This window comes from Pseudomonas sp. MWU12-2029, assembly GCF_023242425.1.
GTDB classification, from domain to species: Bacteria; Pseudomonadota; Gammaproteobacteria; order Pseudomonadales; family Pseudomonadaceae; genus Aquipseudomonas; species Aquipseudomonas kribbensis.
This window is the reverse complement of record NZ_JALJDY010000015.1, coordinates 56345-99292: the sequence shown is the minus strand read 5'-3', so window position 1 is coordinate 99292 and position 42948 is coordinate 56345. Positions and strand designations below refer to the sequence as shown.

Sequence of the window (42948 nt, the reverse complement as noted above, 5' to 3'; positions counted from 1 at the left end):
GCCTCAGGTTGCCGTCGTTCCGCTCAATGTTATCGACGCAAAGGATGTTGGACGCGGAGCGGCTAAATTCGATGCCTGGCTCCAATCCATCAGCGGAGGTGTTGTTACGCTTGACCGGATTAAAAACGTTGCGGGCTCGTTGCCGGTGGTTGGCAACATCATGGCGCTGGTCGACGCATTGGGTGACATCGTTACGTTATCCAAGAGCAAAAAGCGCGAAGTGCTCGATTGGGTCAGTCTGGGCATCAACTTGATAGGCGTGCTGCCTGCACCACCTAGCATGGCTGCGGCACGCATGAGTCTGCGGCCCACGTTGTTCCTGGTTAGACAGGAGTTGCGTAGCAGCGCAAAGATGTTGCTCGGCGACTCATTGATCGAAGTCTTGATTGGTCATCTGAATGCCACGATCGTCGGTACTATTGACGACTTCGCGAAACAGGCCCAGGGAAAGTTGGCCGGCATACTTTCTGATGCAGGCAAGCTTGGTGAGAGTGCGATCAACGAGATTGCGAAAGGACTTGAAACCGTTGTCAAAGGTGAGCTCGATACAAAGGGCTCTGTGCAGGCTGCGAAGAAGCAGATCAGCGCTGCTGGCGACAAACTGCTCAGTGATCCGAAGGCTGCCATAGGCAACATTTTCGGAGCGGTATTCAGCGCATACAAAGCTGCTGGTAAAGGGCTGGCCAATAGCGCCTCGCGGGCTCTGATGCCTGACGAGGTCAAACACCTGGTACTGAGCCATACCTCTACCTTGCGAGCAATGGGGCCGGAACTGCGCGGTCAACTGACCAAGCTGAGTGACCCAGGTGTCCAGCATTCGATCGGTTGGTTGCTCGTCATGCTGACTGGGGCCGTTGCCAGCTGGCGCAAGCGTAATGCTCATGGACAGAGCGCCAGTGTCAAACCGGGTGCGACCAGTAAAGCTCAACGTCAGGGTACTGATGGTCAACTGGGCGCGAGCAATAAGGAAAGCCCGGCAAGTCAGGCCGCGAAGGGGGATAAGAACGGTTGCTGTACCGGTACTTGCAACAGTATCAACTTTGCATTGGGCTCAGAATCCTTGAGCCACACCGACTTCAGCCTGCCCGGTCCATTCCCGATTGAATGGGTGCGTACTTACAGCTCTCGATTTGATGCATTTGACACGAGCGAGTTGGGAGCACGGTGGGTGACGGAGTTTTCTACCCGGTTTGACTGTCGGGGTGACGGATTAGTGTTTTTTGGCGCCGACGGTCGAAGTATTGACTTTCCATTGCCCAAGGTTGGCCAATTCCAATACAGCGCCGTTGAAAACGTCACACTCGTACGCTTGAGCGAAGATCAACTTTTGGTTTGCTTTGGTTTGGAGCGAAAAGAAACCTATGTGCGCCGTGGTCGCAGTTACTGGCTGACGAATGTGGTGATGCGTAATGGTGCCGGGTTGATGCTGCATTACGAGCATCGCCACGGTGATGTCTCTGTTCTTTCAGATCTGATCACTTATCAGGATGACGTGACTCAGGTTCTCCTACATGTAGGTACTCTCATCGACGACCATGGCCGGATAACAGGCCTTTGGGAAATTTGCGATGGTGCACCCCGGCGGCAACTCTGCAACTATCAGTACGATGACTTCGGGGACTTGGTTCAGGCACAAGACGAGAACGGGGCGACCTGGGAATACCAATACCAACACCATCTACTCACCCGATATACCGATCGCACCGGCCGTGGCATGAATCTGCAATGGCAAGGGCACACCGCTGATGCCAAAGCTGTTCGCGAATGGGCTGACGACGGCAGTTTCGATACTCGCCTGGATTGGGACGAAAACATTCGTCTCACGTACGTTACTGACGCACAGGGCAACGAGACCTGGCATTACTACGACATTTTGGGCTACACCTATCGAATTCGATATCCGGACGAACGATCGGAGTGGTTCTTCCGCGATGAAGCCAAAAATGTGATTCGTCACGTTCATACCGACGGAAGTACTGAACGTTACAGTTATGACGAGCGAGGTAACTTGCTCGAGCACATAAGTCCCGACGGAAGTGTGGCTCACTACGCTTATGACGATCAGAATCAGTTGATCAGGATCAGCGATGCGGAGGGGGGGCAGTGGGAACGCGCCTACGATGACGCTGGAAATCTGGTGGAGTCCGTCGATCCATTGGGCAATAAGACGGAGTATGCCTATGACAAGGCTGGTCGACCTGTTGCTATCAAGGACGCCAATGGCAACGAAAAGAAACTCGAATACAACGATGCAGGCTTGTTGCTGAAATACACAGACTGTTCGGGTAAGGCCAGTGCCTGGGAATACAACGAACGCGGTCAGATGATCTGCTTCACTGATGCAGCGGGACAGAGTACTGAATACCAGTACGAGTCGGGACACGTTGTACTTGTTACGCATTCCGATAAAACTGAAGAACACTTTAAACGCGACGCCGAAGGGCGTTTGCTGACCCATGTTGATGGCCTGGATCGCTGCACGACCTGGACTTACACGGCAGCGGGGTTGATCGCCGAGAGAGTCGATGCTTGCGAACAGAGTCTTTGTTATCGCTGGGATCGGCTGGGGCGCCTGGTGGCACTCGAAAACGAGAACAATCAACGTACCCAGTTCCATTACGATCCGGTAGGACGACTCCTTGAGGAGACGGGGTTCGACGGTCGCACGACTCGATATCAGTACGATCCCGAAACTGGCCGATTGGCTCAGGCTGTATCCGCAGAGCGCGTTATCTCGATGACATTCGATCCGATGGGACGATTGATCGGGCGTCACGCGAGTCTTGGCGAGACAGCTCAAAGCGAGACCTTTGCTTACGACGGCAATGGAAACATGGTCATGGCCACGAACGATCAGAGCCGCCTGCAGTGGTTCTATGATCCGGCGGGCAATCTGACGAGAGAGCACCAGCACTATCTGGGTCTTGAGCAGCCGACAGTTGCTATCTGGAAGCATGAGTATGACGTGCTCAATCAATGCGTTGCGACGACTCGCCCAGACGGTCACCGTGTCAGTTGGCTGACCTATGGCAGTGGCCACTTGCTTGCGCTGCGTCTGGATGAGCACGAGCTGGTCGGGTATGAGCGTGACGACCTGCATCGAGAGGTTGCCCGTCATCAGGGCAACCATTTATTGCAAACGCAGAAGTGGGACCCTGCTGGTCGTCTGCAAGAGCAATTACTGGCGCGAGTGGATGACAAGTCCACATTGCTCAAGCGCGAATACAAGTATGACGCTGTCGGCCAATTGTCCGAGCTCAACGATAGTCGCCGAGGCCCAGCAGTCTATCGCTATGATCCGGTCGGGCGATTGCTCAGTGCCGTGAGCCGTAATGGGTTGGAGACATTCTCTTTCGACCCGGCCAGTAACCTGCTCGATGAAAAGGCTTCAGAGGTACGCAGGCCTCTGGAACTCGATCCTCCACGCAGCAAGCTTCTGGATAACCTGATACGCGAGTATGCCGGTACCCACTATGAATACGACGAGCGCGGAAATCAGACGCTGCGTTGGCACAATGGCAACCGCAGTCAAATGCGGTGGGATTTGTTTGATCGACTGGTTCATTTTGAAGACTCTCGTCTCTCTGTCGAGTTTGCTTACGATGCGCTGGGGCGTCGGATTTACAAGAATTCGACGGCGCACTTCAAGCATCGTCACGAAGCCGGTTCGCACTGGAATCGAAATGAACAGGGACGCATACAGCGTGAGCTCGGTTGCAGCCTGACACTCTACGGCTGGGATGGAGACAATTTGTCGTGGGAAAGCAGCCCTGCCGACATGGACGGCGGTACCGGGCGTACCGTGCATTACATTTATGAGCCGGGCACGTTTATACCCATAGCGCAGGCGCTTCGACAGAGTCCGATCAATTTGGTTGGTCAGCCTGAGTACCTCGGGAGTTACAGCCTCGATGATGACCCGTTATGGGCTCATGAGCCGAAGGCGCAACCCTTCGATGTGTTGGCCTGGTATCAGTGTGATCATCTGGGGACTCCCCTCGAGCTGACAGACCAAAAGGGGCAGGTGGTGTGGGCAGCTCGTTACCAGGCGTGGGGACAAGTAAAGGAAGAGAAGACCAGTTTTGCTGTCCAGCACGGATTGACCAACCCCATACGTTTCCAGGGGCAATATCACGACCATGAAACGGGTCTGCACTATAACCGCTACAGATACTACGATCCGCAGGTCGGGCGCTTCATCTCGAAGGATCCGATAGGCCTGGCTGGTGGTATCAACCTTCACCAATACGCACCTAATCCAACCCAGTGGATCGACCCGCTTGGTCTGGTGAAAAAAGCCCCGTCAAAGGTCGCACTGAAAGATGGTCATGGAGCATCGGCTCAAGACATGGCGGCGAGCAAGGTCGGTGGTGGCAGTCGGAAAGGGCAGTCTGCTTGCCGCAAAAAGCTTATTGCCAAGAGCAAGCCTGTGGGTGTCTACAAGTGCTGGCGTTGTGGACATACCTCTACAAACCCGGATGACATGCACTTGGGCCACAAGAACGTGGCGACGTCCAATGGTGGCAACCTCGCCGATGTAAACGTGGATCTTGAGGGTGCATCCTGTAACCTGAGCGCTGGGAACAGTGGTTACGTGAAAGAAGGTATGTCGTGTGTTGAACGTGGAAGCTGCGGAGCACCGTATGGACGATAGAAGCGCACCTGTTTTGATTCAAGTATTCGTCGCAGATGACGATGGCCCGGTGTACGAGGAACTGCCGGCTCGACAGGTTGCGGAGGATACATATGAGCTGCTTTCCTCTCCGGGCCTGGCGCTGAATCTGGCACGGGGTGATGTGATCTCGATCAAGAACAAAAACGCCCATGCAGACGTGTTGAAGCGAGGTGGCAATTTTTGCATCCACATTTATGCCGATTACATTCCCCCTGAGGAAATAGACGGACTTGAACGAGGTGTCGGTCTTGAGCTGGGTGGAACACTGGACGGTGTACATGAGGGCAACCTCTCGCTAGCCGTCCCGGCGATCAATGGGATGGATAAGATCAATCAGTTTTTTGATCGGTTTAGCGAGAAAACCGGCATCCAATGGTATTACGCAAACATCTATAAAAACATTGATGACGACGAGGACGAGACGCTTCTGAACTGGTGGCTTCAGAGTTGAAGTGATGGGCGAAGAACAACACGGTGGTCGGAGGAAAATCTCTTGAGCGAGCTTGAAACGACCACTCCCGACTCGTCTCAGAGAATACTCTGTGAAAAATATGGGCTGGCCATCCAGCCCCCTGAGGACATGGTTGCTGTCGCCCTGAAGACACTCGGCCGATCTCCCATTTACGGCAGTAGAGTGGAGCCGCCCGAGGGAGGAAATGTAAGTTGGTTCATTCACTGCGGAGAGTATTGCGCTGCGGCGGATGATTTTTACCAGGCTGTCCATGTTCGCCACTTGAATGAAATTCTGCCGCAGACGGTGAGCTTTCTCTCTCTGCCCACAGGGGCAAAGTTCATTACTGATGCGCAAGGGTATGAAGACGTATGGATGACTGAGAAACGATAAATATAGGAACCGGAGGAAAACCGGTTTCAATGCTGCTCAAGACAACGTTGAAGTATGAGTAATCAATACTTGTCAATGGAGTGACGTGATGAAAGACGCAATCCGCTTGGGCGACTCCACCACTCACGGTGGGAAGGTGCTCGAAGCATTCTCCCAAACCAACCTCAACGGTAAGCCAATTGCCGGGGTGGGTCACAAAGTCAGCTGTCCCTTATGCAAAGGGGTTTTCCCTATTGCCGAGGGCAGCAGCACCTACACCGTCGATGGCGTGCCCATCGCGCTGGACGGCATGAAAACCGCCTGTGGAGCCGCGTTGATTTCCAGTGGCCCGAAAGGCGCCGTAATCAGCTGAGTCCCTGAATTTCGGTTACTTCTGTCTGCCTTGATCGATATTTAGAGTGGGCAGCGCCAGTCCAAGGCTTCAAAAAGCAAAAAGATCGCAGCCTGCAGCAGCTCTACATCAGGATTAATTTTCCCCTGTAGACGCTGCCGCAGCCTGCGATCTCTTGCTTTTACTTCGCCGAAAACTTCAACACCACGCTCTGGGTGTAGGTCTGTCCCGGATCCAGCCGGGTAGTCGGGAAGTTCGGCTGGTTCGGCGAGTCCGGGTAATGCTGAGTCTCCAGAGTGAACGCGCCCCAGTGCGGATAGACCTTGCCACCCTTACCCTTGACCGTGCCGTCGAGGAAGTTGCTGGTGTAGAACTGCACGCCGGGTTCATTGGTGTACAGCTGGAGGTGGCGGCCGGATTGCGGGTCGCTGACTTCAGCGGCGAGTTTGCTGACGTCACCCTTGGTGTCCAGCGCCCAGTTGAAATCGAAGCCGCCGTGTTGCGGTTCGGCGAATTTCAATTGCGGGTGATCGGCCTTGATGTGCTGGCCGATGGCAGTCGGTTTGGTGAAGTCCATCGGTGTGCCGGCCACCGGGGCCAGTTCGCCGGTCGGGATCAGTTTGGCTGTGACCGGGGTGTAATGGCTGGCGTGCAGGGTGGCGACCTGCTTGAGGATGTCGCCATTGCCCGCACCGGCGAGGTTGAAGTAGCTGTGGTTGGTGAGGTTGAGCACCGTGGGTTTGTCAGTGCTGGCCTTATAGTCGATGTGCAGTTCGTTGTTGTCAGTCAGGCGGTAGGTCACTTCGGTGGTGAGGTTGCCGGGGAAACCCATTTCGCCATCCGCCGACAGGTAGGTCAGGGTCACACCGACCGAATCCTTGTCCTTGGTTTCCTGTGCCTTCCAGACCTTCTTGTCGAAGCCCTGAGTGCCGCCGTGCAAGGCATTGGTCTTGTCGTTCTGTGGCACTTGATAGCGTTTGCCGTCGAGCTCGAAGGCGCCATCGGCCAGGCGATTGCCGAAGCGGCCGATGGTTGCGCCGAAGTACGCGGTGCCTTTCTGGTAACCCTGCACATCGTCGAAACCGAGGACGATGTCGTCGAGCTTGCCGTGTTTGTCCGGCACCTGAAGGGCCTGCAAGGTCGCGCCGTAGGTGATGACCGTGGCTTGCATGCCGTGGCTGTTGCGCAGGATGTATTGCTCGACGGGTGTGCCGTCATTGGTTTTGCCGAAGGCTTTGTGTTCGCTGGACAGGCCGGCGGCCTGGGCGGAGAGGGTGGCGATCATCAGGGACAGTCCGAGGCCGCAGAGTGAGTGTCGGGATTGAAGCATGGTTGACCTTCCTTTTTGTTGTTGTTTTCAAAATCACTAAATAGTCATGCTAATTGTCGTTTGAATGAAAATTTATAGACGATTAAACGTTTATTGCAAAAATAAAGTCGGACTAAATGGTGATTCGTCAAACGCCGAAAGTCGGGAAAACGCTGCGGCACTGCACTTTTGCGCAATCCCCGGCTCTATCCATGGCCAGGTTGCGGTGACTCCCGCCGCACAGGAATGTGTCCGTCAAAGAATTCATGCCGAGAGTTTTGCCCCACATCGCTGCATTCATTCATCGCCCGTGCCTGTTGCTGGCCTGCCTGTCGACCCTGTTGCTCGGCGCTTGCAGCCATCAGGACGGCAACAATTTCATCACCCAGATGCGCGAGGGCAGGCCCCAGGAGTTTCTCCAGACCAGCGTCGACCGCATGGCTACGCTGGCGATGCGCGACAACCTCGACAGCCTTTATCGCCTGATGGGCAAGTTGTACCTGCGCAACCCGGACGAATTGCGCAAATCCGGCTTCCTCGACATTCGCACGGCGGTCAAGCAGGTGCGGCTGGCGATCGAACAGCAGCAACCGTTGCCGACGCTGGGCGGAAAAAAAGATCTCGCAGCGTTGAGCTATGCGATGAGCCCGGAGTTTCTCGGTGACCGGGTCGGCGCCTTCATCTATGCCATTGGCAGCATGCTGGTCACCGCCCACGGCAATCGCACCGAGTTCTGCATGACCGATGCGATCAACCCGACCTTCGTAAACAACGCCGCGCGCAACATCGAAAAAGCCACGTGGATCCTCGCCCAGCGGCAGAACAAGGAAGGCCAGCCGCTGCTGTTCTCCAACGAAATTTCAGAAGAGGGCAGCAACCTGAGCTTCGCCACGGAGTTCGGCAAAGTCGTGGCGCGCCTCGATCTGCTGACCCAGATGCTCGACGAGCGCTACCGGCGCATCGGTTTGAATTACGCCCAGAGCCTACTGTTTTTGAATTTTTTGCCCGTGCAGTAAGCCAGGTCGGGTAGAGTGGCGGACGGCAAGATTTGTATACAATCTTTCGTCCGATTTGACTCAAAGGGAGCTGCACCTGTCATGACCGACCCCGCAAGCGCCGAATACACGAGCCTGGAAAGGGCCACCCGCACGGACAAACTGCCTTACGCCGCGTTGCTGGCGTTTGCCATGACCGGCTTCATCGCCATCCTCACCGAAACCCTGCCGGCCGGTCTGTTGCCGCAGATCGGCGCGGGCCTCAATGTGAGCGAAGTGCTGGCGGGGCAACTGGTGACGCTGTATGCGCTGGGCTCGATTGTCGCGGCGATTCCGCTGACGGTCGCCACCCGTGGCTGGGGGCGCAAGCGTGTGCTGCTGATGACGGTCGGCGGGTTTCTGCTGTTCAACACCGTCACCACGTTTTCCACTCATTACGGCGTGACTCTGGCGTCGCGGTTCCTGGCCGGGATGGCGGCGGGGCTTTCGTGGGGGATCATGGCCGGTTACGCCCGCGGAATCGTGCCGGTGCATCAGCAGGGCCGGGCGCTGGCGATTGCCATGCTCGGCACTCCGGTGGCGCTGTCGCTGGGAACGCCGGCCGGCACCTGGCTGGGCAATGTGATCGGCTGGCGCGCCTCGTTCGGGATCATGTCGGCATTGGCTTTGGTGTTGGCAGCGTGGATCGTCATCGCGGTGCCGGACCGTCCGGGCCAGGCTCGCGCCGAGCGTTTGCCGCTGATGCAGTCACTGCGCTTGCCCGGCGTACGCCCGGTACTGTTCGTGGTGCTGACCTGGATGCTCGGCCACAACATTCTCTACACCTATATCGCCCCGTTCCTGATGCAGGCCGGCCTCGCCGAGCGGGTCGATCTGGTGTTGCTGGTGTTCGGTCTGTGCTCGCTGCTGGGAATCTGGATCATCGGTCTGCTGGTGGATCGCTGGTTGCGCGGACTGGCCCTGATCAGCCTCGCGGTGTTTGCCGTGACCGCACTGGTGCTGGCGCTGGCCGCACCGTCGCCGTGGCTGATTTATGCCTGCATGGCGGTGTGGGGATTGTCGTTTGGCGGTTCGGCTACGTTGCTGCTCACCGCTGCAGCGGACTCTGCCGGTGAACATGTCGATGTGGTGCAGGCGATGCTCACCACCTCGTGGAACGTGGCGATTGCCGGCGGCGGATTGTTTGGCGGGTTGCTGCTGGACCGGGCGGGGGCGATGTCGTTTCCGTGGGCGCTGTTGATTTTGTCGCTGATTGCGCTGGCCACGGTGTGGATCAATTCCACCCACAGTTTCAAACCTGGCCGGCGGCAGCACTGAAGCACGAAATGGCATAACGATAGATCGGATCGATATAGGTGGTTATAAGAAAAATCGCTATGCTGCGGGCCAGATTTTTCCTGTCGTCTTCTGGATGTCTTCATGGAATTGGCAAATTTCGGCCTGGTGATTGCCGGGCTGGTGGTGGGCTTTATCGTCGGCATGACCGGTGTCGGCGGCGGTTCGTTGATGACGCCGATCCTGCTGTGGTTCGGTATCAACCCGGCCACGGCGGTGGGCACTGACCTGCTGTACGCCGCCATTACCAAATCCAGCGGCGTGCTGGTGCACAGGAAGAACAAGAACATCGATTGGGCAATCACCGGCTGGCTGACCCTGGGCAGTGTCCCGGCGGTGGCGATGACGCTGTGGTTCCTCAGCACCCTGCACACCGCGCCGGATGCGATGAACGCCATCATCAAGCAGGCGCTGGGCTACGTGCTGTTCGCCACGGCGATGGCGATTCTGTTCAAGAAACGCCTGCTGGAATTCGCCCACAAACGCGCCGGCGGCAACTACAACCCCAGCGGCACTCGCTTGAATATCATGACGGTGATCACCGGCCTGATCCTCGGCACCATGGTCGCCCTGACCTCCATCGGCGCCGGTGCCCTCGGCACCGTTGCGCTGTTCATCCTCTATCCGCTGCTGCCGACCCGCCGCCTGGTCGGCACCGAAATCGCCCACGCCGTACCGCTGACCCTGGTCGCCGGCCTCGGCCACGCGAGCATGGGCAACATGGACTGGGGCGTGCTGGGCTTCCTGCTGGTGGGTTCGTTGCCGGGCATCTGGCTCGGCAGCCATCTCACCGGTCGGGTCTCCGATGAACTGCTGCGTCCGTGCCTGGCGACGATGCTGGTGTTGATCGGTTACAAACTGGCGTTCTGATCGGCAGGCAGCCATGAGCGAAACAACATTCCATTGCAATGGCCGCCTCGCCATCACGGTCGAGCCCCGGGAAATGCTCATGAGCCATTGGCTGTATGCGCCGCGGGTGGTCGATCAACAGCGCAATCAGACGCTGCTGGACTTGAGCGCAAGCCAGTGGGATCTGATCTCCAGTGAAGAAACAACCGACGGCATCGACCTGTTGCTGCGCAAGTATCCGGGCGACATGCCTGCGGTGACCTTGAGCGTCAGCCTCGCTGATGGAGCGCTGCGGCTTGAAGGCCGACGTGTCGATTCGTCCGGGCTGGAAGCGGCGCTGGATTTGGTACTGCTCCAGGCGAGCACTTCTGGCTGAATCGTCATCCCGATACGGTCATAAAAGGTAATCAAATGCGCGACATGATCGAGCGCATCCGGTTGCGCAAAATCGTTGCTGACCTACGCTTTGAACAAGGCGAAACATATTTGCCGGGCAACCCCGGAACAATCGCCACGATGCGCAATCATTAGAGCGTGGATATCAAAAGGAGATGCGCATGCTCATCAGGTCACTGACCCTGACACTCTTGCTGGCGATTGCCGGCCCCTTGTTCGCCGGGGACAACGATTCCCCTCTGGATGTCGACAAAGGCAACTACCGCCCCTTGATCGTCATCGCCAGCAGTACGGTCGACCCGGTCTGGGTGAGCCTGAAAAAGTCCCTTGAGGACCCGGCCAACAAGCAGGGTATCGCCGACCGCAAGCTCAAGGTCTACACCATCCTCAATATGGCCGGACAGCTTGACGGCAAGGATCTTGGCCAACAGGACACCATGGCGTTGCTGCGCTCGCTGAAGCTAGGCGCCGGGGCCTATCCGAAAGTCTTTCTGATGGGCAAGGACGGGGAAACCAAACTGTCGGCTGCCGGGGACGAGGCGAAGTCGGTGGATCTGAAGAAAGTCTTCGACACCATCGATGCATTGCCCGCCGCCGAGAAGGAACTGGTCGCCGCGCCTCCACCTCCAGCGGCCACCGAGGCGGCACCGGCCAAGGGAACGAAGAACGGCAAACCGGCAAAACCTGCGAAGCCCGCCAAGCCGCCAGAAATGCCGGATGATTGAGAGCACGGTTCGGGTGACCTGAACAAAAAATGGTGAACGGATTTTTCCGTTCGCCATTTTTATTGCCCGCAAATTACCAGTTGTAGCGATACCCGACATTCACCGCCCAGGGCTGTTCGATATCACGGCCTTTGGCGTATTGCCCCTCGACATACACATGGTGGTTTTGCGCTGCAGTCAGCATCAATCCGCCACCCAGTTCTGCCCGTGATCCCGGCAGGCGACTGTCCAGGCGTGCGCCGTTGACCTTCACTTCGCTGTCGCCGGCATGTTCGGTGACCCATGCAGCCTTGACGTACGGTTTGATCCGCAGGCCCTTGTCCAGTTGCAGCTCGCGCCCGAACTGCGCACCGACCCGACTCTGCACCGAGGTCATCGCATCCTGCTGTACATCCAGTCCATTACTGGCGGTGTAACGTCCGCCGCTGATGCGCGCCACCTGCATGCCGACCTGAGGTTCGACGAACCAGTCCCGGCCCAGATCGATGACCTTGCCGATCTGCGCCTCGGCACTGACGGCATGGTTGTCGTAACGGGCCTTGACCGGTTCGCCGAGGTTGCTGGTGATCTTGATCTCGTTGTTCAGCCGTGAATATTTCAGGGTGCCGTCGACATACAACCCGTCCTGATCCTGATAGCTGGCGTAGGCGCCCAGCGTGGTGCTGTCGATCGTGCCTTTACTGCGCTCACCGAAATCCTGGCGGCCCTGACCCTGGCCGAACAGGGCACCGACATACAGCGTTCCACTGGCCGTCGGCAGCGCGGTGTCGGCACCGATTTCCATGCCGTTGGCCTGTTGCTGAAAAGCGCGGCTGGTGCGGGTGTCGAGTTTTTGTTCGGCACCGTAACCGCGAGCCCAGATGCCGCCCTGATCCTTGCCCGAACGCAAATCGGAAAAGTGCTGTCGGGTGCTGCCGTTTTGCGCATCGAGCAGCGCGGCGGTGGCGGCCTGGCTGGCGACGGCGGCGTTTGCGCCTTTACTCAGCATCTGTGATTGCGGCTGAGGCTGAGGCTGAGGCTGCGGTGTCGCTGGCGGTTGAATCACTACCGGTTGCACCACGGTTTCCGGTTGGCCATCGTCCGGTGGAATCTGCGGCTCCTGGATACTTTCATCCGGTGTGCTGATCGCCGGTTTGCCCAGATACCAGTCATTCCCCTGTTTCTGCAGCGAGTAACGGTAAGCCCCGGCATCTACCGTGCCGCCGAACAGCTGGAAATCACCACTGCCGCCATTGCCCTCGACCAGCTTCAGAGCCTGCTGTGCGCCACTCGGTGCATTGCCGGAATCCGCCACCACCAAGGCGTGCAGATCGCTGATCGGGCCCTGCACCTTGAGCAGGTCGCCGCGCAATGACGCCAGATCGGTGTTCATTGCGAACGTTCCGTTGCCGGTCAGCGGGCCGTTGATGGTCAGGGTGTGGAATGCGCCGGTAACGGCGGGGTCGGCAAATTCGACCCGGCCATCGAGGCGGTTGGCTCCGTTCAATGCGGCGTCACCTTTGAGGCGCAGCAGGGCACCGTCGTTCAGTGTGGTGTCGCTGGCGGTGGCTGCGGCGCCCAGCACCATCAAGCCGCCCTGGTTGACCGTGGTATTGGAGACCGTCGTGCCGGCCACGCTGGTCATCGTGCCGCCCTGATTGATCCGCGTATCGTCGACCGACGCGGTGTCGTTGACCGCCAGTTCGCCGCCGGCATTGACTGTGGTCTGTTGCGCATGACCATTCTGGTAGACGGTCATCAGGCTGTTGGCGACGCGGGTATTTTTGGCCAGCGCATCGCCGTAGACATACATCTGGCCACCGTCGAGTCGGGTGTCGCTGACGGCTGCGTTTTGCGTCACTTCAAAAAAGCCGTCGTTGACCCGGGTCGTCAGCGCTGTGGCTGACCCGGTCAACAGCAGGATGCCGTCGTCCATCAGCGTATCGGTCAGCTTCGCGCTGTCCTGGGCGTGCAGTCTGCCGCTGTCCTTGATCGTGGTGCCGCTTGCCACGCTCTCCTCCAGCAACTGAAGCGTTCCCAGACTTACCGTGCTGTCGGTCAGTGTTGCGCCGGTGCCGGCGTAAACCGTCAAACCGTTATCCACCAACAGGTTGCTCTGTGGCGAAGTCAGGCAAGGCACACCGTCGCAACTCGCAGCTTGCGCCACCATGGGCGCGGCACTGAGCAACAGCAGGGCACCCGAAAGCGAAAACCGAGAAAACCGTACATTCAACGCAAGCATGATGATCCGCCGACAACCGCTATAAGAGGCGGCGAATTCTGCTCAGGCGAGTGGTCGGGGTAACGCAGGCACTTCCCAAGTTTTTGTAGGAAGCGTCCTACACAGAGGCGCTGTGCAAGGCCACTTGCAGGTGCGACTGCAAACGCTTCATCTGCTGCCCGAAGGCTTCGAACAGGCGATGCACTTCCTGGCGCGTGGTACTGACTTCGCAGGTCGATTCCAGTTGTTCGCACGCAGCGATCAACGGCGCGGCATGAATGATCCGCGCGCTGCCGAGGATCTTGTGGCAGCAGCGTTTCATCCCGGAAAAGTCACCGGCCTGAAACAGCGCCTGCATGGTTTCGAAATCTTCCTGGTTGGTGCGCAGTACCGTGGCGAGCAATTGTCGGGTCAGGCTCATGTCGCCTGCGGTGATGGCAGTGACCTTCGACAGATCGAAGCACGGCGCAGTGGCTTGTCTGGCCCGTTCGGCCTCGCGCAGGTAGCGTTCGAGCACAGGGCGGGTAAGGGGTTTGAACAGGCAGTCGTTCATTCCGGCCTCGAGGCAGCGCTGGATTTCCTCGGGGCGGGCATTGGCCGTCAGCCCCAGCACATGGGTCGGAGCACGACCTTCGGCGGCTTCGATGACGCGCAACTGGCGGGTCATCTTGTCGCCGTTGAGCAGCGGCATGTTGCAGTCGGTGATCAGGTAATCGAAGGTATCTTCCCGCCACAGGCGCAGGCCTTCGATGCCGTTTTCGGCGCAGGTGACACGCATGCCCAGGGACTCCAGCTGACGCTGCAGCACCACACGGTTGAACTCGTGATCCTCGACGATCAACACATGGCGCACAGGCAGTGGCGGCAGCGTTTCATCGTTGGCTGCCGGAGTAGCCTCGTCGTCCGGCAGGCGTTTGACCGGCAGTTCCAGGGTGAAGCAGGCGCCTTGTCCCGGCTGGCTCTCGCAGGTCAGCCGGCCGCCCATCAGCTCGGTCAATTGCCGGCAGATCGACAGCCCGAGACCGCTGCCGACCTGAACCTCACGATCACCGACCTCGAATTGGGTATAGGGCTGGAACAGGCGCTGGCGCTGCTGTTCGTCGAGGCCGATGCCGGTGTCGCGCACCGCCAGGCGCAGCCGGGCAAGTTCGCCGTCGGGCTCCAGGCGCAGCTCGACGGTGACGGTTCCCTGAGCGGTGAACTTGATTGCATTGCTCAGCAGGTTGGAAAGAATCTGCCTGAACCGTAGCGAGTCCAGCTCCACGGCGCTGCCGGCATGGTCGCTGATGAAGTTCAGTTCGAGGTTTTTCTGCCGGGCCAGACTGGCGAATCCCTCGATCACCGTGCGCGCCAGCGGTTCGGGATGGCAGCGGCTGTTGCGCAGTTCAAACTGGCCGGCCTCGATTCGGGTCAGGTCGAGAATCTCGCCGATCAATTCCATCATGCCGCCGGCGGATTGCTGGGCGATATCGATCAGTTCGGTGTCGTCCGGACGCGGTGCGGACTGGTGACGCAGCAGTTCGAGCACGCCGATCAATGCGCTCATCGGGGTGCGGATCTCGTGGCTCATCACTGCGAGGAAATGACTCTTGCCCCGGTTGGCCGCCTCGGCCTGATGTTTGGCCGCGAGCAATGCATGTTGCAGATGCTGTTGCTCGGTGAAGTCGATCCAGCCGCCGATCACGCCGGTCATGGTGCCGTCGGAATCACGGTAGGGCAGGGCCCAATGGTAGATGTGGTAGGTCTTGTCCTTGACCGTCATGGTGAAGTTGTCGAACGACGGTTCACCGCTTTCCAGCGTGGCGCGGTGGATGCGTTTGTATTGGTGGGCGGTGTCCAGCGGCAGGATGTTCGCCTCGATCAGGCCCTTGTTCAGCACCTGCTGTGGCTCGACTTCCATCACTTGCAGATACGCGCGGTTGCAGCTCAACAGCAGCCCCTTGCGGTCGCGCACGTAGATCGGGTGCGGCGTGCCGTCGACCAGCACCTGCATGAACAGCAACTGATCGCTCAAGGCTTTTTGTGCCTTTTGCCGCTCGGCGATCTGCCGGCGCAAGCCCAGGTTCCACGCCAGAATCACCAGCAGCACGGTCAGCAGCGCCAACACCGCACGCAGAATCCAGTTCTTGTAAGTGCTCCAGGTGTCCTGGCTGTCCTGGGAATTCTGCCAGCGGCTGGCCAGTTCGCTTAACTCGTCCGGGGCGATATCGAGCAGTGCCTTGTCGAGAATCGAGACCAGCATGGCGTTCTGTTTGCCGGTGGCAAAACCGATCAGCGCCGGTTGTGCACCGAGTACCGAATCGATTTGCAGGCGACCGCGAAAGAACCTGTCGATCAGATACGCCGCGCCCATTTGCGGCTGGATCACGCCATCGACCTGGCCTTCGGCGAGCAGCTCATAGGTCTCGATTGGCGTGTCGACTTGCACGGTACGGATATCCGGCCACTCGCGTTCCAGCCAGTTGGCGGCGGCCGAATCCTTGATGATCGCGACGCGTCTTCCCTTGAGGCCCGCAAGACCCGGGCGTTCCGCTTGGGTGCGGGTGACCAGGACGAACGGATTGATTGCATAGGGCCGGGAGAACACCAGATGTTCCTCGCGACGGGCGCTGTAGGTCATTGCGCCGATCAGACTGGGCGGGTTCCGTTGCGCGCGACCGGTCACGGCGTCGATGGACGACATCTTGCTTGGCCGGAACGTCAGGCCGGTGCGGTCGTTGATGGTTTCCAGCAGATCGGCGGCCATGCCCCTGAGCTGGCCTTCGTTGTCGAAGAAACTGAACGGTGAATACAGGTCGTTGGCCAGCACTTCGATCTGCGGATGGTCCTTGATCCACTGCTGTTCGGCAGCCGTCAGTTGCAGACGGTTGTAGCCGAGTTTCGGGTTAGCGCCGATGCCCCAGCGCCGGGCGATGACCGTGCGTTCCTGGGGCGTGATCTTCGCCATCGCTGCATTGAGCAGGTTCAGCAGTCGCGTATTTTCCTGCTGCGTGGCAAAACTGAAGCCCAGGCCTTCGGAGTCGCGCTGGATGGTCTGTTTCAGGCTTTGCTGGTAGCTGCGTTCGAGCAGGTATTGCGCGGAAATCGCATCGGTCAGCAGCACCATGCCTTCGCCATAGGCCACTTGGCCGAGGCCTTGCTGAGTCGAGCCGACCGCTTGAAGAGGATGGCCGGGGAACAGCGACGCCACCCGTTCCTCGGTAATCCAGTCCTGGTCGAACAGCACCGTGGTGCCGGCCGGTAACCGGTCACTGGGCCAGTGGCTGCCGAAGTGGCTGATCAACACGGCCTGATCGTACGCGTAGGGCGCACTCAGGCGCAGATCGTTGTAGTTCGCTTCGAGGTGGTTGATGCGCGGGACCAGATCTACATCGCCCCGTTGCAAGGCGGCGAGGGCGTCCGACTGGCTGGCGTATTGCTCGACTTCCACGCGCAGGCCGAGGCTGCGAGTCAGCAGGTCAAGATAGTCGGCCGACAGCCCTTCGTAATCCTTTTGATTGGCGGTGATGTCCAGCGGCGGTCGATCCGGTGCATACACTCCTGCGCGCAACACGGTTTTGTCGGTCAGCCATTGGTGCTGGGCGCTGGTGAGGGGCAGATCGAGCCGATTGTCACCGGCACGGCTGAGCAGGTTCAACGGCCCGGCGTTCGCCGCCAACGCCAGCAGCGCGAGGCTCAACGCGCTCAGCCATCGCCCGAACCTCATGGTTCAGACCAGGTGATTGCGTTTGGCGAAATCGATCAGCTCAAGCAACGTGCCTGCGTTGAGTTTCTGCATCAGGCGGGTCTTGTAGGTGCTGATGGTCTTGTTGCTGAGCAGCATGTCATCGGCGATCTGCTTGTTGCTCTTGCCCTGGGCCAATCCGTGCAACACCTTGAGTTCGCGGCGCGACACGCCATCGAGCAGTTGCGCATCGTCTCGGGCAAAGTCGCTGGCCCGCACCGAATTCAGCGCATTGACCGGAAACCACGTCTTGCCACTGGCCACCGCTTTGAGCGCAGTAACGATCTCCACCGGATCGTCGACCTTCGACAAAAACGCCGACACCCCGGCCCGCAGGCATTGCGCCGAGTAGGCCTGGCTTTTCAGCCCAGTGTGCACCAGCACATGGGCCTTGCTGCCGCCGATGCGCAAACGGTCGATCACCGCCATGCCGTCGAGCTGCGGGATATCCAGGTCGAGCACAATCGCATCGGGCCTGAGCGCAAACGCCTGGCTCAACGCGTCCACACCGTTGTCGCACTCACCCACAACCTCATGGCCCTCGCGGGCCAGAATCATCCCCATCGCCATGCGCACTACCGCGTGATCATCGACCAACAGCACTTTCATGGATCAACCCTCAGGCCCTGTTTCAGCATAGTCCTCAGGGGCTGACGAGCCCGGCGGATCGGATGCGTGGTGGTGGGGCAGTGAAAAAAAGGCGCGATCCTACAAGGTTTACGGGGGGAAGCAATGGGAGGTGTCGTGCAGAGGTATCTTTGGCGCTGGGGTGTAACTTTTTGTCAGGGTTGAGCGAGGTAGTGGCGGATGACGTTGACCTGAGGCAGTTACTTCACATCAGCCGATCCTTCAGTAAAAGAGTTGCCGCGTGTGTCCATGAACTGGGCTGCACAACACCCTTCAATCCCGTCGGACGTTTCCTTCAAAACGCGGCGGCGTTGGTGAACTGGTGGCTTGAGTCATACGCCGATAACCTCATCGGGCCGTTGCAAAATCAGCGGTCGGATGTGGAAGTCCGGGGATAACAGGGAAGCGTATGTGCGCCTGTGACCAGATGTTGGTATTTTTTATGCCACCATCGTCGTTTATGGCAGCTCTGCGCAGGAGCACTCTCAAGTGCACCGGGTTTCTCTGACCCCGGACTTCCACACCTGCGCAAAGCTGCCACCCTCTCGTGGAAGGGAGTTCGGCAGTTTCTCCCTTAATGTCAGAGGTATTCACACATGAAAAAAACAGATCCAAGCAGGCCAGAAACTCCCACGAATTCAGATTCCCCCGAACACATCGTCACCCCCAAACCCCGCTACATCCCCATCACCGGCATCGACTGCACGATTCCTTGCCTCCTGATCGACCGCGAAGCCCCGTTGGACGTACTCCACGGCACTGCCGCCTACCGATTACGCAGCGTGACCCAATTGCTGGAAACCATTTCGCTCGGAGAAGGCACCGGCCACGACGCCTTGCTGCTGCAGGATTTCGCCCGGGTGTTGGCAATCCCTCTGCGCGACAGCTGCGACCTGATGGATGTACTGGGCTGGAAGCTACAGGCGTAGTTTTCAAACCCTCAAACAAAAACGGACGACCTTCTCGGGTCGCCCGTTTTTCATGGCGTGATTACCGGGTCAACTCACCCAGAATCTTGTGCGCAATTTTCACCCGTTCTCCATTCGGATAATTGCGGTTCGCCAGAATCACGATCCCGACTTTCTTCGACGGTACGAACGCCACATACGCGCCGAAGCCACCGGTAGCCCCGGTCTTGTTCAGCAACACGTTCGCTGGCTCAGGTTGTGGCGGATTCAGCCATTTGACCTTGTGCGCTTCCATGGCCATCGGCGTGGAGTTGCCGTCCAGCAGGCGTTCGAGGCTGATCGGGTAGGCGTAGCGTTCCCAGCCCAGGCCCTGGGTCATGTCGCCGACGGTGTAGTAGCCGGTGTGGGTGAGGGCGATGGCTTTTTGCAGCGGTGTTTCGAGTTTGGCGCTGTCGAGGTTGGCCTGGACGAATTGCAGCAGATCTGAGGTGCTGGTTTTCACGCCGTAGGCTTCGGAATCGAGGGCGCCGGGGCTGACTCGAATCGGTTTGTTGTTCTTGTCATAGCCCTGGGCATAGAGCTTTTGTTCAGACGCGGGCACCGACAGGAAGGTGTGCTTGAGTCCGAGTTTCGGCAGCAGGGTTTCGGTCATGATCTGATCGAACGGTTGGCCGAGGCTTTTCGCTGCCAGATAGCCGAACAGGCCGATGCTCGGGTTGGAGTACAGGCGCTGGCTGCCGGCCGGATAAGTCGGTTTCCACTGTTGGTAATAGCCGAGCATCTTGTCGGAAGAATCCGCGGCATCCGGGAATTGCAGCGGCAGGCCGCCGGCGCTGTAGGTGCCCAGTTGCAGCAGGCTGATCTGGTCGAAGGCGCTGCCTTTCAGCTCGGGCCAGTGCTGGCTGGCCTTGTCGGCGAATTCCAGTTTGCCGCTGGCCTGGGCGTAGGCACCGAGGGTCGCGGTGAAGGTTTTGCTCACCGAGCCGATTTCGAACAGGGTGTTTTCACTCACCGCTTGCCCGGTGCTCTTGTCGGCAACACCGTAGTTAAAGTAATGCGCTTTGCCATCGACGGTCACGGCCACGGCCAGACCGGCGATGTCCTGTTTCTGCATGACTGGTGTCACGGTGGCCTTCACCAGTGCCTGCAACTGATCGTCGGTTTGCGGGGCGGCCAGGCAGGTGGCGGCACTGAAGAATAGTCCGAAAGCGCAGGCGGACTTGAGTTTGTTCAGGTTGATCGAAAACATGCTTGGGCCACTCTCCATGAGTGTTGATGGTGTTATCCCGCTACACTGCGAGCGTTTTCCGTCGGGCCGGCTGATCGGCGCCGCCAAATCTAGGCAGTCCGGCGTCTTTCGACAAACGATGAAAACTCGGACGAGCCATTAGAAAAATTTGGGACTGGGCATGATTCGACCTCAATTGCCTTTGAATGCATTACGCGCCTTCGAAGCTTCTGCGCGTCACTTGAGCTTTACTCGCGCCGCCGTGGAGTTGTGCGTAACCCAGGCGGCCGTCAGCCATCAGGTCAAAAGCCTGGAGGCGCAACTCGGCGTGATCCTGTTCAAACGCCTGCCCCGTGGGCTGATGCTGACCGGCGAGGGCGAAACCCTGCTGCCGGTGCTGACCACATCGTTCGATCATATCGCGCAGATGCTCGAGCGTCTGGCGGGCGGGCAGTATCGGGAAATGCTCACGGTCGGCGCGGTGGGCACTTTCGCGGTGGGCTGGTTGTTGCCGAGGCTGGCGGACTTCCAGGCGAAACATCCGCTCATAGATTTACGGCTGTCGACCAACAACAACCGGGTGGACGTGGCCGCCGAGGGGCTGGATTACGCGATCCGGTTTGGCGCCGGGGCGTGGCACGGTATCGAGGCGACCCGTTTGCTGGAGGCGCCGTTGACCGTGCTCTGTGTGCCGGAAATCGCCCGGCAATTGCACACGCCGGGGGATCTTTTGCAGCAGCGTCTGCTGCGATCCTATCGCACTGATGAGTGGCCGGAATGGTTTCACGCGGCCGGTCTGGCGACCCATGCCGCGCCGCCCCAGAGCATCGTGTTCGACTCGTCGCTGGCGATGATGGAGGCGGCGTTGCAGGGCGGCGGGGTGGCACTGGCGCCGCCGTTGATGTTTGCCCGGCAACTGGCGGCGGACCTGATCCGCCAACCCTTTGCCATCGAAATCACCACTGGCAGCTATTGGCTGACGCGGTTGCAGTCACGGCCGGAAACCTCGGCGATGGCGGCGTTCAGGCACTGGCTGCTGGAGGCTGCGCAGGCTTAGCGCACCAGGCAGGGACGCTTGTTATCGAACGTCCAGCCCGGAATCAGAAACTGCATCGCCACGCTGTCATCCCGCGCGCCGAGCCCCATGCCTTTATAGAGTTCGTGGGCCTTGGCCACCTGATCCAGGTCCAGTTCCACGCCCAGCCCCGGTTTCTTCGGCACCTGCACGCAGCCGTCGACGATTTGCAGCGGTGCCTTGGTCAGGCGTTGGCCGTCCTGCCAGATCCAGTGGGTGTCGATGGCAGTGATGTCGCCCGGCGCGGCGGCCGCGACGTGGGTGAACATCGCCAGGGAAATATCGAAATGGTTGTTGGAGTGCGAGCCCCAGGTCAGGCCCCATTCGTGACACATTTGCGCCACGCGCACCGAACCCTGCATGGTCCAGAAATGCGGGTCGGCCAGCGGGATGTCCACCGACTGCAACTGGATTGCGTGGCCCATCTCGCGCCAGTCGGTGGCGATCATGTTGGTGGCGGTTTTCAGGCCGGTGGCGCGGCGGAATTCAGCCATCACTTCACGGCCTGAATAACCGTTTTCCGCACCGCACGGGTCTTCGGCATAGGCCAGCACATGATGCTGGTCGCGGCACAGACGGATCGCTTCTTTCAGTGACCAAGCGCCGTTCGGATCGAGAGTGATGCGCGCATCGGGAAAGCGTTCGGCCAGTGCGGTCACCGCTTCGATTTCGGCATCGCCGCTGAGCACGCCGCCCTTGAGCTTGAAGTCCTTGAAGCCATAACGCGCGTGGGCAGCCTCGGCCAGACGCACGACGGCGTCGGCGGTCATGGCTTTCTCGTGACGTACGCGGAACCAGTCATTGTCGGCATCCGGTTCGCTGCGATAGGCGAGGTCGGTTTCCCGGCGATCCCCTACGTAGAACAGATAACCGAGCATCTTCACTTCGTCGCGCTGCTGACCTTCGCCGAGCAATGCCGCCACCGGCACGTCGAGGTGCTGGCCGAGCAGGTCGAGCAGGGCGGCTTCGAGCCCGGTGACCGCGTGAATGGTGATGCGCAGGTCGAAGGTCTGCAGGCCACGGCCGCCGGCGTCGCGGTCGGCGAAAGTCTGGCGGACCTGATTGAGGATCTTCTGATACGTGCCGATGGGGCTGCCGACCACCAGGCTGCGGGCGTCTTCGAGGGTCTGGCGGATGAGTTCGCCGCCGGGCACTTCACCGACGCCGGTGTGGCCGGCGTTGTCCTTGAGAATGACGATGTTGCGGGTGAAAAACGGCCCGTGGGCGCCGCTCAGGTTGAGCAGCATGCCGTCGTGGCCGGCCACCGGGATGACTTGCATCTCGGTGATGATCGGGGCTTTGGCGATGTCGTGTGCGGTCATTTGGCGTTGTCCTTTCAAGCGTGTTTCGGCGCGGCATCGGCCACGGCGACGTCAGGTGCGGATTTGGGTGTCATGCGGGCGGCGAACACGATGATCGCGGCGATGATCGAGGTCGCGGCCAGACCATAGAGGCCACCCTGGATCGAACCGGTGTGTTGTTCCAGCAAGCCGAACGTGGTGGGGGCGACGAAGCCGCCGAGGTTGCCCACCGAGTTGATCAACGCGATCACGGCAGCGGCGATCCGCGCATCGAGATAGGCCTGCGGGATCGGCCAGAACAGCGACGACGCGGATTTGAAACCCAGTGCGGCAAAGCAGATCGCAACGAACGCGAAAATCGGCCCGCCGGTGGTGGACATGAACATCCCCGCAGCGGCGATCAGCAATGCCGTGGCGACCCATGCCTGCTGGTGTTTCCATTTCGCCGAGAACGAGGCGAATGCGTACATGCCGATGATCGACAGCAACCACGGAATCGAGTTGAACAGCCCGACCTGGAAGTCGCTCATCTCGCCCATTTTCTTGATGATGCTCGGCAGCCAGAACGTCGCGGCGTAGATCGTCAATTGAATGAAGAAGTAGATCAGGCAGAACAGGATGATCTGGCGATCCTTGAGCAGTTTGCCCAGTGACGGCCGGATCGGCGTTGCGGCTTCGCGGGCCTTCTGTTCGTCATCGATGGCTTTGACCAGCGCATCCTGCTCGGCGCGGGTCAGCCACTTGGCGTCGTGGGGTTTGGCGTCGAGCCAGAACCACACGAACACGCAGAGGCCGACCGAGAACATCCCTTCAATGAAATACATCCATTGCCAGCCGTGCAGGCCCAGACCTTCGATCTGTAGCAGCAGGCCGGACAGAGGACCGGAAATCAGCGAGGCCACGGCCGAACCGCTGAGGAAGATCGCAATTGCCTTGCCGCGCTCGGCCCCCGGCAACCAGCGGGTGAAGTAGTAGATCACCCCGGGAAAGAATCCGGCCTCGGCGACGCCGAGCAGAAAACGCAGGATGTAGAAGTGGGTTTCGTTCTGGATGAACGCCATGCCGGCGGCCACCAAGCCCCAGGTGAGCATGATGCGGGTCAGCCAGATTCGCGCGCCGACCTTTTGCAGCAGCATGTTAGAAGGGACTTCGAACAGCGCGTAACCGATGAAGAACAGCCCGGCACCGAAACCGTAGGCCGCGGCACCGATGCCGAGGTCATGTTCCATGTGGGTGCGGACGAAGCCGATGTTCACCCGGTCAATGTAATTGACGATGAACATGATCACGAACAGCGGCAGGACGTGGCGTTTGACTTTGGCAATGGCGGAGGACAGCACCGAATCGGCGGCCTCGTTCATCCCGGCAATGGATGAGTTCACTTGGTTTTCTCCCACTCGTTATTTTTATGCGGGGTGTGGCTGGGTGCTGCGTTGTTGATAGACATCATACAACTGCATTTTTTTGTCCTACAAGTGGGTGCACTCAATCAAATTTATCTACGGCGAAGGGTTTTTATGCTTTTCTGGATTTGAAGTGCCGTATTTGTTGGGCTTTAAAGGGTGGTTGCGGGCCGAGGAGCAGAGTGCCAGGCCAGCGAATGTGGAGTGCTGGCGTGAAACCAGTGAAAGTTTTCTAACGAAAATCGCTTGTTGTCATACAAGTTGAACGCCTGAAATCATAGGAGCTCATACAAGTCATCGCCCGCAGTGCTACGATCGGCTTGCCCCGTTCACCGGATCCGACCATGCAAGAAGACTTCGACGCTCCCGCCCGTAAACGCGCGCACAACCTGGCCCATGACCTGGTGGAAAAACTCACCCAGAGCATCCTGCTCTGCCAGATGCTGCCCGGAGACAAATTGCCGTCGGAGAACTCGATCGTTCAGGAACACGGCGTCAGTCGCACCGTGGTGCGCGAGGCGATTTCCAAGTTGCAGGCGTCGGGTTTGGTGGAGACGCGGCACGGCATCGGCACGTTCGTGATCGAGCGCGCGCCGGAGCAGGGGCTGCGGCTGAATGTCGATACGGCGCTGGGCGTGCGCAGCATTCTCGAATTGCGCATGGGCCTCGAGACGCAAGCGGCGGCACTGGCCGCGCAGCGCCGCACCGAGCAACAACTGCTGCAGATGCGCCAGGCGCTGGACGACTATCAGCGTCTGTTGGCCAACAACGACAGCTGCGTCGAGGCCGACCGGCGCTTTCATCTGCTGATTGCCGATGCCACCGGCAACGTCTGCTTCACCGAGATCGTGCAGCACCTGGGCAGTGCGATGATCCCGCGCACCCGGGTCAATGCGGCCGAGCGCGGGGCGGTGGATTTGAGCAAGCTCGGACAACTGGCGAATCTTGAGCATGAGGCGATCCTCAACGCGATCAAACGTCAGGACCCGGACGCAGCGCGTGCAGCAATGTGGCTGCACCTGACCAACAGTCGCGACCGGTTTTCGGCGGGCAGCGCATAACGCCGCCAAGGCTCAAGTCTCAATGGCTCGAACCACCGCCGGCCGTTCCAGATTCAACGCCAGCACACTGATCAACACCACCGCCGAACCCGCCAGCACCAACAGCGTCGGTCGCTCACCCAGGCCAACCGAAGCAATGCCCATCGCGGTCGGCGGGATCAGGTACAGCGTCATCGTCGCGCGGCTCAGGTCCACATGCTTGAGCACGAATGCCCACGCCAGATAGGCGAGGGCGCTGGGAAACACCCCCAGAGCGAGCACCGCCCATTGGACCCGCAGCGGCGCACTGGCCACCCTGTCGGCAAGCCCCGGCAAGTAGATCAACAGCAACAGCGTGCCGGACCACACCGTGTAGCAAACCAGCGTCAGCCCGTCGTAGCGCCGGGCGTGGTGTTTTTGCAGGGCGAAGTAAACACTCCATGAAACCGCCGCCAGCAGGATCAGCAAACCATGGGCGTCGATGCTGCCGAGGCCGCGATCGCCGCTCACCACAATCACCACGCCGACGAATCCCGTCAGCACACAGCCCCAGCGCCAGACGCTGACCCGATCCTTGAACAGAAACCGCGCCAGCAGCGTGCTGAACAGCGGCGTCGATTGCGCCAGCACACTCGACGCGCCGGCGCTGACGCTTTGCTGGCCGATGTTCAGCACCACGTGATGCAGGCTGACGGCAAAAAAGCCAAGGGCCAATAACAGTGGCAAGTCCTGTAGGCGCGGTAGATGAATGCCTTTGAAACCAGCAATCACCGCCATGAACAGCGACGCCAGCAGAAATCGCAGCAACGCCAGATGACCCGGATCGTAGGCTTGCAGGCCGATGTGGATGCCGGTCGGCGAATAGGCCCAGCAGCCGACGACGAAGGCCATGGCCAACAGGATTTTCAAAGGCGAAGTGGAGGGCATGAGCGAGGCACCAGGAAGGTTGATGCACCGAGTATCCGGGCGGCCAATCATTCGCCACAACTGACTTATACTGCGTGAACCGTTCACTCAGAGTGATGATTATGGAGCTGGCGCAAATCCGCATGTTCAAGACCGTGGCCGAGATCGGCAGCATCGCCAAAGCGGCTGAAAAGCTGTTTTGCGTGCCGTCGAACATCACGGCGCGGATCAAGTCCCTGGAGGCGGAACTGGGGGTGGCGCTGTTTCTGCGCGAAGGGCGGGGATTGCGGATCAGCCCTGCGGGGCAGACCTTTCTGGCTTACGCGGAGAAGATTCTGGCGCTGACAGCTGAAGCCAAACGCGCAGTCGATCCCGCCGCCGCACCGTCCGGGCCGTTGCGCATCGGTGCCATCGAATCTTCGGCTACCGGGCGCCTGCCGCGCTTGTTGGCGAAGTTTCACAAGCGCTATCCGAACGTGGCGCTGGAACTGACTACTGGCACCTGGGGCCAGTTGCTCGACGATACGGTCAGCCATCGTCTGGACGGCGCGATCGTCGCGGTGGACGTCGAGCGCTCCCAGCTCAAGCGCACGCCGATGTATCGCGAAGAATTGCTGCTGATCGCATCGACCTCGTTCGGGCCGGTGCGAAACCTCGACGATTTGCAGGACAAGACCGTGTTCATGTGGCCGCAGGGCTGTCCATATCGCGCCGCGCTTGAGCACTGGCTGCTGCGTCAGGGCCTGGCGTTGCCGATTGTCAGCCTGGCCAGTTACGGGGCGATTGTCGGTTGTGTGAGTGCCGGCGCTGGCGTAGCGCTGGTGCCCAAGGGCGTGTTCGAGCAATACGCCAAAGGCGCGGGGTGTGCGGGTTACGAATTCCCGGAGCTGACGGCCATCGACAACTTGTTCTACTGGCATGAAAACGCCGGGGTGCATCCGGCGCGTGAGGCGTTTGTGGCGATGTTGCGCGAGGAGTTTGCCTGAGCCGGATCAGGCTCCGCTCACGTCGCGCATCAACAAGCCGAAGCGCAGATCCACCGCATCCGGAATCGGCAGGTACACCGTGTGCCCATCTCCCGGCGCCACGTCGATGGCCTCGCCCTTGAGGCTCTGCAATTCGTGCAGATCAAAATGGAAATTGCCCTTGGGCGTCATCAGTTCCAGATGATCACCCAGGGCAAAGCGGTTCTTCACTTTGACCTCGGCCAGCCGATCCCGGCGTTCGCCGGTCAGCTCGCCAACGAATTGCTGACGTTCCGACACCGAACTGCCGTTCTGATAGTTCTGGTATTCGTCATGCACGTGACGGCGCAGGAAACCTTCGGTGTAGCCACGCTGGGCGAGGGATTCCAGATCGGTCATCAAACTGCGGTCGAATTCGCGACCGGCCACCGCATCGTCGATGGCCCGGCGGTAAACCTGGGTGGTGCGCGCGCAATAGAAGTGGGATTTGGTCCGGCCTTCGATCTTCAGCGAGTGCACGCCCATGCGGGTCAGACGCTCGACGTGCTGCACCGCGCGCAGATCCTTGGCGTTCATGATGTAGGTGCCGTGCTCGTCTTCGAAGGCCGGAATCATCTCGCCGGGGCGGTTGGCTTCCTGCAACAGGAACACCTGATCGGTGGGGGCGCCTAGGCCGAGGGTCGGCTGCGGTTCGAAGGTCTGCACGATCTCGCCGAGCTGGTTTTCCGTGGCTTCCTGGGCCGAATATTTCCAGCGGCAGGCATTGGTGCAGGTGCCCTGATTGGCGTCGCGCTTGTTCATGTAGCCCGAGAGCAGGCAGCGACCGGAATAGGCCATGCACAGCGCGCCGTGGACGAACACTTCCAGTTCCATGCTCGGTACTTGCTCGCGGATTTCGCCGATTTCTTCCAGCGACAGTTCTCGGGACAGGATGATCCGGCTCAGCCCCTGTTGCTGCCAGAACTCGACGCTCGCCCAGTTCACCGTATTGGCCTGCACCGACAGGTGAATCGGCATCTGCGCAAAGTGCCGGCGCACCAGCATGATCAGGCCGGGGTCGGACATGATCAGCGCGTCTGGCGCCATCTCGATCACCGGCGCCAGATCCTTGAGGAAGGTCTTGAGCTTGGCGTTGTGCGGCGCAATGTTGACCACCACGTAGAAACGCTTGCCCTGGGCCTGGGCTTCGCGAATGCCGAGGGCGAGGTTGGCGTGGTCGAATTCGTTGTTACGCACCCGCAGGCTGTAGCGCGGCTGGCCGGCGTAGACCGCATCGGCGCCGTAGGCGAAGGCGTAGCGCATGTTTTTCAGGGTGCCGGCGGGGGCGAGCAATTCCGGGGTGAAGGAGGGCGTCATGGCGGTGTCGGTCGCAAAAGCGCGGGAGGGTAAACGAGGTGCGGCGAGGGTTTATTGATCTGGATCTATGCTCCATGAACAAAGATGGCACTCGCGCGGGCGTGGGCTGACTAAGTTGGGCGGGTGCGCGTGGCGCCTGACTGACATGGACCGGACATGAACCAAAAGAGTCTGCAATTCAAATCCCTCACTGTGCTGTTGCTGCTGGTGACTGTCGCCTTCATCTGGATCCTGCTGCCGTTCTACGGTGCGGTGTTCTGGGCGGTGATCCTAGGCATCGTGTTCGCGCCGATGCAGCGCCGGTTGCAGCAGAGGTTCGGCTGGCAACGCAACCTGACGTCACTGTGCACGTTGAGTGTCTGCGTGGTGATCGCGATTCTGCCGGTGATCGTCATCAGCGTGTTGCTGGTGCAGGAAGGGGCGACGCTGTACGACAACATCGAAAGCGGCAAGCTCGATATCGGCGCGTACCTGGCGCAGTTCAAGCACAGTCTGCCGCCGTACTTTCAGCATCTGCTCGACCGTTTCGGCATGGGCGAACTCAATGCCGTGCGCGAGAAGATCGTCAAGGCGGCGATGCAGGGCAGTCAGGTGCTGGCGACCCAGGCGTTCAGTTTCGGCCAGGGCACCTTCGATTTTGTGGTGAGCTTTTTCATCATGCTGTACTTGCTGTTCTTCTTTCTGCGCGATGGCGCCGAACTGGCGCGCAAGGTGCGCACGGCGGTGCCGCTGGAGGAACACCACAAGCGGCGCCTGCAACTGAAATTCAATCGGGTGGTGCGCGCCACGGTCAAAGGCAACCTGCTGGTGGCCATCACGCAAGGTGCGCTGGGCGGGGCGATTTTCTGGTTTCTCGACATACCCAGCGCGTTGCTCTGGGCGGTGCTGATGGCGTTTCTGTCACTGCTGCCGGCGGTGGGGGCCGGGATCGTCTGGGCGCCGGTGGCAGTTTACTTCCTGCTCAGCGGGATGATCTGGCAGGGCGTAGTGCTGGGGCTGTTCGGGGTGTTTGTGATCGGCCTGGTGGATAACGTGCTGCGTCCTGTGCTGGTGGGCAAGGACACGCGCATGCCGGACTACATGATCCTGATCTCGACGCTGGGCGGGATGGCGGTGTTTGGTCTTAATGGTTTCGTGATCGGGCCGCTGATCGCTGCATTGTTCATGTCGAGCTGGGCGCTGTTCGTCGAAACCAGACCTAAGGTGCAGTTGCCTTAAGCCTTGAACGGGCCGTTGATCAGTCGTTGCGACAGCGCCTGGGCTGCTGGCAAAGAGGTGAGCGGGCCGCTGACCGGTTCGCCGTCGCGCACCAGATACCAGCAGGCGAGCAGTCCAAGCTCTCTGAGGGATGCGGGAACCGCGCTGCCGACAACGGACATGATTTGAACCTGAGCCATGAAAAGTACCTCCATCAATCTATGGAGCTACCTTAGGGACTTGGCCGTTTCAGGGACAATCAACGTTTTCGATAGTGGACATTGATGCCGTTGAGGGCCGGATCAATCGACCACCTGATCGAGCATGTGCACGATCTCGTGCTCGTTGAGCAAACCCTTGCGCACCAGGTTTTCCGCCAGCAGCGACACAAACTTCGCCGTGCGATGGCCTTCCAGGTGCTTGAGCTCGGTCAGGGCGTTGTACACCTTGCTCGAGGTGCATAAACCGACGATGCGGTGCGGATTCTGTGTTGGCATTCCAGTCGTCCTTGTTTTTATCAACCTGTTGTATGCGGACGGATTCAGATTGCGGTTCCGTCATGACAAATCGATGACCGTTTTGTGTTTCGGCCCGACGGTCGAGTCCATCATGCCGACTTTAACGGGTGAAACTGTCTCCACAGCGACCTTGACGAGATTTTTTCAGACGCTGGCCGACGGACGGTTGGCTTCCTTAAGGCCAAAAAAAGCCCCGCTGTAAAGCGGGGCTCTCTGTGTGTGCTTACCAGCGACCACCGTAGTAGTGCGGGTGGCCGTAATAACCACGGGGCGGACCGTAGTAGACCGGGCCTGGAACATAAACCGGTTGTTGTACGTAAACCGGGGCCGGCTGGTAGTAGACCGGTGGTGGCGGTTGTTGCACGTACACCGGCGCCGGTTGAGCGTAAACAGGCTGTTGAACATACACCGGACGATCCTGGTTGATGAGCGCCGAGCCGATGATGGCCGAGCCGACGATCGCACCAAATACCGCCGGGCCCTGCCAGCCACCGCCGTGGGCTTCTGCCTGACCTGTGATCGCGAATGCACCAATCAACAAGGCCACGATGGGGAGTTTACGAATCATGATTAATCCTCGGTTCTTCGACCCGGCGTCCGGGCCTGCAACAGGCTCGGGATAGCGCGGGGATACTTCTAAGACAGCAACATTTGGAAAAACAGCACGGCGGCTGGGTAAATTTTGTGTAAGGTCTGTACCGGCTTGCTTACCGGGTTTCAGGCAACGGCTGTGATGCCCGGAACAGACCGCCTTATGATCGTTCAGAACCCGATGGTCTGGCTAATCCCGTCCATCCGAAAGTGCATTCGAAGGAGACTCCCATGCAGATGAACCCCAACAAAGACACCCAACTGTGCATGTCCCTGTCTGGGCGTCCCGGGAATTTCGGTCTGCGTTTTCATAACCATTTGTACGAGCAACTGGGCCTGAATTTCTACTACAAGGCTTTCAGCAGTCAGGATTTGCCAGGCGCTGTCGGCGGGATTCGGGCGCTGGGCATCCGCGGTTGCGGGGTGTCGATGCCGTTCAAGGAAGCGAGCATTGCCCTGGTCGATGAGCTGGATGCCTCGGCAGCGGCGATCCAGTCGATCAACACCATCGTCAACACCAACGGCCATCTCAAGGCCTACAACACCGATTACATCGCCATCGCCCAGTTGCTGGAAACCCACGCGGTGCCGAAGGACTCGACCTTCGCCCTGCGCGGCAGCGGCGGCATGGCCAAGGCCGTGGCCAGCGCCTTGCGCGATGGTGGTTACAAGAATGGTCTGATCGTCGCCCGCAACGAGCGCGCCGGCCGTGCGCTGGCCGATTCCCTGGGCTATCGCTGGCAGGCGGAATTGGGCGACGAGCGCCCGCAGATGCTGATCAACGTGACGCCGGTCGGCATGGACGGAGGCCCGGAAGCAGGTCAGTTGGCGTTTGAAGTGGATGTGATCAAGTCTGCCGACACCGTGTTCGATGTGGTGGCGATCCCCTCGGAAACCCCGCTGATCGTGCGCGGCCGCGCCGAAGGCAAAAAAGTCATCACCGGGCTGGAAGTGATCGCGATCCAGGCGCTGGAGCAGTTCGTGCTGTACACCGGCGTGCGGCCGACGGTCGAGCAGTTCGATGCTGCGGTGGCGTTTGCCCGCAGCTGATTGATCTCGGTGTCGGGGTTGGTCATTGCCTATACTGCCGGATCAGCAGGCACAGACTTGCCCCACGACAAAAACCGAGGTTTGCATGCATCCGCCCATTCTCAACCTGAATGACGTTGAACTCGAACCGTTGCCCGAAGCCCTGGCCCCTGAAGGCGAAACTGCCGGGCGTTACCAGCAGCGGTTCGCCCGGGTCGGCCAGCAACTGGGGGCGCAGAAGCTCGGTTATCGGCTGTATGCGCTGCCGCCGGGCATGCGCGGCAGCCCGTTCCACAGCCATCGGGTCAATGAGGAAATGTTCTACGTGGTGGCCGGGGAAGGGGAGGTGCGCTTGGGGGGCGAGCGTTTCTCGATCCGCGCCGGCGACGTGATCGCCTGCCCGCCGGGTGGCCCGGAAAAGGCGCATCAAATCATCAACACCAGCTCGCAGGAGCTGCGTTATCTGGCGGTCAGCACCCAGCAGCAACCGGACATCTGCGAGTACCCAGACTCGAACAAATACGCGGTGATGGATAACTTCAGCATCGATGCCGAGGGCAATGCCTCGGGATTCGTCGCGGTGGCGCGGCAGTCGGACGGGGTGGATTACTGGGACGGCGAGTAACGCCGCCCCATTACGCTTATTCGAGGCGGGCCAGACGCTCTTCCAGCGCCGCAATCCGCGCTTCCAGCTCTTCGATGCGCTCCACTGACACACCGCCGGCAGCGCCGCGATCACTCGGATTCTGTCGTGCCGCAATAATCGCCTCGATGTCCGCCGGATCGCCCAGTGCATGGGTGTAGCGGTCTTCGCGCTGGCCGGCCTGACGCGGAATCAGCACCGCCAGGTCCCGGGCGATCAGGCGTTCCAGCTGGTGCACCACTTGTTCGGCGTCTTCGAATTCATGCATGCGACCGCTGCGGGTCAGCAGTTCGTTGACGGTCTGCGGGCCGCGCAGGAACATCAGTCCGGTCAGAATCATCTGTGCCGGCACCAGTTCCAGCGCCTTGTCGACCTTGTGCTCCCAGCGGTCGGCGCGACTGCCCATCACGAGCTTGGCGAAACCGCGACCTTCGAGAGCACGCAGGCTCTGGCCGACCTGGCCCTGGGTCAGGTTCATCACCGGTTCCCGGCTGGTTTTCTGATTGCAGGCCAGCACCAGCGCGTTGAGGGTCAGCGGATAGGTTTCCGGGCTGGTGGCCTGTTTCTCGATCAGCGAACCCAGAATGCGGATTTCCGTGGCGTTGAGCCGTGGTTCGTTGACGTTGGTTTCAAGTTCTGTGGACATCGCGCGTTCCCTCTGCAGTCGAAGGCGCCTAGCCTAATCCTTGCTGGATAAAAGACAAGTCGCGCGGCCCGCGAGCATGGCTATAATCGCCCCACGATTCACCCAGCCACCACGTGAGACTGCCATGACCATTTCCCTGTACGCCGCATCCGTCCCGGTTTTCCAACAAATGCTCAACGCCCTGAGCGATGTGCTGAAAAAGGCCGAAGCCCACGCCACCGCGAAAAACATCGACCCGAACGCCTTCCTGCAAGCGCGTCTGTACCCGGACATGTTCCCGCTGGTGCGTCAGGTGCAGATCGCCGTGGACTTCGCCAAAGGCGTTTCCTCGCGTCTGGCTGAAGTCGAAATCCCGAAATACGACGACAGCGAAACCACCTTCGCCGAGCTGCAAGCGCTGATCACCAAGGTTCTGGCCTTCATCGGCGAGATCAAGCCTGAGCAAATCAACGGCAAGGAAGGTATCGAAATCGTGACCCGTCCGGGCACCCCGAAAGAGAAGCGCTTCAGCGGCCAGGCTTACCTGCTGAGCTACGGCCTGCCGCAGTTCTTCTTCCACGTGACGACTGCTTACGACCTGCTGCGTCACAACGGCGTTGAAATCGGCAAGCGCGATTACATGGGCGCGTTCTAAACCGCCCGGCAACAAAAAAGCCCGCCAAGGTTTGCGCCTTGGCGGGCTTTTTATTGCGCCCGGTGTTTACGCCGGACGTTGGGCTTTCTGTTCTTCGCCCAGGCAAGCCGCAGCGGTGAACAGCACGTCGGTGGAGGAATTCAGCGCCGTCTCGGCCGAATCCTGCAGTACGCCGATGATGAAGCCGACTGCCACCACTTGCATGGCAATTTCGCTCGGAATGCCGAACAGGCTGCACGCCAGAGGGATCAGCAGCAACGAACCACCGGCCACACCCGACGCGCCGCAGGCGCAGATTGCCGCGACGACGCTGAGCAGGATCGCGGTCGGGATGTCCACGGCGATGCCCAGGGTGTGGACGGCCGCGAGGGTCAGCACGGTGATGGTGATCGACGCGCCGGCCATGTTGATTGTGGCGCCCAATGGAATCGAGACTGAATAGGTGTCTTCGTGCAGGCCCAGACGCTTGCTCAGCTCCAGGTTGACCGGAATGTTCGCCGCCGAGCTGCGGGTGAAGAACGCGGTGATGCCGCTTTCACGCAGGCATTTCAGCGTCAGCGGATACGGGTTGCGGCGCAGCTTCCAGAACACGATCAGCGGGTTCATCACCAGCGCCACGAAGGTCATGCAGCCCAACAGCACCGCCAACAGATGGGCGTAGCCGACCAGTGCACCAAAACCGGAAGTGGCCAGGGTCGAAGCCACCAGGCCGAAAATCCCCAGCGGTGCGAAGCGGATCACCACGCGCACGATCAGGGTCACGCCGTTGGACAAATCGCTGACCACTTCCCGGGTGGTATCACCGGCGTGGCGGATGGCGACGCCCATGCCGATGGCCCAGGCCAGAATGCCGATGAAGTTGGCGTTCATCAGTGCGGTGACCGGGTTGTCGACCACGCTCAGCAGCAGGCTTTGCAGGACTTCACCGATGCCGCCCGGGGCCGTCACGGCGACGTTGTCGGTGGACAGCACCAGATGCGACGGGAACAGGGTGCTGGCAACCACAGCCACCGCCGCAGCGCCAAAGGTGCCCAGCAGATAGAGGAACAGAATCGGCCGGATATGGGTTTCCTGGCCGTGCTTGTGGTTGGCAATCGAGGCCATGACCAGCACGAACACCAGAATCGGTGCCACGGCTTTGAGCGCCGAGACGAACACCTTGCCGATGAAAGCGGTGCCTTTGGCGGCCTCCGGTGCGAGCAGCGCCAGGGCGATGCCGGCAATCAGGCCGATCAGGATCTGCGTGACCAGGCTGAGGCTTTTCAGGCGTTGCATTAAAGAAGGGGATGAAGCGGTCATAACGGCATCTCTGCTTTTTTATAGGGTGCAAGGTTGCGTGATCCGGGCGATGAATCGGGGGCAGGCCACAGACACGAACCGAAAGGAATGACGCGACAGCCACGCCGTTAAACGGGCGGCTGAACAGGGTGTACGTTTTTCAGGGCGCGGACTTTATCACAGCGTAGGCCTTATCCTTCAGGCCTGTGACGATCTGCCACCGAAACGTTCGGCAACATAGACAGGTTTGTGCAAGTCACTCGGGAAACACTCTGTTAAGATTGCGCATCCTTATTTTCAAGTTCTGCCGGCGGGCCCTCGGGTCAGCGCTGGTGTCGTCGTTTTGCTGGAGTTCCTCATGCTGTTGCCCATCCTTCTGTTGTCTGCCGCCGGATTCACGGTGCTGACCACGGAGTTCGTCATCGTCGGCCTGTTGCCGGCGATTGCCCGCGACCTGGCCGTCACCATCCCGCAAGCCGGGTTGCTGGTGACTCTATTCGCTTTCACCGTGGCCATGTTCGGTCCTTTCTTGACCGCATATTTCGCCCGTTTCGAACGGCGCAAACTGTTTATCACCATCCTGATCATGTTCGGTCTGGCCAACACCGTAGCGGCATTGGCGCCGAACATCTGGGTCATGGCCCTCGCGCGGTTGATCCCGGCGCTGGGGTTGCCAGTGTTCTGGGCCCTGGCCAGTGAAACGGCCGTGGACATCGTCGGCCCGGACTTCGCCGGTCGCGCCATTGCCAAGATCGGCTTCGGCATCGTCTGCGCCACCGTGTTCGGGATTCCGGTGGGCACGCTGATTTCCGACGCGTTCGGCTGGCGCAGTGCATTCGCCATTCTGGCGGTGATTGCGTTCGCCAAGGCCTTGCTGCTGTTTGTCTATCTGCCGAAAACCAGCCTGCACCAGCATCAGGTCAGCTTCGCTTCGCAGTTCAAGATCCTGCGCAGTCCGCTGATGCTTGGCCATGTATTGCTGTCGATCCTGGTGTTCAGCGGCATGTTCACCGCCTACACCTATCTGGCGGACATTCTCGAGCGTCTGGCCGGCTTCAATGGCACCGTGGTCGGTTGGTGCCTGATGGGCTTTGGCGCGGTCGGCCTGATCGGCAACTCGCTGGGCGGTCGCGCAGTGGACCGTCACCCGCTGATGGCCTCGGTGATGTTCTGCGCGTTCATGATCCCCGGGATGGTGGCGCTGGTGCCGAACATCAATTCGTCGCTGGGTCTGGCGGCGGCCATGGGCATCTGGGGTGTGACGCAGGCGGCGCTGTTTCTGGTCAGCCATGTGCGTTTGATGAAGGCTGCGCCTGAAGCGCCGGCCTTCGCAGCGTCGCTGAACATTGCCGGGGCCAACCTCGGGATCGGTCTGGGTGCGATCATTGGCGGTCGAGTGATCGACAGCGCCGGCCTGGGCTTTGTGGGTTTCGCCGCTGCCGCGTTCATCCTGCTGTCGATTTTCCTCGCCATGGTGTTGATGGTGCTCAAGCCGCGCGAAGTCTGCGCACAGGCTTAAAACTCGGTAAACAGCTCGCGTCGGGCACCTTCGGTAATCGCTTTGATGCCGGGGTGCTTGACCTTGCGTTCCACTGAAATCGCGTAAAACGACTCGCTCACCGCATCGGTCTGACCGATCAACTCGACGCCGTACTGGCGCTTCACCTCATCGGCAATCACGCTCGGCCCGATGAAGATCCCGCTGCCGGACTGGCCGAACGCCTGCATCAGGGCGCTGTCATCGAACTCCCCGACAATCCTCGGCTGAATCTGCTGCTCGGCAAACCAGCGCTGCAAACGGCTGCGCACCACGGTTTCCGCGCCGGGAATCAGCAGCGGGGCACCGTGCAGACTGCGTGGAAAATCCTGACCGTATTGCGCCGCCAATTCTGCTGTAGCGAAGAAACTGATCCCGCATTCCCCGAGTTTCTGGCTATAGCCCTTGATGTCCAGGTGCGACGGCATGGGGCTGTCGGAGATCACCAGGTCCAGGCGCTGGATGGCCAGGTCCGCCAGTAATCGCTCGAGTTTGTCTTCGCGGCAGGTGATGCGCAGCGGTTCGCTGAGCTCCATGGTCGGCGCGATCAGGCGATAGACGATGGATTTGGGCACCACGTCCGCCACGCCGACCCGGAACAGGATCTGCTGTTCGTTGGGTTGTGCGCGCAGCATCAGTTCCAGTTCGCCGCCGAGCTGGAACATCTGCTCGGCGTAGGGCAGGGCCTGGCGCCCGGCTTCGGTGAGTTCGAGTTGCCGGCCGACCCGCTGGAACAACTCGATGCCGTAGGTCTGTTCCAGCAGGGAAATCTGCCCGCTGATGGTCTGCGGCGTGAGGTTCAGTTGCTCGCACGCGCGCACGATGCTTCCGGTCTTCGCTACAACCCAGAAGTAATGCAGTTGTCGGTAATTGAGCATGGGGTTTGATCCGTCAAATACAGTTCGTATAAATCGAAGTATAGCCGCTAAAAATACGAATTTTCCTGAAGTGTTTGTCTCCCTAGAATGCCCAGCCATCGACGGGCGGTCTGCGACCCTGTCTGTTCATTCGAAGGAAGTCTTATGAAATACACGATCCCGGCACTGATGTTTACGTCTTTACTGCTTATGGCGGGTTGCGACCAGGCCGAAAAAAGCGCCCAGCAATTGATGGGCAAGGCCGCCGAGAGCGCCAAGCAGGCGATCGACGACACGCACAAAGCCGCCGAGCAGGCGCTCAGCGAGGCCACTGGCGGCCTGATCGAGAAAAAAGAAGCCCCGGAAAAAGATGCGGAAAAATCCGAATCTTCCTCCAAGACCATCTAAATCGTCTTACAAGAGTCAGGACTGACCCATGGAATACCTGTTAGAACTCGCTTCCAGCCCGACGGCCTGGATTGCCTTGGCCACACTGGTGGTGATGGAAATCGTGCTCGGCATCGATAACCTGATCTTCATCTCGATCCTGACCAACAAGCTGCCCGAGCAGTATCGGCAGAAGGCTCGCCGCCTCGGTATCGGCATGGCGCTGATCATGCGTCTGGCCCTGTTGAGCACCATCGCCTTCATCGTGCAGTTGACCGAGCCGGTCATCGAGATCCTGGGCCAGGCGTTCTCCTGGAAGGACATGATACTGATCGCCGGTGGCCTGTTCCTGGTGTGGAAGGCGACGACCGAGATCCATCACAGTATGGACCCGGTGCCGGACGATCCGAAGTCGGCTACCTCGACGGTAACTCTGGGTTTTGCCGCCGCCATCGGGCAGATCCTGATGCTGGACATGGTGTTCTCGATCGACAGCATTATTACTGCAGTCGGCATGACCGAACACTTGCCGATCATGGTGATCGCGGTGGTGGTTTCGGTACTGGTGATGCTGTTTGCGGCTGACCCGCTGGCCAAGTTCATCAACGACAACCCGTCGGTGGTGATGCTGGCCCTGGGCTTCCTGATCATGATCGGCATGACGCTGATCGCCGAAGGTTTCGGCGCCCACGTACCGAAAGGGTATGTGTATGCCGCCATGGCGTTCTCGGCCGCGATCGAGGTGTTGAACATGATGTCCCGTCGGGCGAAGCAGAAGAAGCTGGCTGCCCAGGCGTAACCGCTGGAAAAGCGAAGGCCGCGTCACTCGCAAGAGTCACGCGGCCTTTTTCGTTTGAATCGATTGAAAGACGTCAGTGCGCGGTGGCGTGACGGGCGTTGTGTTTTTCGATCTTCTTGATCGGTGCAGGTTGCACAGGGTAGTGGTGGCGACGGGAAATCCGCAGCACGCCCCACAACATGGCGGCGGCAACGGCCAGCCAGCCGGCAATCAACATCACAATGGTCATGGTCAGGCTCATCGGTGCCTCCTCTTTGCCCTGCGTCGGGCGCTCACTCTTTTGCTGTCTTTCGAGTGACAGTCTAGTCGCTGGCGTGTTTCAGGCTATTGACCAAAGGTCGGTGGTGACCAATCACTTCGCTCTATGCAGCCGATGCATCTGCCCCTTTGGGCTATACCGCAGCGTTGCGCCGTCCTATGATCCTCGACCAAGCCGGAACACGATGACCGGTAACTGATCAAGAGAGTGACGATGGTGCAGCTATTTTCCCGGATTCGCATGGCACTGCTGGTGGCCGGTTGCGTGACAGCTTTGGTGGGGTGTGCGGGCAGTGTGGCGCCGGAAGTCCAGCGCCTGCCGGAGCGCGTTGAACTCAGCGGCACCTTCTATCGGGGCGAAGCCAATCAGAGCGGGCCGCAGGTGTTGGCCAGTCTGTTGTCGCAGCAAGGCATCGTGATCACCCCGGGGTTGCTGGAAAAACCTCTGCACCTGCCGGGCGCCGAGGACAAGCTTCAGCAGAACATGCAGAACCTGGCCCGTGAGTACGGCATGGTCGTGTACCCGGTAGATGCCCGTTTGCCGGCGCTGCTGACCCAGGTGGCGGCGGGTTACCCGGTGATGGTGCGCTTCAGCGAAGGATCGGCGTTCTGGGCCGAGCCGCGATACGCGATCCTTTCCGGTTATGACCGCAAGAAGCAGAAGGTTCTGCTGCGCGCGGGGATGAATCGTCGTGAACTGATGAGTTTCAGTTCATTTGAATCGGCGCTCGAGAAGTCGGGTGGCTGGGCGGTATTGATTCAGAAGCCTTCGCAGCTCCCGGCAGCGGTCGATCGCCAGCGTTGGCTGAAAGCGGCTGATGAACTGGCTCAGGCCGGCCAGGAACGCGAGGCGGCGCAGGCGCGCAAGGCTCTGGAAGCGAAGTGAGGTTCCGTCCGTCTCCTGACGGGCACCCTGGCGCGCAGCTAAGCTCATAAGGGTAACGCCCGGTTTTTTCGGGTGATTACCCGAACGAGAGGTGCGTATGAGTACCGATTCGAGCTTCGACGACCATAAACCGGACAGCGTGCCGACTACGCCGGAACCGGACGTTGATCCAGTGCTGGATCCGGACACTCCGCTACGCGATCCATTGGCGCGTCCTGCGGTAGTAACCCCGGAACATCGGCGCGACCCCAGTGCCGGCGGCGGCATTCCCGATGATGATCAGATGCCGCTGCCCAACGACTGAACCGGCAGACGAAAAAAAGCCCCGAATATTCGGGGCTTTTTGTTGTGTCGCGATTTACTTCGAAGCTTCGACCACGCCGCTCTGGCGACCCTTGAGGTTTTTCTCGGCCTTGTATTGCTGGGCCACCGCCGGAACGTTGGTGCTCCGGCCGGTTTCCACCCAGCTGCGAATGCGGCTGGCATCGGCGAAGTGGGTGTACTTGCCGAATGCATCGAGAATCACCAGGGCAACCGGGCGGTTGCTCATCCGGGTCACGAGCACCAGGCAATGGCCGGCCGGATTGGTGAAGCCGGTCTTGGTGATCTTGATGTCCCAGTCGGCCTTGTTCACCAGGTGGTCGGTGTTACGGAAACCCAGGGTGTAGTTGGGTTTGCGGAACGAGACGGTCTTTTCCTTGGTGGTGGTGAGTTCGGTCAGGATCGGATGCTTTTGCGCAGCCATCAGCAACTTGCTCAGGTCGCGGGCGGTGGAAACGTTGCGCTCTGACAGGCCGGTCGGTTCCACAAAGTGGGTGCTGGTCATGCCCAGCGCCTTGGCCTTGGCGTTCATCGCTGCGATGAAGGCTGCATAACCGCCCGGATAGTGATGGGCGAGACTGGCGGCGGCGCGGTTTTCCGAGGACATCAAAGCGATCAGCAGCATCTCCCGGCGCGGCAGTTCGCTACGCAGTTTGACCCGGGAAAACACGCCTTTCATTTCCGGGGTGTGGCTGATGTCGACGTCAATCCATTCGTCCATGTTCTGGTGGGCTTCAACCACGACCAGGCCGGTCATCAACTTGCTGACGGAAGCGATCGGCACGATCACGTCCGGATTGCTGGAGTAGATGACTTTGTTGGTCTGCAGATCCATCAGCAGGGCGCTGCCCGAGGCAATCTTCAACTGTGAAGCGTCGCGGGGGGCAGCGGTGGTTTCGGCGGCGTTGACCGTTGGCGTGAGGAGCGTGCCTGAAAATGCAAAAACCAGGCTCAGGATGGACAGACGAATATTCACGCGGGCGAACTCATGAAGGTTGGAAATGCCGTTTTTTGTAACGGACTGTGTCGTAAAACGACGCATTCTAGGAGTATGGCTGAAGATCTGTCGATGGTTGTTTGAAGGGCATGAAAAAGTCGTGAAAAGCCCTGTAAAAATAGGGGTTTCCGGCGAACGGTAAAGGTTTTTTCGAGGATACGAAAAACCCCGCACAAGGCGGGGTTCTTCTGAAGCGGAAAAAGCGCTTTAAGCGTGCAGGGTTTCTGCCGCGTAGAGGGTGTTTTCCAGCAGGCAGGCACGGGTCATCGGGCCGACGCCGCCCGGTACTGGTGTAATCCAGCCGGCGCGGGGCAGGGCGGTTTCGTACACGACGTCACCGACCAGTTTGCCGTCGTCCTGACGGTTGATGCCGACGTCGATCACGATCGCGCCTTCCTTGATCCACTCGCCCTTGACCAGGCCCGGCTTGCCGGCGGCAACCACCACCAGATCGGCGCGGCCGACATGGCCGGCCAGGTCCTTGGTGAAGCGGTGGGTCACGGTCACGGTGCAGCCGGCCAGCAACAGCTCCATGGCCATCGGACGACCGACGATGTTGGAAGCGCCGACGACCACTGCATCCATTCCGTACAGATCGACACCGGTGCTTTCCAGCAGGGTCATGATGCCTTTCGGCGTGCACGGACGCAGCAGCGGAATGCGCTGGGCCAGGCGACCGACGTTATAAGGATGGAAACCGTCGACGTCCTTGTCCGGGCGGATGCGCTCCAGCAGCTTGGACGCGTCCAGGTGCTCAGGCAGAGGAAGTTGAAGCAGAACGCCGTCGATTGCCGGGTCGTCGTTCAGTCGATCGATCAGATCGGTCAGTGCTTCCTGAGTGGTTTCGGAAGGCAGGTCGTAGGCTTGGGAGAGGAAGCCGACCTCTTCACAGTCTTTACGCTTGTGCGAGACATAAACCTGAGAGGCAGGATCGCTGCCGACCAGGATCACCGCGAGGCCGGGAGTGCGCAAGCCTTGCTCGCGACGTTCGGCTACCCGTTGGGCGATCTGCTGGCGCAGGCTGGCGGCGATTGATTTGCCGTCGATTAGTTGTGCAGTCATTGCGCGTGATTAACCATCGAGAGGGGAAAAAAAGAGAACGCATTCTCGCATGTCAAACGGTGAGGGCAAAGGCGCTTGGTCAGCAAATTCCCCTAAGCCCTTTAATTAAATGAATTTTTTTCAAAAAGGATTTGACGACCTGCAGGTCGCTCTATACTATTCGTCGCACTTGTCGGGCACAGCCTAGCACTGGTTAAGAAGGTCGAGCGAAATCAAGGTTTTGCGAGACTGGAAAGCACTTAGTTTGTAGTCCTCCAAGGGTACAGCTAACAAGGCGCCCGTAGCTCAGCTGGATAGAGCATCCGCCTTCTAAGCGGATGGTCGCAGGTTCGAGTCCTGCCGGGTGCGCCATTAGGCAGCTTTGGCACAAGTAACGCGATATGGTGGGCGTAGCTCAGTTGGTAGAGCACGGGATTGTGACTCCCGTTGTCGTGGGTTCGATCCCCATCGTCCACCCCATATTTCGAAAGGCGCCAGATGTAACAGTCTGGCGCCTTTGCTTTAAAAAGCTTCATCCGCGGATGTGGTGGAATTGGTAGACACACTGGATTTAGGTTCCAGCGCCGCGAGGCGTAAGAGTTCGAGTCTCTTCATCCGCACCAATCAAAGCTTCATTCATGCCGTTGGTAGGGTGAAGTTCTACAAAGAAGTTGTTTGGCTTCTTTGACACGCAATATGGTGGGCGTAGCTCAGTTGGTAGAGCACGGGATTGTGACTCCCGTTGTCGTGGGTTCGATCCCCATCGTCCACCCCATATTTCGAAAGGCGCCAGATTTAACAGTCTGGCGCCTTTTTTGTTTCAGGAATTCGAGTTTCTGGCGACTGCCGGTTTCGGGTCGCAGGGCAGGGTGCTTCGTCGTATCAATGTTGCTAGATGATGCCGCACTGCCCGCCGACCTTGCTTGCGAGGTCGGCTGTCAGGGAGATGATTCAACCGCCTCTATATATAGAAGAGGTTGGCGCAGGGCCCTGGCTTGATTGGCTGTATTTGCTAACAGGGCGAGGCGCAACCGTTTGTCCCCGCCTTCAATTTGCCTGCTGTTTTTTTACCCGTTTTCAGTAGGGTGACTTCTTGAGTTTGACCTACTAGAATGCTTGCCCTTGATTCTTGGGTCG

General features: G+C 59.6%; 40 protein-coding genes and 4 tRNA genes. 26 read left to right on the top strand and 18 right to left on the bottom strand.

Features of this window, described 5'->3' with window-relative positions:
- The 4 genes from M5B44_RS27305 to M5B44_RS27290 all read left to right on the top strand — a co-directional run.
- A partial coding sequence (locus M5B44_RS27305) for an RHS repeat-associated core domain-containing protein (protein ID WP_248741139.1) occupies nt 1–4654 on the top strand: 4654 nt, incomplete at its 5' end.
- Nucleotides 4644–5126: a DUF4265 domain-containing protein gene (locus tag M5B44_RS27300; protein WP_065259374.1), complete on the top strand. Its 483-nt coding sequence runs from the start codon at nt 4644–4646 to the stop codon at nt 5124–5126. The genes M5B44_RS27305 and M5B44_RS27300, both read left to right, overlap by 11 nt.
- A 42-nt stretch (nt 5127–5168) precedes the next feature.
- Nucleotides 5169–5519 (top strand): hypothetical protein, encoded by a 351-nt coding sequence (locus tag M5B44_RS27295; protein ID WP_134827452.1) that lies wholly within the window; start codon nt 5169–5171, stop codon nt 5517–5519.
- Nucleotides 5520–5607: 88 nt separating this feature from the next.
- Entirely contained in the window at nt 5608–5871 is a 264-nt protein-coding gene (locus M5B44_RS27290) for a PAAR domain-containing protein (RefSeq protein WP_134827451.1), read from the top strand.
- Between the two features lie 160 nt (nt 5872–6031).
- Here the strand turns inward: M5B44_RS27290 and M5B44_RS27285 are convergent, their stop codons facing one another.
- Nucleotides 6032–7180: an aldose epimerase family protein gene (locus M5B44_RS27285; RefSeq protein WP_248741138.1), complete on the bottom strand. Its 1149-nt coding sequence runs from the start codon at nt 7178–7180 to the stop codon at nt 6032–6034.
- 245 nt (nt 7181–7425) lie between these two features.
- Here M5B44_RS27285 and M5B44_RS27280 point away from each other — a divergent pair, with 245 nt between their 5' ends.
- The 5 genes from M5B44_RS27280 (at nt 7426) to M5B44_RS27260 (ending at nt 11459) form a co-directional block, all read left to right on the top strand.
- Nucleotides 7426–8175 (top strand): hypothetical protein, encoded by a 750-nt coding sequence (locus M5B44_RS27280; RefSeq protein WP_248741137.1) that lies wholly within the window; start codon nt 7426–7428, stop codon nt 8173–8175.
- Nucleotides 8176–8256: 81 nt separating this feature from the next.
- Nucleotides 8257–9471, top strand: a complete 1215-nt coding sequence (locus tag M5B44_RS27275) for an MFS transporter (RefSeq protein ID WP_248741136.1) — start codon at nt 8257–8259, stop codon at nt 9469–9471.
- Between the two features lie 102 nt (nt 9472–9573).
- Nucleotides 9574–10359 (top strand): sulfite exporter TauE/SafE family protein, encoded by a 786-nt coding sequence (locus M5B44_RS27270; RefSeq protein WP_085712503.1) that lies wholly within the window; start codon nt 9574–9576, stop codon nt 10357–10359.
- A 13-nt stretch (nt 10360–10372) separates the two neighbouring features.
- Nucleotides 10373–10714, top strand: a complete 342-nt coding sequence (locus tag M5B44_RS27265; RefSeq protein WP_248741135.1) for a hypothetical protein — start codon at nt 10373–10375, stop codon at nt 10712–10714.
- A 181-nt stretch (nt 10715–10895) separates the two neighbouring features.
- The gene (locus tag M5B44_RS27260) at nt 10896–11459 is read left to right on the top strand and encodes a DUF4174 domain-containing protein (protein ID WP_248741134.1); all 564 of its coding nucleotides are present in this window, start codon (nt 10896–10898) and stop codon (nt 11457–11459) included.
- A gap of 73 nt (nt 11460–11532) precedes the next feature.
- Here the strand turns inward: M5B44_RS27260 and M5B44_RS27255 are convergent, their stop codons facing one another.
- From M5B44_RS27255 to M5B44_RS27245, 3 genes are all read right to left on the bottom strand, one after another.
- Entirely contained in the window at nt 11533–13680 is a 2148-nt protein-coding gene (locus M5B44_RS27255; RefSeq protein ID WP_248741133.1) for an autotransporter outer membrane beta-barrel domain-containing protein, read from the bottom strand.
- 97 nt (nt 13681–13777) lie between these two features.
- A complete protein-coding gene (locus M5B44_RS27250) occupies nt 13778–17365 on the bottom strand; it encodes an ATP-binding protein (RefSeq protein WP_248741132.1) in 3588 nt (1195 codons plus the stop codon).
- A 3-nt stretch (nt 17366–17368) separates the two neighbouring features.
- Entirely contained in the window at nt 17369–17992 is a 624-nt protein-coding gene (locus M5B44_RS27245; RefSeq protein WP_248741131.1) for a response regulator transcription factor, read from the bottom strand.
- Nucleotides 17993–18606: 614 nt separating this feature from the next.
- Between M5B44_RS27245 and M5B44_RS27240 the strand changes: the two genes are divergently transcribed.
- Nucleotides 18607–18939 carry a hypothetical protein gene (locus M5B44_RS27240; protein WP_248741130.1) on the top strand — a complete coding sequence of 111 codons (333 nt, stop codon included), beginning with the start codon at nt 18607–18609 and terminating at the stop codon, nt 18937–18939.
- A 61-nt stretch (nt 18940–19000) separates the two neighbouring features.
- Here the strand turns inward: M5B44_RS27240 and ampC are convergent, their stop codons facing one another.
- A complete protein-coding gene (gene ampC, locus M5B44_RS27235; protein ID WP_248741129.1) occupies nt 19001–20167 on the bottom strand; it encodes a class C beta-lactamase in 1167 nt (388 codons plus the stop codon).
- 160 nt (nt 20168–20327) lie between these two features.
- Between ampC and M5B44_RS27230 the strand changes: the two genes are divergently transcribed.
- Nucleotides 20328–21203: a LysR family transcriptional regulator gene (locus M5B44_RS27230; RefSeq protein ID WP_085712495.1), complete on the top strand. Its 876-nt coding sequence runs from the start codon at nt 20328–20330 to the stop codon at nt 21201–21203.
- Here the strand turns inward: M5B44_RS27230 and gudD are convergent.
- Both gudD and M5B44_RS27220 read right to left on the bottom strand, forming a co-directional pair.
- The gene (gene gudD, locus M5B44_RS27225) at nt 21200–22543 is read right to left on the bottom strand and encodes a glucarate dehydratase (RefSeq protein ID WP_248741128.1); all 1344 of its coding nucleotides are present in this window, start codon (nt 22541–22543) and stop codon (nt 21200–21202) included. The two genes, M5B44_RS27230 and gudD, sit on opposite strands and share 4 nt — an antisense overlap.
- A gap of 14 nt (nt 22544–22557) precedes the next feature.
- Nucleotides 22558–23904: an MFS transporter gene (locus tag M5B44_RS27220; RefSeq protein WP_248741127.1), complete on the bottom strand. Its 1347-nt coding sequence runs from the start codon at nt 23902–23904 to the stop codon at nt 22558–22560.
- Nucleotides 23905–24269: 365 nt separating this feature from the next.
- Between M5B44_RS27220 and M5B44_RS27215 the strand changes: the two genes are divergently transcribed.
- Complete coding sequence (locus M5B44_RS27215; protein WP_248741126.1) at nt 24270–24986, top strand: FadR/GntR family transcriptional regulator; 717 nt, start codon at nt 24270–24272, stop codon at nt 24984–24986.
- Between the two features lie 12 nt (nt 24987–24998).
- Here M5B44_RS27215 and M5B44_RS27210 read toward each other — a convergent pair whose 3' ends face one another.
- On the bottom strand, nt 24999–25892 hold the full coding sequence (locus tag M5B44_RS27210) for a DMT family transporter (RefSeq protein ID WP_248741125.1): 894 nt from the start codon (nt 25890–25892) through the stop codon (nt 24999–25001).
- A 101-nt stretch (nt 25893–25993) separates the two neighbouring features.
- On the opposite strand from M5B44_RS27210, the gene M5B44_RS27205 reads away from it, so the two are divergent.
- Nucleotides 25994–26857, top strand: a complete 864-nt coding sequence (locus M5B44_RS27205) for a LysR family transcriptional regulator (protein WP_248741124.1) — start codon at nt 25994–25996, stop codon at nt 26855–26857.
- Nucleotides 26858–26863: 6 nt separating this feature from the next.
- Here M5B44_RS27205 and yegQ read toward each other — a convergent pair whose 3' ends face one another.
- Nucleotides 26864–28192, bottom strand: coding sequence for a tRNA 5-hydroxyuridine modification protein YegQ (gene yegQ, locus M5B44_RS27200; RefSeq protein ID WP_248741123.1), 1329 nt, complete (start codon nt 28190–28192; stop codon nt 26864–26866).
- Nucleotides 28193–28348: 156 nt separating this feature from the next.
- On the opposite strand from yegQ, the gene M5B44_RS27195 reads away from it, so the two are divergent.
- Nucleotides 28349–29410 carry an AI-2E family transporter gene (locus M5B44_RS27195; protein WP_248741122.1) on the top strand — a complete coding sequence of 354 codons (1062 nt, stop codon included), beginning with the start codon at nt 28349–28351 and terminating at the stop codon, nt 29408–29410.
- Here M5B44_RS27195 and M5B44_RS27190 read toward each other — a convergent pair.
- The 3 genes from M5B44_RS27190 to M5B44_RS27180 form a co-directional block, all read right to left on the bottom strand.
- A complete protein-coding gene (locus M5B44_RS27190) occupies nt 29407–29589 on the bottom strand; it encodes a hypothetical protein (protein WP_085712487.1) in 183 nt (60 codons plus the stop codon). The two genes, M5B44_RS27195 and M5B44_RS27190, sit on opposite strands and share 4 nt — an antisense overlap.
- 102 nt (nt 29590–29691) lie before the next feature.
- On the bottom strand, nt 29692–29886 hold the full coding sequence (locus M5B44_RS27185; RefSeq protein WP_085712486.1) for a hypothetical protein: 195 nt from the start codon (nt 29884–29886) through the stop codon (nt 29692–29694).
- A 244-nt stretch (nt 29887–30130) separates the two neighbouring features.
- The gene (locus M5B44_RS27180; RefSeq protein ID WP_025108898.1) at nt 30131–30475 is read right to left on the bottom strand and encodes a hypothetical protein; all 345 of its coding nucleotides are present in this window, start codon (nt 30473–30475) and stop codon (nt 30131–30133) included.
- 254 nt (nt 30476–30729) lie between these two features.
- On the opposite strand from M5B44_RS27180, the gene M5B44_RS27175 reads away from it, so the two are divergent.
- Nucleotides 30730–31548, top strand: coding sequence for a shikimate 5-dehydrogenase (locus M5B44_RS27175; RefSeq protein ID WP_248741121.1), 819 nt, complete (start codon nt 30730–30732; stop codon nt 31546–31548).
- An 85-nt stretch (nt 31549–31633) separates the two neighbouring features.
- Nucleotides 31634–32152, top strand: coding sequence for a cupin domain-containing protein (locus tag M5B44_RS27170; protein WP_248741120.1), 519 nt, complete (start codon nt 31634–31636; stop codon nt 32150–32152).
- Nucleotides 32153–32168: 16 nt separating this feature from the next.
- Here M5B44_RS27170 and M5B44_RS27165 read toward each other — a convergent pair whose 3' ends face one another.
- A complete protein-coding gene (locus tag M5B44_RS27165; protein ID WP_248741119.1) occupies nt 32169–32816 on the bottom strand; it encodes a YceH family protein in 648 nt (215 codons plus the stop codon).
- A 124-nt stretch (nt 32817–32940) separates the two neighbouring features.
- Between M5B44_RS27165 and M5B44_RS27160 the strand changes: the two genes are divergently transcribed.
- Nucleotides 32941–33450: a DUF1993 family protein gene (locus M5B44_RS27160; RefSeq protein WP_248741118.1), complete on the top strand. Its 510-nt coding sequence runs from the start codon at nt 32941–32943 to the stop codon at nt 33448–33450.
- Nucleotides 33451–33516: 66 nt separating this feature from the next.
- Here M5B44_RS27160 and sstT read toward each other — a convergent pair whose 3' ends face one another.
- Nucleotides 33517–34749 carry a serine/threonine transporter SstT gene (sstT, locus tag M5B44_RS27155; protein WP_248741117.1) on the bottom strand — a complete coding sequence of 411 codons (1233 nt, stop codon included), beginning with the start codon at nt 34747–34749 and terminating at the stop codon, nt 33517–33519.
- A 337-nt stretch (nt 34750–35086) separates the two neighbouring features.
- Here sstT and M5B44_RS27150 point away from each other — a divergent pair, with 337 nt between their 5' ends.
- Complete coding sequence (locus tag M5B44_RS27150) at nt 35087–36247, top strand: MFS transporter (RefSeq protein WP_248741116.1); 1161 nt, start codon at nt 35087–35089, stop codon at nt 36245–36247.
- Here the strand turns inward: M5B44_RS27150 and nhaR are convergent.
- Nucleotides 36244–37143 (bottom strand): transcriptional activator NhaR, encoded by a 900-nt coding sequence (nhaR, locus tag M5B44_RS27145; protein WP_248741115.1) that lies wholly within the window; start codon nt 37141–37143, stop codon nt 36244–36246. The genes M5B44_RS27150 and nhaR overlap by 4 nt on opposite strands.
- Before the next feature lie 144 nt (nt 37144–37287).
- Here nhaR and M5B44_RS27140 point away from each other — a divergent pair, with 144 nt between their 5' ends.
- Complete coding sequence (locus M5B44_RS27140; RefSeq protein ID WP_114884147.1) at nt 37288–37530, top strand: hypothetical protein; 243 nt, start codon at nt 37288–37290, stop codon at nt 37528–37530.
- A 28-nt stretch (nt 37531–37558) separates the two neighbouring features.
- Nucleotides 37559–38308 (top strand): TerC family protein, encoded by a 750-nt coding sequence (locus M5B44_RS27135; RefSeq protein WP_085712478.1) that lies wholly within the window; start codon nt 37559–37561, stop codon nt 38306–38308.
- A 73-nt stretch (nt 38309–38381) separates the two neighbouring features.
- Here the strand turns inward: M5B44_RS27135 and M5B44_RS27130 are convergent, their stop codons facing one another.
- On the bottom strand, nt 38382–38549 hold the full coding sequence (locus tag M5B44_RS27130; protein ID WP_248741114.1) for a hypothetical protein: 168 nt from the start codon (nt 38547–38549) through the stop codon (nt 38382–38384).
- Between the two features lie 231 nt (nt 38550–38780).
- Here M5B44_RS27130 and M5B44_RS27125 point away from each other — a divergent pair, with 231 nt between their 5' ends.
- Both M5B44_RS27125 and M5B44_RS27120 read left to right on the top strand, forming a co-directional pair.
- Nucleotides 38781–39452 (top strand): peptidase C39 family protein, encoded by a 672-nt coding sequence (locus M5B44_RS27125; protein WP_114884145.1) that lies wholly within the window; start codon nt 38781–38783, stop codon nt 39450–39452.
- A 97-nt stretch (nt 39453–39549) separates the two neighbouring features.
- Nucleotides 39550–39756 (top strand): hypothetical protein, encoded by a 207-nt coding sequence (locus M5B44_RS27120; RefSeq protein ID WP_248741113.1) that lies wholly within the window; start codon nt 39550–39552, stop codon nt 39754–39756.
- A 54-nt stretch (nt 39757–39810) separates the two neighbouring features.
- Here M5B44_RS27120 and pbpG read toward each other — a convergent pair whose 3' ends face one another.
- Together pbpG and folD are read right to left on the bottom strand one after the other, a co-directional pair.
- Complete coding sequence (pbpG, locus tag M5B44_RS27115) at nt 39811–40749, bottom strand: D-alanyl-D-alanine endopeptidase (RefSeq protein ID WP_085712474.1); 939 nt, start codon at nt 40747–40749, stop codon at nt 39811–39813.
- A 228-nt stretch (nt 40750–40977) separates the two neighbouring features.
- A complete protein-coding gene (folD, locus tag M5B44_RS27110) occupies nt 40978–41832 on the bottom strand; it encodes a bifunctional methylenetetrahydrofolate dehydrogenase/methenyltetrahydrofolate cyclohydrolase FolD (RefSeq protein WP_085712473.1) in 855 nt (284 codons plus the stop codon).
- A gap of 274 nt (nt 41833–42106) precedes the next feature.
- Here folD and M5B44_RS27105 point away from each other — a divergent pair.
- The 4 genes from M5B44_RS27105 (at nt 42107) to M5B44_RS27090 (ending at nt 42586) form a co-directional block, all read left to right on the top strand.
- Nucleotides 42107–42183, top strand: a tRNA-Arg gene (locus M5B44_RS27105).
- A gap of 32 nt (nt 42184–42215) precedes the next feature.
- Nucleotides 42216–42291: transfer RNA gene (locus M5B44_RS27100), tRNA-His, on the top strand.
- Between the two features lie 58 nt (nt 42292–42349).
- Nucleotides 42350–42434: transfer RNA gene (locus M5B44_RS27095), tRNA-Leu, on the top strand.
- Nucleotides 42435–42510: 76 nt separating this feature from the next.
- Nucleotides 42511–42586, top strand: a tRNA-His gene (locus M5B44_RS27090).
- Nucleotides 42587–42948 lie beyond the last annotated feature (362 nt).

Excerpts from the sequence above, each read along its gene's own strand:
- M5B44_RS27170 (WP_248741120.1), top strand. The coding sequence starts at position 31,634 with ATGCATCCGCCCATTCTCAACCTGAATGACGTTGAACTCGAACCGTTG.
- M5B44_RS27275 (WP_248741136.1), top strand. The coding sequence starts at position 8,257 with ATGACCGACCCCGCAAGCGCCGAATACACGAGCCTGGAAAGGGCCACC.
- gudD (WP_248741128.1), bottom strand. The coding sequence starts at position 22,543 with ATGACCGCACACGACATCGCCAAAGCCCCGATCATCACCGAGATGCAA.
- M5B44_RS27255 (WP_248741133.1), bottom strand. The coding sequence starts at position 13,680 with ATGCTTGCGTTGAATGTACGGTTTTCTCGGTTTTCGCTTTCGGGTGCC.
- M5B44_RS27185 (WP_085712486.1), bottom strand. The coding sequence starts at position 29,886 with ATGCCAACACAGAATCCGCACCGCATCGTCGGTTTATGCACCTCGAGC.
- M5B44_RS27205 (WP_248741124.1), top strand. The coding sequence starts at position 25,994 with ATGGAGCTGGCGCAAATCCGCATGTTCAAGACCGTGGCCGAGATCGGC.
- M5B44_RS27265 (WP_248741135.1), top strand. The coding sequence starts at position 10,373 with ATGAGCGAAACAACATTCCATTGCAATGGCCGCCTCGCCATCACGGTC.
- M5B44_RS27245 (WP_248741131.1), bottom strand. The coding sequence starts at position 17,992 with ATGAAAGTGCTGTTGGTCGATGATCACGCGGTAGTGCGCATGGCGATG.
- M5B44_RS27250 (WP_248741132.1), bottom strand. The coding sequence starts at position 17,365 with ATGAGGTTCGGGCGATGGCTGAGCGCGTTGAGCCTCGCGCTGCTGGCG.
- M5B44_RS27190 (WP_085712487.1), bottom strand. The coding sequence starts at position 29,589 with ATGGCTCAGGTTCAAATCATGTCCGTTGTCGGCAGCGCGGTTCCCGCA.
- M5B44_RS27165 (WP_248741119.1), bottom strand. The coding sequence starts at position 32,816 with ATGTCCACAGAACTTGAAACCAACGTCAACGAACCACGGCTCAACGCC.
- M5B44_RS27175 (WP_248741121.1), top strand. The coding sequence starts at position 30,730 with ATGCAGATGAACCCCAACAAAGACACCCAACTGTGCATGTCCCTGTCT.
- M5B44_RS27300 (WP_065259374.1), top strand. The coding sequence starts at position 4,644 with ATGGACGATAGAAGCGCACCTGTTTTGATTCAAGTATTCGTCGCAGAT.
- M5B44_RS27290 (WP_134827451.1), top strand. The coding sequence starts at position 5,608 with ATGAAAGACGCAATCCGCTTGGGCGACTCCACCACTCACGGTGGGAAG.
- folD (WP_085712473.1), bottom strand. The coding sequence starts at position 41,832 with ATGACTGCACAACTAATCGACGGCAAATCAATCGCCGCCAGCCTGCGC.
- M5B44_RS27135 (WP_085712478.1), top strand. The coding sequence starts at position 37,559 with ATGGAATACCTGTTAGAACTCGCTTCCAGCCCGACGGCCTGGATTGCC.
- M5B44_RS27130 (WP_248741114.1), bottom strand. The coding sequence starts at position 38,549 with ATGAGCCTGACCATGACCATTGTGATGTTGATTGCCGGCTGGCTGGCC.
- M5B44_RS27120 (WP_248741113.1), top strand. The coding sequence starts at position 39,550 with ATGAGTACCGATTCGAGCTTCGACGACCATAAACCGGACAGCGTGCCG.
- M5B44_RS27210 (WP_248741125.1), bottom strand. The coding sequence starts at position 25,892 with ATGCCCTCCACTTCGCCTTTGAAAATCCTGTTGGCCATGGCCTTCGTC.
- M5B44_RS27195 (WP_248741122.1), top strand. The coding sequence starts at position 28,349 with ATGAACCAAAAGAGTCTGCAATTCAAATCCCTCACTGTGCTGTTGCTG.
- M5B44_RS27230 (WP_085712495.1), top strand. The coding sequence starts at position 20,328 with ATGATTCGACCTCAATTGCCTTTGAATGCATTACGCGCCTTCGAAGCT.
- M5B44_RS27240 (WP_248741130.1), top strand. The coding sequence starts at position 18,607 with ATGAAAAAAACAGATCCAAGCAGGCCAGAAACTCCCACGAATTCAGAT.
- M5B44_RS27180 (WP_025108898.1), bottom strand. The coding sequence starts at position 30,475 with ATGATTCGTAAACTCCCCATCGTGGCCTTGTTGATTGGTGCATTCGCG.
- ampC (WP_248741129.1), bottom strand. The coding sequence starts at position 20,167 with ATGTTTTCGATCAACCTGAACAAACTCAAGTCCGCCTGCGCTTTCGGA.
- M5B44_RS27125 (WP_114884145.1), top strand. The coding sequence starts at position 38,781 with ATGGTGCAGCTATTTTCCCGGATTCGCATGGCACTGCTGGTGGCCGGT.
- nhaR (WP_248741115.1), bottom strand. The coding sequence starts at position 37,143 with ATGCTCAATTACCGACAACTGCATTACTTCTGGGTTGTAGCGAAGACC.
- M5B44_RS27280 (WP_248741137.1), top strand. The coding sequence starts at position 7,426 with ATGCCGAGAGTTTTGCCCCACATCGCTGCATTCATTCATCGCCCGTGC.
- M5B44_RS27270 (WP_085712503.1), top strand. The coding sequence starts at position 9,574 with ATGGAATTGGCAAATTTCGGCCTGGTGATTGCCGGGCTGGTGGTGGGC.
- M5B44_RS27260 (WP_248741134.1), top strand. The coding sequence starts at position 10,896 with ATGCTCATCAGGTCACTGACCCTGACACTCTTGCTGGCGATTGCCGGC.
- M5B44_RS27150 (WP_248741116.1), top strand. The coding sequence starts at position 35,087 with ATGCTGTTGCCCATCCTTCTGTTGTCTGCCGCCGGATTCACGGTGCTG.
- yegQ (WP_248741123.1), bottom strand. The coding sequence starts at position 28,192 with ATGACGCCCTCCTTCACCCCGGAATTGCTCGCCCCCGCCGGCACCCTG.
- M5B44_RS27285 (WP_248741138.1), bottom strand. The coding sequence starts at position 7,180 with ATGCTTCAATCCCGACACTCACTCTGCGGCCTCGGACTGTCCCTGATG.
- sstT (WP_248741117.1), bottom strand. The coding sequence starts at position 34,749 with ATGACCGCTTCATCCCCTTCTTTAATGCAACGCCTGAAAAGCCTCAGC.
- M5B44_RS27140 (WP_114884147.1), top strand. The coding sequence starts at position 37,288 with ATGAAATACACGATCCCGGCACTGATGTTTACGTCTTTACTGCTTATG.
- M5B44_RS27160 (WP_248741118.1), top strand. The coding sequence starts at position 32,941 with ATGACCATTTCCCTGTACGCCGCATCCGTCCCGGTTTTCCAACAAATG.
- M5B44_RS27215 (WP_248741126.1), top strand. The coding sequence starts at position 24,270 with ATGCAAGAAGACTTCGACGCTCCCGCCCGTAAACGCGCGCACAACCTG.